This window comes from Alteraurantiacibacter palmitatis (genome assembly GCF_037154115.1).
GTDB lineage: Bacteria > Pseudomonadota > Alphaproteobacteria > Sphingomonadales > Sphingomonadaceae > Alteraurantiacibacter > Alteraurantiacibacter palmitatis.
On record NZ_JBANRO010000011.1, the window covers coordinates 55904 to 111550 of the forward strand.

Here is a 55647-nt window from a genome sequence, read left to right on the forward strand (position 1 = left end):
CCGTAATTCTCGATCAGGTCGATTGCCTCGCGCGCGCCATACTTGCCCTTGTGCGGGTCGATGCTGGCAAAGGCGATGCAGATATCGTCGTTCTTGGCGGCGAGTTCGGCCACCTCGTAATTGCTCACCCGCTTGGCGCCCATGCCGCTTTCGCAGTCCACGGTGAACATACAGAAGGCGATCTGCGTTTCGCGGTAAAGCTCGATAATCTCAGGCATTTTCGGCCGTTCGCGCGGCGCCTTGAAGTAAGCGCTGGCCGCATCGAAATACTTGCCCATCACCGGATCTTCGGGATCGTGGCAGCTCACTTCCGCATGGACGTGCACGTCGATGGCGCGGATCTTGGAAAGGTCGATGGGCATGAATTGGTGTCCTGAATAAAGAAAACCGCTCACCCTGAGCTTGTCGAAGGGCCGTGCCGTCTTCCGTAGAGGTCAGAGGAAAAAGCGGTGCTTCGACAAGCTCAGCACGAGCGGTGCGGGGGAGGGAGCGCCGGGGCGCCCCCTCCGTAAGCCGATCACAGCTTCATCAGCACCGACTTGGTCTCAAGGTAAGCTTCCAGGCCAAGGCGGCCCTGTTCGTGGCCGAGGCCGCTTTCCTTGTAGCCGCCGAAGGGCAGCGCCGGGTCGATCATCGCGTGGCAATTGACCCACACGGTGCCGGCCTTGAGCTGGCCGGCGATGCGCACGGCGGCGCTGGCGTCCTTGGTCCACACACCGGCGGCAAGGCCATAGGGCGTGTCATTGGCTTCCTTGACCACCTCGTCGAGGTCTTCAAAGCGCTGCGCGACCACAACGGGGCCGAAGATTTCCTCGCGCACCACGCTCATCTGCGGGTTCACATCGGTGAGGATGGTGGGGTTGACGTAGTAGCCGCCGTCGCTGGCCGGGGCGTCACCACCCATCAGCACCGATGCGCCATCGCGCTTGCCCGCTTCGATATAGCCCAGCACGCGCTCGTGCTGTTCCTTCGACACCAGCGGGCCCATGTGAGCCGCCGGGTCAAGGCTGGGGCGCGGGGCCCAGAATTCGGCGGTGGCGGCCATGCCTTCCACCACCTTGTCGAACACGCTCTTATGCGCATAGAGGCGGCTGCCGGCCACGCAGACCTGGCCCGAATTGAAGAAGATCGCGCCCGCCACGCCCGGCGCGGTTTCGGCCACATCGACATCGGGCATCACCACCACGGGCGATTTGCCGCCCAGTTCCAGCGTCACCTTCTTCAGATGTTCGGTGGCGTTGCGGTTGATCAGCTTGCCGATTTCGGTGGAGCCGGTGAAGGCGACCTTGTCGACATCGGGGTGCTTGACCATGCGGTCACCCGCCGTGTGGCCATAGCCGGTGATGATGTTGACCACGCCTGCGGGAACTCCCGCTTCGTGGATCAGGTCGGCCAGGCGCAGCGCGGTCAGGCTGGTCTGTTCGGCGGGTTTCAGCACCGTGGTGCAGCCTGCGGCCAGCGCCGGGGCGATCTTGAGGCAGGCCATCAGCAGCGGGAAGTTCCACGGCACGATCTGCGCGCAGACGCCCACCGGCTCCTTCAGCGTATAGGCGAACATCATGCCGCCCGGCATCGAATAGGGGGGCAGGGTGTCGCCGTTGATCTTGCCAGCCCAGCCCGCCATGTAGCGGAAGTGGTTGGCCGCGCCCGGCACATCCACCACACTGGCCATGCCCTTGGGCTTGCCCACGTCGATGGCTTCCAGCTCGGCCAGTTCATCGGCATGGGCTTCAATCAGGTCGGCGATCTTGTGCAGCGTCTTTTCGCGCACCACGGGGGGCAGGTTGCGCCAGCGGCCATCGTCAAACGCGGCGCGCGCGGCGGCCACGGCCCGATCCACATCCTTGTCGGTGGCTTCGACGAAGCTGGAAATGATCTTGCCGTTCGACGGGTCTTCCACGTCAATCGTCGCGCCGCCGCTGCTGTCGACCCATTCGCCATTGATGTAGAGCTGCGGCTTGCGCGCCAGCGCCTTCTTCACCGCGTCCGAATATTCCCGCTGCGTGCGGTCGATCGTGGTCATCTCATTCATGGTTGAACTTCCTTCTCCCGGATGGCGTCAAACAAATCCCTCACCGAATCCCGCACCAGGTGCAGGATACACGATAACAGAGGCAGATATGGCTGCCTATCGCGGCGCGATCAAGCTAACGCCCGTTACAATCGTCTTGTCCTGCCCTCACGAACCCTGAAGCCCGATGCCGCCAATGCGCTTGTCCTCGTTCGCGCGGTAGATGACATATTGGCGCACATTCTCGATCCGCTCGCGGCTCAAGGACTGGCTGAAACCCGCCATGCCGTTGGAGGCAAGCGCGCCGTCATGCACGATCATCATCCAGGTTTCCCGGTTGTCGAGCGTGGCGCTGCGGCGCAGATCGGGCAGCACGGTGGAACCGATCGCGGCATCGCCGTGGCACTGCCCGCAATAGCGGCCATAGTCATAGGTGCCTTGCGTCAACTGCGCCTGCGTTCCGCTGAAGGGCGGCGGGTCGATCGGGCGTCGCTCAAGCGGCGGGGCGGGGGGCAGGGTGGCCGTGCCGCCCAGCTTGAACACCAGCAGGCGGCTGATATTGGGCACCGCCCCGCTGGTTTCGTTGAGCACGCCGCCGGGCGCTAGCGCCCAGATGCCGCCCCAGCCCGCCATCACGGCGACATATTGCTCGCCATCCACCGTATAGGTGATCGACGGCGCGACAACGCCGGTCTGCGCGGCAAAGGACCACAATTCGCGCCCGTCATTCGCGGCATAGGCCTTGAAGAAGCCGCCCGCCGTGCCCTGGAACACGATGCCGCCGCCGGTCGCCAGCACGCCGCCGTTCCACGGGCCGGGATATTGCACGCGCCAGCGTTCGGTCTGCGTCACCGGATCCCACGCGATCAGCGATCCGCGCGTGCCTGCCGCCGCGCCGCGCCGCACATTGTCATCCGCAGGCAGGCCGCCTGCCGCCATGTCGATGCCGACATTGAAGCCGCGCGCGGTATCGGGTTGCCAGTTCGCTTCGGGCACATAGGGAAAGCCCGCTTCGATCACCGGGATGTAGACCAGCCCTTCGCCGGGATGGAAGGCCATCGGGTGCCAGTTATGCGCCCCGCCCGCGCCGGGGCTGGCAACGAAGGGGACGCCGGTCTTGTCATAACGCGCTTGCGGGTTTTCGATCGGGCGGCCGGTGGCCATGTCGATGCCGCTGGCCCAATTGGTGGGCACGTAATTCTTGGCGCTGATCAATTCGCCGGTTTCCCGGTCGAGCACGTAGAAAAAGCCGTTCTTGGGCGCCTGCATCAGCACTTTGCGCGTGGTGCCGCCGATGTCCATGTCGGCCAGCATGATATGCTGCGTGGCGGTGAAATCCCAGGTTTCGCCCGGCGTCGTCTGGTAATGCCAGACATATTCGCCGGTCTTGGGCCGCAGCGCCACAATGCTGGAGAGGTAGAGGTTGTCGCCGCCGCCGGGGCTGCGATAGGCCTGATTCCACGGGGATCCATTGCCTACGCCGATATAGAGCAGATCGAGATCGGGGTCATAGGCCATCGCGTCCCACACGGTGCCGCCGCCGCCCAGATTCCAGAATTCCCCGTTCCATGTCTCGCGCGCGGCTTTCAGATAGGCAGGCTCGCTTGCCGCCTCATCGGGCGCGCCGGGGACGGTGTAGAAACGCCACAGCATTTCGCCGTCATTCGCATCATAGGCGGAGACATAGCCGCGCACGCCGTATTCCGCGCCGCCATTGCCGATCAGCACACGCCCGTCGATCACGCGCGGCGCGCCGGTAATGGTGTAGGCCTTGGTCTGGTCGACCGTGACCTTGGACCAGACCTCGGCCCCTGTCTCGCGGTCGAGCGCGACCAGCCGCCCGTCGAGCGTGCCCAGATACAGCTTGTCGCCCCAGGCGGCGAGGCCGCGATTGACCACGTCGCAGCACGCCTTCACCCCGGTTTCGCCAGGCACCTGCGGATCATATTCCCACAGCAGGGCGCCGGTCTTGGCGTCATAGGCCTTCACTTTCGACCATGCGGTGGAGACATAGAGCTTGCCGTCGATCACCAGCGGGGTTGCTTCCTGCCCGCGCGCGGTGTCCATATCGGCAAACCAGGCAAGCCCCAATTCGCCCACATTTTCGGTGTTGATCTGGTCGAGCGGGCTGAACCGCTGTTCGGAATAATCGCGGCCATAAGTGATCCAGTTGGCCGTATCCGCGCCCGCATTAAGCAGCGCGTCGTTATCGATCCCGTCGCCCGGCGCGCCGCAGGCCGCCAGTGCCAGGGCCGCACAGGCGGCGAACAGACCGTTCCGGAATGTCATCATGCTCTCTCCCCAAAGGGTGCCCCCTCTGCCGGGGAGGCTGTTCCTTGCCGCCCCTGCTATAAGGGGCTTTGTATGCGGTGCATACTAACTTGGCTTGGCAGCGATCAAGGGACTTTTTGGGCAGGGTGACGCAGCTTCCGCATGGGCCGATCCGCCTGCTGCCGCCGCGCACGATTGCGGCTTGCGCGCAAGTTGCCTTTTCGCATATGTGGACGCGTCCAGTCGAGCGCGAGCCCGCGTCATGACCCTGGTCTAGCTGCATCTTTGCTAAGACAGGACAATCCTCTCATGCCTACCAAACTGCCGTCTCGCGCCGACCATGTCGGTTCCTTCCTGCGTCCGCGCGAGATTATCGAAGCCCGCCAGCACGTCACGGCGGACAATATTTCCCGCAGCGAACTGCGCAATATCGAAGACGCCGCAATTGCTGACCTCGTCGAATGGCAACAGGCGCTGGGCCTGAAGGCGATCACCGATGGCGAGTTTCGCCGGTATTTCTTCCACACCGATTTCCTGCTGCAACTGGCAGGGGTTGAGGAACGCGGCGGCCTGAAGAAGGCGTTCAAGAACGATTCGGGCAAGGACGTGTCCTTTGCCCCGCCGGTGATGGTGGTCACGGGGAAGATCGCGCATCAGCGGCCGATCCAGCTGGCTGATTACCAGTATCTCGCCGGCAAGGTTGGCGAAGGTTTCATGCCCAAGGTTGCGATCCCCAGCCCGTCCATGCTGCATTTCCGCGCCGGGCGCAGCGGCATCCCTGAAGACATCTACCCCACGATGGATGAATTCTATGCCGATGTCGCCGCCGCCTACCGCGCGGAAGTGGACAGCCTTGCTGCTGCCGGGTGCCGTTACATCCAGATGGACGATACCAACCTTGCCTATCTGTGCGATGATGAACAGCGCGCCGATGCGGCCAAGCGCGGGATGGATCCCGATGCGACCACGCGCCAATATGCCAAGCTGATCAATGAGAGTTTCGCATCCGCGCCCGCCGACATGATCAAGGCGATCCATTTGTGCCGCGGCAATTTCCGCAGCAGCTGGGCGGCCGAAGGCGGGTATGAGCCGGTGGCCGAGATCATGTTCAACGAACTGGATATCGACGCCTTCTTCCTCGAATATGACGACCCGCGTTCGGGCGATTTTGCGCCCTTGCGGTTCCTGCCCAAGGGCAAGACCGTGGTTCTGGGCCTTGTCACCACCAAGCTGGGCGAGCTGGAGAGCAAGGACGATATCAAGCGCCGCATCGACGAGGCGGCCAAGTTTGCCGATATCGACCAGCTGGCGCTTTCCCCGCAATGCGGCTTTGCCAGCACGGTGCACGGCAACGACATCACGACCGAACAGCAGGCCGCGAAGATCCGCCTGTGCGTGGAAGTGGCCGAAGAAGTCTGGGGCTGATCCCGCCTTGCGCTGATGGAAAAGGCCGGGCCGCCTGTTGCGCTGCCCGGCCTTTTTCATGTCTGGAATCCGGCCTCGCGCCATGATAGCGCTATCACCTAAGGGGGGGATGATGCCATGCACCGCGTGACCATGGTGGATGCCTTGCGCGGCTGGGCCTTGCTGGGCCTGTTCCTGGTGCATTGCGTGGAACGGTTCGAGCTCTACTGGCTGAACCCCGTGCCCGACGCGTGGTTTGACGCGGTGTTCACGGTCTTTGCGGGCAAGGCCTTTGCCATCTTCGCGCTGCTGTTCGGCTTTGGCTTTGCCACGATCATGGGCAATTCCGCCAAACGCGGAGAGGATTTCACATGGCGGTTCGCGTGGCGGCTGGTGCTGCTGCTCGCCATCGGCACGCTGCACGCGCTGGTCTATCGCGGGGATATACTTCAGGTGCTGGCGCTGGTGGGCCTGCTGCTGATTGCGTTTGACCGGGTAAAATCGGATCGCGTCCTGCTGCTGCTCGCCGCGCTGCTGTTTGCGCAAGTGCCGCTGCTGTGGCGCGCCGTTGCGGCCGCAGGCGGCGCTGGATGGGCGCAGGCAAGCGCGGTGTTTGCAGGCGACAGCGGGCTGGCCTTTCTCGCCACCGGCACTTTGGCCGATATGCTGGCGGTGAATGCCGGGCCGGGCATGGCAGCCAAATGGTCCTTCTATATCGAAACCGGCCGGGTGGTGGAGATTGCCGGGCTGTTTCTGGTGGGCATGGTGATTCAGCGGCGCGGCCTGTTTGCCGAGGCGGAGCAGCACAGGCGCCTGTGGCTGGGCGTGCTGGGCGTCTCGCTGCTGGTCTGGGCCGCGGTAAGCTGGGCAGAACCGCGCCTGCTGCCGCCACCTCCGCCCGAAACCGAGCCGATGGTGCGGCAGAACCGGGAATGGGCAATTGCCCAATGGCGCGCGCTGGCGGCCACCGGGGTGCATATCGCGGCCTTCGTGCTGCTGTGGCACAGCGCGGCGCGCCCGCTGCTCGGCATTCTGGCCGCGCCGGGGCGGATGACGCTGACGCTCTATGTCGGGCAGTCGTTGGCTTGCGTGCCGCTGCTTTACGGTTGGGGGCTGGGCCTGTTCGACGATCTGACCCATGCCGAGGCGGTGGTGTGGGGGCTGGCGCTGTTTGCAGCACAAGTGCTGTTCGCGCGCGATTGGTTCCGCCGTTACCGCTACGGCCCGCTTGAATGGGTCTGGCGCGCGGCCACCTATGGCACGGCCAGGGTGCCGATGCGGCAGGCCGCCTAACCGCGCCGGCTAACCCCTGATGCGAAACACGGCGCGGGCATTGTCCTCCATCAGCATCTTCTTGACCTGCGGCGGCATATCCATCCGGTCGTAGGCGGCAAGCTCGTCGGAGCTTTGCTGATAGGGGTAATCCATCGCATAGATCACCCGTTCCGGCCCCAGCACCTTCTGGCAGAAGGCGATGCCATCTTCCCAGCCGCAGCCGCTGGTGGTGATCCATATATTGGTGCGGAAATAATGGCTGACGGGGTGGTTGAGCCTGATCGGCTCCCCTCCGCCATCGATCAGCGGGCGCGGGCGTCCGTCGGCATTTCCCTGCATCCAGTCAAACCGATAGAGGTGCAGCGGCATACATTCGCCCAGATGCCCGATGACGAGGCGCAGGCGCGGATGCCGGTCGAACGCGCCCGACATCACCAGCCCCATCGTGTGCAGCCACACATCATGCGGAAATCCGCCCAACGCGCCGAAGAAGCCGCGTTTTTCGTAATGCGGGGCGCTGTGCGGGGCGGTGGGGTGGATGTAGAGCGCGAGGTCAAGCGCCTCCAGCGCTTCCAGAATGGGCCGGTATTCCGGCTCGTCCAGATAGTGCCCCTGAAAATGCGAATTGAGCACCGCGCCGTTGAGGCCAAGCGCGGCGGCGCGTTCCAGTTCCTTCACGCTGCCTGCCACATCGCGCGGATCGAACGCCGCCAGCGCGGAAAAGCGGGTGGGGTGGTTGCGGCAGGCTTCGGCGGCAATATCATTCGCCTCGCGCGCCAGCGCGGTGCCATCCGACGGGCGCACCACCTGCACGCCGGGCGCGGTGAGGAGCAGCAGCTGCCGGTCGATCCCCAGCTCGTCCATATGCGCGATGCGCAAGTCCCCCAGGTCTTGCAGCATTTCCTGCAAGCTGGGCATCCTGTTGAACATCACCCCCATGCGCAGCGAAGGGTCATCGGGCGCATCGCCGCTGCCCAGATAGTCCATCTGCGCCTTCACCAGCGCGGGGAAAGTCCACGCCTCCTCGGTCGCGATGCGTTGATAGGGTGCGCTGCGGTCCACATGGCCTGCACGCGGTGCCATGCCCACACGGGTGCGGTGGCTGAAATCTTCGCGGAAATGGCCTTTCAGCCCCTTCTCGCTCCCGTCCGGCAGCAAAGGCATGGCGTCTCCTCCCCTCTGTTTGCGTCTGGCGCGTTCTGTCCCCTTCGGTCGCTGTGGGGGATCAGCCGTGCGTCAGAACATCGTGTTGTCGTTCAGCGCGGTTTCGGGCACCGGCTGGATCACATCCCAATGCTCCACCAGATAGCCGTTTTCGATGCGGTAGATGTCCACCACCGCGCTGCCCCGGTCATCGGGCGCACGCTTGAAGTGGTAATGCACCGCCACCAGCGTGCGGCCCTGATCGTCCTCGCCATAGATCGTCCGCTTGACGTCATGCGTCATCTGCGGGTTGCGTTCCATATGCGCGGCCAGCACGGCGATGGTGGCATCGCGCCCGGTGGGCGAATTGGGATCGTGCTGGATATAATCGGGATGCACCCAAGCCTCGAAACCCTCCACCAGCCGGTTCTGGTTGTAGAAGATTTCGATGAAGCGTTCCGACACTTCACGGTCGGACAGTTCGGCCCGGTTGCTGGTATCGAGCGGATCGACCACCCCCTGTTCCGTGGACACCGCTTCCGCCTCATCCTCCCCGCCGCCCGAACAGGCGGCGAGGATGAGCGCCAGCGGCATCGCCATCACGGCGAGACGCATCTCACTTTGCCCCATTGGCAAAGGCGATCCCGAATTTCGGATGCGCGAAATGCATCGGCACATCCTGCCGGTAGGGCCAGGTCTTGCGGTGTTCGCTGGGCGGAAGCAGGCGATCGGGGCCGAGCGGGTCTTCGGGGAAGGTCTTGGTGGCGGGTTGCAGATGCGCGGTGGTGTGCGCCCAGCCGCTTTCATAATCGCCCTGCCACTGCATCATGTAATCGAGCCGCTGGATCTTCCACACGCCGTCGACATTGACATAATCGTTCTCGTAAATGCCCGCTTCCATGAACTGCTGCGGCATGAAGTCTTCCTTGGTATCCTGGAAATCATCGTGCCAGCCGCCCAGCAGGATGCCGTGGAAGCGGCCCTTGGCTGTCTTGCGGTCGGGCGCCACGGTGATGATGTCCTGCATCTGGAAATGGTCGAGCAAAAGGCCGTTGACCGGGCCGGGCTTGCCGCCGGTAAAACGCCCGGCGATCCAGTCGCCATACAGGCGCTTTACGCCGGCATGGCCGACATATTCGCCCGACAGGAACACGACGCAGCCGTCTTCGGCAAACAGGTCTGCCACTTCATCGGGCCGGTTGAAATCGATGTAATAGCCATAGGCCCAGTGCAGGCGGCGGATCGCGGCCATGTCTTCCAGCACGCCCACACGGTGCTCCAGCGCTGCCAAACGGCTTTCGGTGTCGCTCATTGCTCGACTCTCTCCCTCAGATTGTTATGTCTCACCCTAACAAGTGATAGTGTTTTGGCGAGAGGGAATTGATGGGCAAGACATGGAACGGAGCGGATTACCGCGATCAGTGGGCGGGCCGCGTGGCCTTTGTCACCGGTGCTGTGACAGGGATTGGCCTGGGCGTGGCGCAGGCCTTTGCCGATGCGGGGATGCAGCTGGCGCTGTCCTACCGCAACGAGGATGACCGGGCGGCAACTGCCGAATGGTTTGCGCAGAAGGGCTATGCCGAGCCGCTGTTCATCAAGCTCGACGTGACCGACCGCGACGGGTTTGCCCGCGCGGCGGACAAGGTCGTGCAGCATTTTGGCGAAGTGCACGTGCTGGTGAACAATGCCGGTGTGTCGGTTTTCGGCCCCACGGACGAGGCGAGCTATGACGATTATGACTGGATCATGGGCGTCAATTTCGGCGGCGTGGTGAACGGGCTGGTGTCCTTCCTGCCCCGGATCAAGGCATCGCAAGGCCGCCGCCATGTGGTGAATATCGCCAGCATGGCGGCCTTCCTCCCCGGCCCGCAGGCAGGCATCTACACCGCCAGCAAGTTTGCCGTGCGCGGCCTCACGGAAAGCCTGCGCTACAACCTTGCGCCGCACGGGATCGGCTGCTCGCTGTGCTGCCCCGCGCTCACCCGCACCAATGCGTGGAAAAGTGCGCAGAAGCGCCCCGATGCCTTTGCCGACAGCGGGTTTGCCCCCACGCCCGATGCGGTGCTGGAACAGTTCGGCACCGCGTTCGAGGAGGGAATGGATCCCTATGAGGTTGGCTGCAAGATCCTGGCCGGGATGACGCAGCAGGACGGGTTGATCCTCACCCATCCCGAGCATGGGCCCGATTTCGAGGAACTGCACGAAAAGATGATGGCCGCGCTGCCGGTGGAGGACGCGCCGCCGGGCCGCCTGCATATCGAGGAGCTGCGCCGCAAGGCGATGCGCGATGCGGAAGCTGGCCTCATCATCAAGCTTGATGACCTGACCTGAGGGCAGCCTTTTGGTCTCTGGACGCGCGGCGCTGCTCTGGTATCCTCGGCGCCGGTGGAGAGAATGTTGGGAGGCTCATCATGTGTGAACGGGAGATGTTCGATGGCGCAGCAGGCGCGCGGCGCGACTGGCGTGGCGCGGCGCTGACCCGGCGCGATATGGCCCGGCTGGGCGCGGTGGCAGGCGCGGGCTTGCTGGCCGCTGGCGGCGTGGCGCCTGTGTTGGCGCAGGGCGCGATGCAGGAAGAACTGGTGACATTTGACGCGCCGGGCGGGCGTATGGACGGCCTCTTCATCCATCCGCGTGCCGGCAAGTATCCCGGCGTGGTGCTGTGGCCCGATATTGCGGGCCTGCGCGACGCCAAATACATGATGGCCCGCGAACTGGCGCGCGAAGGCTATTCGGTGCTGGTCGCCAATCCCTATTACCGCAGCGTGGAAGGCCAGCAGTTCGACGATTTCGACGCCTGGCGTGAAGGCGGCGGTTTCGACCGTGTGCGCCCGTGGATGGCGCAGAACACACCGGCCAACATTGTCGAGACAATGGGCGCGGTGGTCGCCTGGATGGACCGGCAGGCCTCGGTCGATACCGCGCGCGGCATCGGGATGCAGGGCTATTGCATGACCGGCAGCTGGGTGATCCGTGCGGCGGCGGCCCTGCCCGATCGGGTAAAGGCCGCGGCCAGTTTCCACGGCGGCGGGTTGGTGGGCGATGCGGCGGATGCGCCGGTCAACCTGCTTGCCAGCGTCGCGCCCGATGCGCGTGTGCTGATCGCCATTGCCCGCGATGACGATGCGCAGGCACCCGGTGACAAGGACGCGCTGCGCGCTGCTGCCGATGCGGCGGGACGGCAGGTGGAAATCGAGGTCTATCGCGGCAATCACGGCTGGACCGTTCCCGACAGTCCCGCCTACGATGTGGATCAGGCAGACCGCGCCTTTGCCCGCCTGCTGGCGCTGTATCAGGCCGCGCTCTGAAACCCGGTTGATTGAACCGGATTGCCCCTTGCGGCGGGACGAACCGGTCGTCCGCCGCGGGGGCTTTTGAAAATTGCGGCAAATCAAGGCAGGGCGTTGCGCCTGCCCCTATCCCGATCTCCAGACGGCCCCTGCCGGGGCGCAAGGGTGGCAGGCTTATGTGTCTGCCGAATGATCGGGAGAGACGAGATGAAGAAGCTTTACCTTGCCGGCTTGCTGGCCCCCGCCCTGTTGCTGGCGGCTTGCGGCGGCGGTGATCCGGCAGAATCGGTGGAGGCGATCCGCCATACCGAAAAGGCGCAACTGGAATCGATTGCGTCCAAGGATCTCGTGGGCATTGCCCGCCTTTACCGCGATGATGCGCGGCTGGTGCGGCCTGATGGCACCGTGCTGGAAGGCGGGGCGGCGATTGCCGATGCCTATGGCGACCTGCTGGAAGATCCCAATTTCGCGCTGACGATGGAACCGGTATCGGGCTGGGCCTCGTCTGACGGGGAACTGGCCGTGGTCACCTCGCTTGTGCAGTTCACAACCACCGATCCCGCCACGGGTGAAGCGGTTACGCAGTCGCTCGACAGCCAGACCGTGTGGCACCGCGAGACGGGGGCCACCTGGAAAATCATCTCGGCCTATAATGTCGCGCGCCGGCCGGAAGCCGCATCGGCCCAAGCCGCGCCTGCCGAACAGGCCGCCGCGCAATAGTCTTTGATCTGCCGCGGCACCGAAATGCTGGCGGTCGCATCCTCCTCCCTTGGAAGATAGCCCGGCCGGTGCCGCTGCTACCGTCGCGGTCCCCTCAGGGGAAATTGCGCCATTCGATCGTCGCGGCAGGATCGGTGCACAAGCGGCAATTGGCGCCGGTGAAAGTGCGGCCTGCGGCGCTGTCGCCGCGCAATTGCCATTCCAGCCAATCGACCACGATCATCGCGTTCCGCCCGCCCATCGGCTCGTGATAGGTGCCACCATGCCCGGTGGGCGTGTTGACCCAGGCGACCGGCACATGGGAAATGCGGTTCACATCGTCGAGGCCATTGGCAAAGGCGATGTCGCTTTCCCCGCCATTGAGATAGATGACCGGCGTGTGCAGTGCGGCCAGCGCATCCTTGCCCGTCTCCATCCCGCCCATGCGCGGCCCGTTTTCGGGCAACAGGCCGGAGTTTTGCACCACCACCGTATCAAGGCGCGGATCGCCCGCCACGGTCAAGGCCTGCACCCCGCCGCAGGAAAAGCCGCCCGCGGCCAGCATATCTTCGTTGATCTTGCCGAACAGCGGGCTGCCAGCACGCGCATTCTCGGCCAGCGCCCAATCCAGCGCTTGCGTCAATTGCGCAGCCGTGGTGGGCGGAGGCGAAGCGCCAATCGCCCGTGGCGCTTCGGCACCTTCACGCGCCTCCGGCCCGCTGCGCCACTTGCCCGCCGCGATCACCAGATAGCCATAGGACGCAATCTGCGAGAGGTGGAAACGGCTGCTGGTGCCATCCGCCGCGCAGCCGCCATTGCCCCACACGAACACGCCCAGCGTACCCGGCGCCACGGCAGAGAGGTCTTGCGGGCGGTAGATGACGTGATCGGGCAGATCGGCGGAAAGCTCGATCAGCGAGGGGTAAGGGCCATCGCCGACCGTATCGGGCAACAGGTTGATCCGCGCCATCATCGCCGCGAAATCTTCTTCCGGCGCGGGGTTATCCTGCGCCACGGCCGGGCTTGCCAAAAGGGCTGCGGCCACGGCGAGGCCTGTCCATGTGCGAGTCATCGTCATCCTCCCTCCAGAAGTCCAGACGCGGAAACTAGCGGGTCAGGCGGCGAATGTAAGCCCTTTCATGCAAACCAGTAAGCGGTGCCACGCATTTCCAGGCTGATGCGAGGCGGGGCATCGGTGGGGGCCAGCGGATTGTCGAATGCGCCATGCGGCATCAGCAGCGGGCGGCTCTGATCGCTTTCGCTGGTGACGAAAACCAGCGCCTCGCCCATATGCATATCGGGGTAATAGAACCAGCGGTGCGCCGGATTGTATGCAAGCAGGTAATTGCCGAAAGACCATTCGGGCGCGCCCGGCGGATCGAAGATCGCATCGCATTCGATCAGGTCGCCCATCTCCAGCGAATCGAACGCACACAGCGCCAGCGGCACATCCTGCGGCGGGGGGCTGAGCACGCGCCAGACATTATATTGCACGCTGCGGGCGATCGCCTTGTCCTTGGGCGCGGCGGCATCGCGCGCGGCGCGGGCGGCTTCCACCGACATATCGACATGGACAAAACGCGCGGGGTGCGAATTGTCATGCGCGTCGTTCTGGCCCAGCCTTTCGGAAAAGCGCAGGATTCCGCGGCTGAACATATCGACATGGTCGCAGCCCGACACGGTCTTGAGCAATTCGGCAATCTCGCCCGCATGGATGCGCGCCACCGCGTCAAGATCGGTCAGATCGGGCAGCGCGCTGGCATGGTCCACCAGCGTGAACCCTTCCACATCAAGCGAACAGCCCGCCCCGCGCGCATCGCGGATATCCACTTCGCGCGGGGCCAGCGGCACGAAGTCCTTTTCGTGCGCATTGGCGTAGAAATAGGGCCTCTTGGCAGTCCGCTCCGAATAGCCGATTGCGGCGCGCACATCCTTCATCGCATCTCTCTCCCCCGCCGGAGGCTAGTCCGCGAATTCCTCGGTGTCGATGGTCGGGCGGATCGCGTCGTGATAGCGGTGGCCGCGAATGGCGGCGTGGTTCACGATGCGGCCTGCCTCTTCGATCACGCCTTCGGGCAGCGGCAGGCTGGCGGCGGCCATGTTTTCTTCCAGATGCGCCAGCGAAGTGGTGCCGGGGATCACGTGGCAATGGTCGCCCTGTTCCAGCACCCAGCGCAGCGCCAGTTGCGCAGGGGTAAAGCCGTTGTCGCGCGCCAGCGCTTCGAACTTCACGATCACCGCCAGATTGTGCGGCCAGTTTTCTGCGTTGAAGCGCGGCATCTTGGTGCGCAGATCACTGTCCTCCAGCGTGGATGGATCGCGGATCACCCCGCCCAGCGCCCCGCGCCCCACCGGGCTGAACGCGACCAGCGCAATGCCCAATTCCCGGCAAGTATCGAGCACGCCCAGTTCCACATTGCGCGTCCACAGCGAATATTCGGGCTGCACCGCGCCCACGGGGTGCACGCTGTGCGCCTCGCGGATATGCGCGGCATTCCATTCGGACACGCCATAGGCGCGGATCTTGCCCGCTTCGATCGCGCGCGCCATTGCGCCCACGCAATCGGCCACCGGCACCTTGGGATCGAAACGGTGCATATAGAACAGGTCGAGATGATCGGTGTTCAGCCGTTTGAGCGTGGCATCGAGCGCGGCGGTAATGGTGGCGGGCGAGCAGTCGATCCCGCGCTTCGGCCCGTCCACGGTGATGCCGGTCTTGCTGGCGAGGAAATATTCGTGGCGGCGATGCCCCACCGCGCGCGCGATCAGTTCCTCGTTCTTGCCCGCGCCGTAGATATTGGCGGTATCGAGGTGGTTGCAGCCCAGATCCAGCGCCCGGTTGAGCAGCGCCGCCGCCTCGTTTTCCGAAGGCGGCGTGCCATAGGCCCAGGACAGGTTCATGCACCCCAGCCCCACGGGGTGGAGCGGGGTTCCTGCAATGGCGCGTGTCTGCATCAGGACCAGCCGTCCTGCGCTTCAAGACTGGCGGCGAGTTCGCCGATCACGCGGTAGCAATCGAGCACCTGTGCGACAGAGCTGTTCGGCTCGCGCCCTTCGCGGATCGCGGCGATGAATTCGCGGTCCTGCAATTCGATGCCGTTATTCGACACGGCAACGCCCGACAGATCGACCGGCTCTTCCTTGCCCGTGACGAGATCGTCATAGCGCGCAATCCAGGTGCCGTTATCACCGATATAGCGGAAGAAAGTGCCCAGCGGCCCATCATTGTTGAAAGACAGCGACAGCGTGCAGATCGCGCCGGTCTCGCTCTTCAACTGGATCGACATATCCATCGCAATGCCAAGTTCCGGGTGCTTGGGCCCCTGAATGGCGTTGGCGGTAACGATCTTGCCCGCCTGATAGGCGAACAGGTCGATCGTGTGCGCGGCATGATGCCACAGCAGGTGATCGGTCCACGAACGCGCTTCGCCCTTGGCGTTCATGTTCTTGCGGCGGAAGAAGTAGGTCTGCACATCCATCTGCTGGATGGCGAGCTCGCCCGCCACGATCTTGTTATGGATATATTGGTGGCTGGGGTTGAAGCGGCGGGTGTGGCCGACCATGCAGACGAGGCCGGTTTCCTGTTGCTTCTTCAGCACGGCTTCGGCATCGGCCCAGCTGTCGGACAGGGGGATTTCCACCTGCACGTGCTTGCCCGCTTCCATGCAGGCGATGGCTTGGCTCGCGTGCATCTGGGTGGGGGTGCACAGGATCACCGCGTCCACATCGTCGCGCGCCAAGGCTTCGGACAAATCGGTGCCCGAATGCTTCGCGCCGTATTTCGCGGCGACTTCTGCCGCCTGTTCGGCGCGGCGCGAGATGATCGAGGTGATTTCAACCCCGTCGATGTTCTTCAGGCCATCAAGGTGCTTTTCGCCAAAGGCGCCGGCACCGGCGAGCGCAATACGCATGGGTTCTCTCCGAAAAGAAGGCCCCTCCCGGCAAGCGGAAGGGGCGCAGACAAGATCAGGTTACTCGGCCGCTTCGGCCAGGCTCTTGCCGCTCATCACGCGGCGCGGTTCCAGTGCCTCGCCGGCGGTTTCCTCCGGCTGGAGGATCAGCGCGCCGAGCGCGGTGTTCGAGGCGGGGATATGGTAGAAGGTGTAGAGATCCTTCACCTTGTCGCCCAGCGCGCCGCGCATGATCAGCCACATCACCAGTTCGATGCCTTCGCTGCCCGCTTCGCGCAGATATTCGATATGCGGCTTCTTGCTGAGCGTTTCGGGATCCTTGATCAGCTGGTCGATGAAATCGAGATCGAACTCCTTGTTGATCAGGCCCGCACGCGGCCCCTGCAACTGGTGACTCATGCCGCCAGTGCCCCAGACATGGACGTTCAGGTCTTCGGGGAAGCTTTCGATGGCAGCCTTCAGGCTGTCGCCCAGCGCAAAGCAGCGCGCGCCCGAGGGCGGCGGATAGGTGACGACATTCACGGGGAAGGGAATGACCTTGCAGGGCCATTCGTCAACTTCGCCAAACATCATCGACAGCGGCACGGTGCAGCCGTGGTCGACATCCATCTGGTTGAAGATGGTCATGTCGAAATCATCCAGGATCAGGCTTTGCGCAATATGCCAGGCCAGATCCGGGTGGCCGATCACATCGGGCACGGGGCGCGGCCCCCAGCCTTCATCGGCGGGCTTGAAACGCTCGCCGCAGCCGATGGCAAAGGTGGGGATGATGTTCATGTCAAACGCCGATGCGTGGTCGTTATAGACCAGCACGATCACATCGGGCTTGTTTTCCGGCTTGGCGATCCATTCCTTGATCGGTTCGTAGCCTGCGAAAACCGGGCCCCAGTAATCATTGTGCAGCGTGCCGGTCTGGATGGCGGCGCCCAGCGCCGGGATGTGGCTGGACGTAATGCCCGTGGTAACGCGTGCCATTTCAGTAACCTCCCTTGATCGACCGGACGCCTTCGGGCGAGCGGCCGCCATTGATCATCATCTGGGCATATTCTTCCTGCGTCATCCCGGTCATCGAACCGGCTGCGAACTGGAAACTCTTGCCATCGGTGGAAAACAGCTTGGACAGGAAATAGACATTGCCGCCCTCGTCGATCATCGCGTTGTAATCGCGGCGCAGCACGGCGTCCTTGGCCGCCGGTGTCAGGTTCCATTCGTCGAGATAGGCGCTTTCATCAGCGAGGAAGCGCTTGCGGTTTTCCTCTTTCATCAGGCTCATCGCGAACTGGTTCAGCCAGTATCCCTTGCGTGCGCGCTGGGCAGTGAACACGCGGGTGCCGGGGATATCGTCGAACGCGGCGAGATATTCGTGGATGTTGATCCGCTCTTTTTTCTTCTGGGTCATTTCTCGTTCCATTCGTAGGTCAGCGGGGCCTCGCGAAAGGCGAAGCGGTCAATATGCCGTTCGACAACGCCGCGCATACGGACGTTCTCTTGCCTGTCGGCGGTGGTCAGCGTGATGCTGATGCCGCCCTGATGCGCGGTCATCACCACATGGGTGTGGTCGGAAAACGGAAACACGCCCATGCCGTCACCCTCGTCATAGGAGGTGGCGAATTTGTGCCCCCAATGGCTGACAAGCTGCTGGATATAGCGTTCCGGCTTCTCGCAAGGTGCGAACCCGGTGCTTGTATAGCCTTCGCTGGCGGTCATGGCGTCGTTCACAGCCCCCGTGCTTTCAACTGCGCGTCGAGGCGCGGGAAGACGCGGCGGGCATTGCCTTCGAAGATGGCGTGGCGTTCCGCATCGCTGATATCGAGCGCATCGATATAGCGCTTGGTGTCGTCGAAATAGTAGCCGGTGGTGGGATCAATCCCGCGCACCGCGCCCACCATTTCGCTGCCGAACAGGATGTTCTTGGTGTCGATCACATCGGCCAGCAGATTGATGCCCGGCTGGTGATAGACGCAGGTGTCGAAGAACACGTTGTTCATCAGATGGCTGCCCAGATCGGGCTTCTTGAGCATATCGGCCAGACCCCGGTAGCGGCCCCAGTGATAGGGCACCGCGCCGCCGCCATGCGGGATGATGAAGCGCAAGCTGGGGAACCGGCTGAACAGATCGCCTTCGAGCAATTGCATGAAGGCGATCGTATCGGCCGCAATGTAATAGGCGCCGGTGGCGTGCTGCGCCGGGTTGCACGAACCCGACACGTGGATCATCGCGGGCACATCCAGCTCGCACATGGTTTCGTAGAAGGGGAACCAGTATTCATCGGTCAGGGGCGGATGGGTGAAATGCCCGCCGCCCGGATCGGGATTGAGGTTGCAGCCGATAAAGCCCATTTCCTCCACACAGCGCCGCAATTCCGCAATCGGGGCGGACATATCGCTTTCCGGGCTTTGCGGCAGCATACAGACGGGCGCGAAGGTTTCGGGATAAAGGCTGGCGACCCGGCCGATCAAGTCATTGCAGACCTGCGCCCATTTCACCGCCACGCTGCGGTCGCCCACGTGCGGGGCCATGGCCGATGCGCGGGGGGAGAAGATGGTCATGTCCGCGCCGCGTTCCTTGATCAGGCGCAACTGGTTCGCCTCGATCGTTTCGCGGATCTCGTCGTCGCTGATTGCCGGATAGGGCGGGCATTCAGTGCCAGCCTTGAACGCGGCCTTCTGCTCCTCGCGCCAGGCATCGTGCGCGCGTGGCAGGACGGTGTAATGGCCGTGGCAATCAATGATCATCGTCATGGTGTCAGTCTTCTCCCTGCGATTGCCGCGCATGGGTTATCGCTGCAATCTTGCTGTCGAGCGTGGGCGGCACCGGGGCAATCCCCAGCTCGCCGATTCCCTGCTGCCGTTTGACGGTATTTTCGGTCATCAGCGGTGCAATGCCAAGATCGCGCAGCATGGCGGCAGCTTCGGCCATTTCGGCGCTGCGCCGCAGGCCATGCGCGATCATCCGGTCGAGATTGTAATCCGCCCGCTCGGCCCAGGGCACGTGCTTCTCGCTCGCATCCAGGCTGGCGAGCACCTCGTCCAGAACCCCAGCGGCATTCGCGGCCAGCACCATTTCGGCGGTGAGCGCTTCCAGTCCCTTCACCATCACGCTGCGGCACAGCTTGATCGCGCTGGCCTGCCCTACCTTGTCGCCCACCACGCGGGTCTTGGCAAAGCCGAGCCCGCGCAGGGCCACCATCGCATCGGCGGCGTGCGGCCCGGCGATGAGCAGCGGCACGTTAAGGCGCGCCGGATCAACCGGGGCCATCACCGCGACATCGGCATAGCGCGCGCCCGCTGCCTCCACCGCCTCAGCCGCCGCTGCCTTGGTGTGGGGGGCGACCGAATTCATGTCGATCCACAGCGCGCCCTTCGGCAACAGCGGCGCATAGTCGCGCGCGGCAAGCAGCGCCTGATCGGCGGTGACCAGCGAAAGCACGACCTCGGCCCCGGTCAGCGCTTCGGCCGGGGAAGAGGCTGGGCGAACGCCGCATTCCTCCATCGCGGCGCGCCGGGAGGGTTCGCTGTCAAAGGCAAAAACCTCGTCTTCCCAGCCACCTGCATCGGCAAAGGTGCACCCCGCCTCGCCAAAGCCGATCAGCGCCACGCGCGGCGCGGCAAGGGGAGGCTGGGAAAGGGACAAATCCTGCGGCATTTTCTCTCCGGGTGCCCCCTACACTTTGTATGCGTTGCTTACAAGTTTGCAGCGCTCTATGCGGTGCTTCATTCTTGACGCGCGGGTCGGGCAAAGCCACCTGCGGGATCAAGGCAGTTTGCGAGGAGGAGAGACTCGGCCATGTCCGGAATTGTCGTTCAGAACATCCAGCGTGCAGACAAGGATATCGTCGCCGCGCTTGGCGCCTGCGGCGTTGCCACCGTGCACGAAGCGCAGGGCCGCAGGGGCCTGCTCGCCAGCTATATGCGCCCGATCTATGCCGGGGCCCGCATCGGCGCATCGGCGGTGACGATCAGCGTGCCGCCGGGCGACAATTACATGGTGCACGCCGCGATTGAGCAGTGCCAGGACGGCGACATTCTGGTGATCGCGCCCACATCCCCGTGCGAGGATGGCTATTTCGGCGATCTGCTGGCCACCAGCGCGCAGGCGCGCGGCTGCCGGGGCCTCATCATCGATGCGGGCATTCGCGATGTGCGTGATCTGACCGAGATGAATTTCCCCGTCTGGGCCAAGCGCGTGTTTGCGCAGGGCACGATCAAGGCGTCGCTGGGCAGCGTGAATGTCGATGTAGTGTGCGCCGGCGCCTATATCCGCCCTGGTGATGTGATCGTGGCCGATGATGACGGCGTGTGCGTTGTCCGCCGCGAGGAGGCCGAGGAGGTGCTGAAGGCGGCACAGGCGCGCGAGGCGAACGAAGCGTCCAAGCGCGAACGGCTGGCAGCGGGCGAGCTGGGCCTCGATATGTACGGCTTCCGCCAGAAGCTGATCGACATGGGCCTGAAGTGGGTGTGATGGCGATGCGCAGCGCACCATGTATGTGGATGCGGGGCGGCACCTCCAAAGGCGGCTACTTCCTCGCAGACGATCTCCCCGCCGATGTGGCGGAGCGCGATGCCTTCCTGCTCGCCGTAATGGGCAGCCCCGATCCGCGCCAGATTGACGGGATGGGCGGCGCTGACCCGCTGACCAGCAAGGTCGCCGTGGTGAAGAAGAGCGCGCGCGACGGGATCGATGTCGATTACCTGTTCCTGCAGGTCTTCGTCGATCAGGCGATTGTCACCGATGCGCAGAATTGCGGCAATATCCTGGCCGGTGTCGGCCCCTTCGCCATCGAGCGCGGGCTGGTTGAACCGACCGGGGACGAGACGCAGGTTGCCATCTATATGGAGAACACCGGGCAGGTGGCGGTCGCCACGGTGGAAACCCCCGGCGGTTTTACCGGCGAGCGCGCGGTGAATTACGCGGGCGATGCGCGGATTGACGGCGTGCCCGGCACGCACGCGCCCGTGCCGGTGGAGTTCCGCGACACCGCCGGTTCCAGCTGCGGCGCGCTGCTGCCCACGGGCAATGCCTTTGACGAGATCGAGGGCGTGAAATGCACGCTGATCGACAACGGGATGCCGTGCATCGTGATGAAGGCGGCCGATCTGGGCGCGACCGGCTACGAAACGCGCGAGGAGCTGGAAGGCGAAGCCTTTGCCCCGATCCGCGCGAAGATCGAGGCGATCCGCCTTGCCGCCGGGCCGCTGATGAATCTGGGTGATGTGAAGGAGAAATCCGTCCCCAAGATGTTCCTGGTCGCCCCGCCCAAGGCTGGCGGGGCGATCTGCACGCGCAGCTTCATCCCGCACCGCGCCCATGCCACGATCGGCGTGCTGGCGGCGGTGACGGTGGCGACCGCCGCGCTGATCGACGGTTCGCCCGCAGCGGAAGTTGCCAAAGTGCCCGAAGGCGCACGCAAGGTCTTGAGCGTCGAACACCCCACCGGCGAGATGACGTGTGTTCTCACGATGGACGATAACGGGCAGGTGGCCAGCGCGGCTTTGCTGCGCACCGCCCGCAAGCTGATGGATGGAATTGTATATGGCTGATCGCATCGTCTCCTGGCACGCCAACCCTTCGAAGCCGAAGTTTACCCCGCCCCCCGGCGCGGTGGATGCGCATTGCCATGTCTTCGGCCCGATGGCGCAGTTCCCTTTCAGCGCGAAGGCCAAATATCTGCCCGAAGATGCCGGGCCCGATATGCTGTTCGCGCTGCGCGATCATCTGGGTTTTGAAAAGAACGTGATCGTGCAGGCGAGCTGCCACGGCACCGACAATTCCGCCACGCTCCACGCGATTGCCGCGGCGCAAGGCAAGGCGCGCGGCGTTGCCGTGGTCGATCCCGCGATTTCGGAGGATGATCTGGCGGCGCTGCATCTGGGTGGCATCCGGGGCATCCGCTTCAATTTCCTGAAACGTCTGGTGGACGATGCGCCCAAGGACAGGTTTCTGGAGGTGGCCAGTCGCCTGCCCAAGGGCTGGCACGTGGTGATCTATTTCGAGGCGGATATTCTGGAAGAACTGCGCCCCTTCATGGACGCGATCCCGGTGCCGATCGTGGTCGATCACATGGGTCGCCCCGATGTGACGCAGGGGCCGGACGGGCCGGACATGAAGGCGTTTCGCCGCTTCCTCGACAGCCGGGACGACATCTGGTTCAAGCCGACCTGCCCCGACCGCCTCGATGCCATCAAGGAAGGCGGCAAGGGCGATCCGTGGGACAATTTCGCCGCCGCCGTCGCGCCGCTGGTAGCCGATTATCCCACCCGCTGCATCTGGGGCACCGATTGGCCGCATCCCAATATGCAGGATGAAATCCCCGATGATGGCCACCTCGTCGACATGATCCCGCGCATCGCGCCGACGGCCGAATTGCAGCAGGCTTTGCTGGTGGACAATCCCAACCGGCTTTACTGGGCGGATTGATAGACCGCGATCAACCCGCCAGCACCGCCCGGACCCGTTCGGGCGTGAAGGGGAAGGTTGCCATCCTTTTGCCCGTTGCGGCGTGAAAGGCATTGGCGATGGCGGCAGATGCGGCCGCCATCACCTCCTCGCCCGCGCCCGATGAGGGCTGGTCAAGATGCTGCACAATCACCGGGGTGATCTCCGGGCAGTCGGAAAAACGCGCCACCTTGTAGCTGTTCCAGTCCAGCGTGGTGACGCCCTGCGGGGTGAAATGCACTTCTTCCAGCAGCATCCGGCTGACCGTCTGCACCAATTGCCCGGTGATCTGCGCGTCCACGATATCGGGGTTCACCGTGCACCCGGCATCGAGGGCACCCCAGATGTGCAGGATGCGCACGCGCCCGCTTTCCGGATCGACTTCCACATCCGCCACCGCTGCGCCCCAGCCTTTCAGATGCGTGCCAAGGCCCACGCCGCGCCCGCGAAGGAGGCTGCCCGAAGGCGGCAGCTCCGGTCCGGTCCAGCCTGACGCCTCCGCTGCTGCATCGAGCACACCCAGCCAGCGCGCATCCGCAATATTCAGGCGGCGGAAGGCGACGGGGTCAAGCCCGGCCTGTGCGGCGAGCACATCCACCGCTTGTTCCGAGGCGAAGGTGAAGCTGAGGTCGAGCGGAGAGCGCAGCCACGCACCGCGCGGCCATTCTTCGGTTGCCAGCACGTGATCGGTCAGCTTGCGATAGGGCAGGGCATACATCCCACCGCACACCGCCGGGTTGACGCTGCGCGAAGGGCCCATCGGCCAGCCGCGCGCAGGCGTGCCGCGTGCCATTTGCTCGGTGGTCTCGACAAAGGCCCAGCTATGCTGCCAGCCGTCATAGGAATAGCTTGTCAGCTTGCCCGCCGCATCGCAGGCGATGGCAACCTCGCCGATATGCGCCGGGCCGAAAGTGTCCCAGCCGTGCTCGTCCGCGCGTTCGTATTGCAGCCGCACCGGCACGCCCATCTTCTGGGACAACAGCGCCGCCCCCAGCGCCACATCGTCATACAGGCTGTGCCCGTAAGTGCCCGACCCTTCGGCAAACTGCACGGTCACGGCCAGTGGGTCGAGGCCCAAAAGGCGCGCCAGCGAACCGCGCAGGGCATAGATGTCCTGGCTCGACGCCCAGACGCGCGCGCCGTCTGCCTTGACATCGGCCAGAGCGCAATTGGGGGCCATCGTCGCGTGCGCCTGATAGGGGGTTTCGGCGGCGAAGCGAACGCTGTGAACGCTTCCCTCGCCGGGCGTGCCTTCTTCGAGCACCACCTGCACCGCGGCCACGCCGCGGCGCATGGCGTTGTAAAGGTCGGCGCTGTCGGGCAGGCTGGCGGGAATATCCCATTCGGCCCTGAGCGCGCGCGCGGCGCGCACCGCATCCCATTCGCGGCTGGCGACAATGGCGAGGAAATCATTTTCGCGCACGACCCGTGCATCGCCCATGCCGGCAATGCTCGCCTCGTCCAGCGCCAGCAGGCGCGGCGGCGCGCCAAACGCACCCTGGCCGCGCGGGCGCACAATGCGTGCGTGCAGCATTTGCGGCAGGCGCAGATGCTGCACATAGGTGCGGTGTCCCATCACCTTTTCGGCAAGGTCGGGCCGGGCAGCGCGCTGCCCCACGATGCGGTAGGCGGAGGGGTTCTTCAGCGGCGCTTCGCCCGTCATCGATATTTCGAAGGGCCGGTCGCCCAGCAATTGGCCGTAGGTTACCTGCCTCCCGCCGTCGCCGCGCACTGATACCACTCCGCGTGCCGTCGCAAGATCGGCAAGGGGCGCGCCGAGATGTTGGCTGGCGCGGCGCAGCAATTCGGCGCGCGCTTCGGCGGCGGCGCGCTGCACCTGCGGGCGGCCATTGGCGATGGCGCTGGAGGAATAGGTTCCGCCCTGAAACGGCGTCACCTCGGTTTCGTGGGCCACCACGCGCACCTGGTCCATATCCAGGTCCAGCTCTTCCGCGGCCACCTGGGGAAGCGCGGTGGTGGCGCCCTGCCCCAGTTCGACAAAGCCGATCAGCACGGTGGCGGTGCTGTCGGCATGGATGATGATCCAGCTGTCGATCTTCTCCCGATCCGGCCCCGGCGGCGGGCCGAATTGCGCCCGTGCAGGCCGTGCCAGCGGATCGATCAGCGCAAAGCCCACCAGCAGCGCGCCGCCCGCCTTGAGCAGGCCGCGCCGCGTCAGCTCGGCGGGGGAGGAGAGCCGTGCGCCGCTCATGCGGTTTCTCCGCGCATCCGCGCAGCGGCCCGTTCAATCGCCGTCAACAGCCGCGGATAGGTGCCGCAGCGGCAGATATGGCCGTCCATATGCGCCACGATCTGCGCGCGGCTCGGCGCCGGATTGGCTGCGAGCAGTTCGGCGGCCTTCACCACCATTCCGCCATAACAGAAACCGCATTGCGGCGCCTGCGCGGCGATCAGTTCGTCCTGCAAGGGATGCAGCGTGCTGTCCGGCGAATACCAGCGGGCAATGCCCTCCGCCGTTACCACGTCCTTGCCCAGCGCCGATGCCAGAGGGACGACGCAGGAGCGCACTTCGCGCCCGTCAATCAGGACGGAACACGATCCGCATTGCGCCATGCCGCAGCCAAAGCGCGGCCCCTTTAAGTCCAGTTCGTCCGCCAGCACATACAGCAAAGGCGTGGCCGGGTCGGATGCGACCCGCCGCGCCTCGCCGTTTACACTAAGCTGCGTTGCGCCCGCCTCGTCGTCGTTCATGCCGGCTCTCCCTGCCTGTCATGCTGCGCCGGGCGCAGCATAGGCATGGCAAGGCGGCTGGCAAGCGGCGCGAGGCGCGGGCGAGCGGCCGTCAGCCTTCCAAGACCATGCGCACGAAATCCACCGTCTGGCGGGTGGCCAGCGCGAATTCGGTCGCGGTCGCCTGGAAGCTGCCATAGCGGCTGAATTCTTCGGGCTTCTGGCCTTCGAATTCGTAAGCCTGGCGGAAGCTCGGCAGCTTCATCAGCTTCTCGATGCTTTTGGGGTTCGGCTCCCGCTCGATCGCCTTGGGGTCGAAATCCAGCTCGTCCTCGACTTCCATCAGCCCGGCGATGTAGCCCGGCGGGCAGGTATAAACCATGTCCGACCCGGCAAAGTCCTGGATGTGGCGCGACACGGTCTTGCCGTTGTCGTCCTTTTCCACCCGCATCGAGCATTGCAACATCTTGGAGGGGTGGTTGATCGACTTTCCATACCAATAGGCGCGCTTGAGCACCGCCTCCTCGCCATCGCGGATTTCCATCATCGACAGGTCGATGCCGCGCGCCTTGGCTTCCCGCTGCCAGTCGGACAGCTGACCCAGGCGACTCGACATATGGGTGATGACGCTGCGGAACTTCGACAGGTCAACGCCCGCCGCGCGTGCGCGCTGGAGGCCGGCGGTCACCGCAGCCATGCAGCGCGAATATTGCGACACGGTGAAGCTGGTGGTGTTGTTGGTGGAAATGCCGCGCGCGGTCAGCTCCTCCAGCACTTCATAGCCTTCCTTGGAACCGGGCAGCTTGACCATTACGTTTTCGCCCTGCGCGGCGATGGAGAGGCCCTGTTCCAGCATCTTCTCGCCATCGGTGACGAAGCGCGGATCGACCTGGCCCGACAGCATCCCGTATTTGCCGCCGCTGGCTTCATAGACGCGGTGAATGGCGGACGCGCCCTTCTTCACCAGATCCAGATACATCGTCCAGTATACGCCTTCGACATCCATGCCGGGATTGTCGCGCGCGATCTTCTTGATTTCGGCGCGCCACAATTCGGGCGCCAGCTGGATCGCCTGCAGCGACAGCGGCGGATTGGTGGTGACGCCGCGGAACCCCATCGTGCCGCTGTCATGGATGGTGCCGGCATCGTACAGGCGGGTGAGCTGCTCGGCCCATTGGGCGCGCTTGGCGTCCGGCGCCTTGGCCAGCGTTTCTTCCTTCCAGCTGGGATAGATCAGCGGCGAGGAATCCCACCAGATTTCAGCTTCGGGATTGGTTTCGGCCAGCTTTTCAAGGACGTGCTTGGACATCTCTCACTCCTGCGGCGGCGCGGCGGAGTCGCGCCTTGTGAACTTGCGCGGCCCCCCTAGCGCAATTGCACCGCCGGGATAAACCCCGCATGGGCAAGGCCATGAATCCTTGCGACAAAGTAATACCAATTGGCGTGTTCCGCCGCTGTGTCTTCTTCCCCTATATCCGGCCGGGATGATGCCGCGATCCTTCCTGTTGCCAGCTCTGCTTGGCCCGGTGCTTGGGCTGACTGTTCCGGCATGGGCGCAGGAGCCGCCTTCTCCGCCCGATTCATCGCCGGGCGAAATCGTCGTTCAGCACACGCGCCCCCAGGATGTTTCGCCTGCCGAAGTGCACCGGCAGGCGCGCGCCGTTGCCGCCTCGTCCGACCATCTGCGCGTGCCACTGGCCCGGTTCGAAGACCGGCTGTGCGCGGGCATCGTGGGGCTTCAGGCGGATGCCGCCATGCTGATGATCGACCGCATCCGCGACAATGCGCACCAGCTGGGCATCCGCCTCCATGAAGACGGGTGCCAGCCCAATTTCGTGGTCATCTTTTCCGATGACAGCCAGGTCACCATGCGCAGCGTGGTCGATCGCAACCCTGCGATATTCCAGTTTGTCCCGCCTGCCGAGCGCCGTCGCCTGCTGGCCCCCGCGCCGGTTCACGTTTTCAGCCATGTCGAGCCGCGCACGCGCGATGGGATGCCGATCGCCCGCGAACGCAATCTGGTCAGCCCGCCGGTCAGTCGGCAGCAGATGGCGCATTCGCTGATCTACACCACCACCCGCCGCGACATCACCTCGGTCACCATCGTGTTCGATTCCCGCGAAGTTGTCGGGATGTCGGTGGGGCAGCTGGCCGACTATGCCACGATGCGCGGTCTGGCCGAAACGCAGGTGCCCGGCGAAGTGCCGCTGAATTCGATCCTGACCCTGTTCAATCCCGAAGGCCCATATCCCGAAAGCCTGACCGAATTTGACCGCGCCTATCTTCGTGCGCTCTATGACTGGGTGCCCAATCTGCCCGCTGCGGCAAAGCTGGGCAGCGTCACCCGCGAGCTGGAACGGCTGAGGGTGGAGCGCGCAGCCGAGGCGGGCGCGGCACCGTCCGAGCAGTAAATTCCGCAAGGTCACGGCCCGTATAATCGCTTGCTCCCTGCGCTCCTTCTTATACCATGCCGGCAAGATCCCAGGGGGAGATGCAGCCGTGGAATATGTTCTTTTTGCACTGGTTTTTGCCGTGCTGGTCTTCCTCGTCATGGGGGTGCGCGTGGTCAAGCAGGGCTTTGTCTACACGGTGGAGCGGCTGGGCAAATACACCAAGGCGGCCGAACCCGGCCTGCTGATCATCTTCCCTTTCATCGACCGGATCGGCCACCGGGTGAACATGATGGAGCAGGTCCTGGATATTCCGGGCCAGGAAATCATCACCAAGGACAACGCCATGGTGGGCGTGGACGCGGTGGTATTCTTTCAGGTGCACGATGCGGGCAAGGCCGCCTATGAAGTGTCCAACCTGTTCATTGCCATCATGGCGCTGACCACCACCAATCTGCGCACGGTGATGGGCAGCATGGATCTGGACGAGACGCTGTCCAAGCGGGACGAGATCAACGCCCGCCTGCTCTCCGTGGTCGATCACGCGACCTCGCCCTGGGGCGTCAAGATCACTCGCGTCGAGATCAAGGATATCCGCCCGCCCAAGGACATATCCGATTCGATGGCCCGCCAGATGAAGGCCGAGCGCGAGAAGCGCGCCGAAATCCTGGAGGCCGAAGGCAAGCGCGCCAGCGCAATTCTGCGCGCCGAGGGCGAGAAGCAGGCCGCCATCCTTGAGGCCGAAGGCCGCCGCGAAGCTGCCTTCCGCGATGCCGAGGCGCGCGAGCGCGAGGCTGAGGCCGAGGCCAAGGCGACGCAGATGGTGTCCGATGCCATTTCGGCCTCCGGCGTTCAGGCGATCAATTACTTTGTGGCGCAGAAATACACCGATGCCGTCGCCAAATTCGCCACCAGTCCCAATTCCAAGACCATCCTGTTCCCGGTGGAGGCAACCCAATTGATCGGCACGCTGGGCGGGATCGGCGCTCTGGCCAAGGAAGCGCTGGGTGATACCGCAGGCGGCAATGGTGGCTCTGCGCCACCCGCGCCCCGCCGCCCGGCCATGCCGCCGCGTCCCTCCGTTCCGCCTGCCGGGGGGCAATAGGACATGGACACGGTAACCGGCTGGCTTTCGTCGCTCGACGCCTACTGGTTCTGGCTGGCGCTTGGTCTGTTCCTGGCGGCGGCGGAAATGCTCGTTCCGGGCATCTTTCTGATCTGGCTGGCAGGCGCGGCGCTGGTGATCGGTGCGCTGGCTTTCCTGCTGCCGATCGGCGTGCCGCTGCAGATCCTGCTGTTTGCGGTGCTTGCCATTGCGACATTGTATATCGGCAAGCGTTACCTGCGGGACAATCCGATTGTGTCGGCCGACCCAGCCATGAACAAGCGCGGCCTGCGCATGGCCGGGCAGATGGCAACGGTGACGCAGGCGATTTCCGGCGGGCAGGGCCGCGTGCATCACGGCGACACCGAATGGATCGCGCGCGGGGCCGACGCCCCCGTGGGCGCGCGGGTGCGCATTACCGGGACGGACGGAGCCGAATTGCTGGTTGAGCCGGTGGAGTAGCGGCCCCTTTGCCGTCAGGCCTTTTGCATGGTGAAGCGGCCATGCTTGCGGAAGCGTTGCATCCACTTGTCAAGGAACAGCGACAGCGGCCGCGGCGTCACGCCCAGCTTCGCAATGCCGGGCAGCGTGCCGGTGGCCACGCTGCCGGATTTGAGCATCCGCCACTGGTCGCTCGACATCGGTGTGCCGGGCAGGGCAGCGAAAATTGCGCTCAGCGCGTCAGGCACAGGGATGAAGCCACGGCGGCGACCTTGCGCGGCGGCTATCGCCTCGTGCAGTTCCATCATGGTGATCACGTCCGGCCCGGCCAGCTCATAGGTCTTGCCGCCGTGGCTGCCGGGATCGGCCAGGGCATTGGCCGCGGCCGTTGCCACATCGTCCACCCATACCGGCTGCACCTGCGCATCGGGCCCGAACACTGGCAAAGCCGGCATGACGGAAATCAACCCGGCAAACATGGAAACGAACTGGTCATCCTGCCCGAAAATGACCGAAGGGCGAAGGATGGTGGCTGTGGGGAAGGCGTCCAGCACGGCACGCTCACCCAGCGCCTTGGTGCTGGCATAAATGCCTTCGCTTTCCGCATCGGCGGCCAGGCTGGATAGGTAGACAAAGGCACCCGCCCCGCCGTCGGCTGCCGCTTCGGCGGCGACGCGCGCGGCATCAGCGTGCAACTGGCGGGCATCCTTGCCGAACGTGCCCACCAGATAGACCACCGCATCCGCCCCGGCCACCACGGCCCGGATGTTCTGTGCATCGCGCACATTGCAGCGCGCAAATTGCAATTGGCCCAGATTGGCGAGCGGCTTCACGCTGAGCGCCTTTTCCGGGTTGCGCGCGGCAATGCGCACCCGCGCGCCGCGTTGCAGCAATTCCTGCGCCAGATGGCGGCCGACGAAACCATTGCCGCCAATCAGGACGACCAGCTTGTTTTCCAGCGAAATGCTCATGGCCCATTCATCCGTTACCGCAGATTCTTGGCCTGCCCTAAGCACATTGGCGGGCAGGTGGGCAATGCCAAAGCCTGCCTCCCTGCCGGTTTGGAAGAAATATCATGCCAGCCGCACCAATCGCGCGTTGACAAGCCCCTCTCCCGTTCGCTAGTGGCGCCGGCCTACCCGGCATGGACGTGCAAGCGCAGCCAGCCGATCCGGTGCCCAGATGGCGGAATTGGTAGACGCACCGTCTTCAGGTGGCGGCGATCGCAAGGTCGTGGAGGTTCGAGTCCTCTTCTGGGCACCATTTGTTCTTCTCACGTTCTCCCAAATAATCTATAAAACCCGCAGAAATCCTAGGGATTTGGCCCTTGGATCGTTCCGGATCGTCCCGCCTGTTCTCGGGGGTTCCAGACACTTTTGTGGGCCTTTTGAGGCCGTTTCGCAAAGGCCCAGATGAAAAGGCCCCCACATGCCGCTGACAGATACTCGCCTCCGCGCACTCAAGCCGAAGGATAAGCCGTACAAGGTAACCGATGAGCGCGGCCTATATGTTGAGGTCACGCCGACCGGCGGCAAACTTTGGCGATTCCGATACCGGATCGGCGGCGCGCAAAAGAAGCTCTGCATCGGCAGCTATCCAGACATCAGTCTCAAGCAAGCGCGAGACGAAGCCTACGAGGCACGACGAGCTGTTGCTTCAGGGGGCGACCCGGCCTTTGAGAAGCGGAAGCGGAAAATCCGCGCCGAGTTCCTTTCTGCACAGACGTTCGAGGCAGTCGCACGTGAGTATATTGAACAGATGATGGTCCAGAATGGCCGTGCCGATGGCACGATCGTCAAGGCCAATTATTTCCTCGACAAGCTTGCGCCTGCCATCGGGAACCGACCCATCAACGAGATCGAGCCGTTCGAAGTCCTGGCTCCCCTCAAACGGCTGGAAGCCACCGGTAAGCACGAGACTGCGAAGAAATGCCGCTCGTTCGCAGGCCGCGTGTTTCGCTACGGTGTTGCTACCACCCGCTGCAAATCCGATCCGACCAGTATGCTGAAGGGAGCTCTCGTAACGCCGAGAGCCACGCATTATGCAGCAATCCTCGAGCCCACCGAGCTAGGCGGGCTGCTGCGCGCAATCGACGACTTCACTGGCTACATGGTGACGAAGTTAGCTTTGCAGATAGCGCCGCATGTGTTCGTACGCCCCGGCGAACTCCGGCACGCCGAATGGCATGAGATCGACCTCGTCGATGGGGTCTGGAAAATCCCTGCCGGTAAAATGAAAGCGCGCCGAGCGCATGCCGTCCCGCTTTCCAAGCAGGTTAGAGGCTATCTCACTGATCTGGCCGAGATGCTCGGCCGCGAAGGATATGTTTTCCCATCTGCGCGCAGCTCCAAGCGTCCCATGAGTGAAAACACGCTCAATGCCGCATTCCGTCGCATGGGATACTCGAAAGAAGAAGTCACCGCGCACGGACTCCGTGCGACAGCATCGACATTCCTGAACGAGTCGGGCCTTTGGAATCCCGATGCGATCGAGCGTGCCCTGGCACATGGCGACAGCAATGTTGTGCGTGGCATCTACCATCGCGGCAAGCATTGGGACGAGCGCGTGCGAATGGCTCAATGGTGGAGCGACTACCTCGATGAGCTCCGGACAGGAGGGAAGGTCATCATGGGAAAGTTTGCGAAGGGTTGATCGGAAGAACGATTTTCTTCTCAGCCAGGGCAGGACTGAAGGCTAAGGACCAGCCCTATAAGGGACACTGACGCGAGCAAGGCGAACTCAATTCTGATGCCCCAGACTTTAAGCCAATTCCGCATCGTGCCGAGCCTCAGTTCGTAGAGCTTTGGCAGCTAAGTTGATCGAAGCGCTCAGCAACAGTTTTCCACGTTGCTATGCCTGCCTCGTCCCCTTCGATGGATAGCCGCTGGATTTGCTGCGCGATATAAGCGGTTCCCTCCTCGCCATGGTTCTTTTCGACCCAGAGTGCGATGGCCCACAATTCCTGATCGCGGTTCAGCACCATGGCTCACGTCTTCCGGTCCAGGTTCGCGCCAGGCCTTCGCTGACCAGCTGATCGCCAAGCGAGCGGCCGCCGCGCGTTACAACCCGCAATTTGCGACCGTACTGATCCTCGTCTCTGCTACCGATGGTCCTCAGTTCAAAGGGCCCGCCATTCAGCAATTCGACAAGGCGGTGCGTCGCGCGCATGCCGAGCTGGTATTCATAGTCGCAACGAGGCTCGCTGATCTCGGGAGTGTCGATGTCGGCAATCCGGATCTTCACGCCATCAAGCCAGAAAGTATCTCCATCCACGACGCATGTGCGCCGGGTGGATCCGCAGATGTCGAATTGCGGGGAGCTTGCTTGCTGGAATAAAGTCTGAGGCTGCTGATCGTCGTTAGCAAGGCTGGCATCATGGACTGGCCAGTTGAGTGCCAGCATCCCTCCAGCAAATACGATCGCGAATGCTCCCAAACCCAACGCGATCTCCTTTCTCAGCTTCCGGCGCTTCTGTGCTTTCAACGCCTTGCGAAAGTCGAACGGCTCACCGGGGATCTCATTCACTGGCGTTGTCCGTCTTCATTCCGGCACATGATTTCAGACAATAGCCGGAAATCAGGTAGTTTCGTCAATTGTACGTACCAATTGCTTGCCAACGTCCCAACACAGACCGGACATATTGCGGCGTTTCACCATTGTTGGGAATGCCGCGTGATCGGGAGACGGCACCTGGGCCAGCATTGTAAGCAGCCAAGGCCAGGTGGACTGCGTCGAACCGGTCCAACATATCGCGAAGGTACCTGGCGCCACCGTCGATCGATGCAAGAGGGTCATGACGGTTCCGGACGCCCAGTTCTCTCGCCGTGGCCGGCATAAGCTGAGCCAGCCCGGCAGCACCGGCTGGACTAACAGCCATCGGATTGAAGCGGGACTCAGCCCAGATAAGAGCACGAAGCAGGTTGGTCGGAAGCCCGTACCGGCGTTCAGCCTCGGCTATCGCCGCCATATACAAGCCTTCCCGATAGGATACGTTTGCTGGCTCGGCCTGGTAGATTGCAGGAAGATATTCCCTTGCCGGCTGCTGGTCCGTCTTCGGCGGAACGATCGCGTGCTCGAACAAGGTGAAATCCTGGGCGCGAACTTGCTGTGAGGAGGTCGCGATCATCCCCAGACAGGCGACCGCTAGCGCGGTCAGACAATTGAGGCAGTTCATCTCGACTTGTGCTCCATTGATTCGAATCGAAAGAGAACATAAAAAGAACATGTGCCTGTAGGAAAGCCGCGAATGCCTGCCTTTGGGAGAGGAGAGGAACGCTGATGAGGGGGCCACTTTGCATGCTGAGGAGCTCGCATGTCCCTGTCTGTCCAAACTCATCCCAACCGGTCGCTTGCCGAGACCGCCCGTCGCATTTGCGAATCGCGAGGGGGCAAATGGTCCGGCACAAAGGGCATGGCCTGTTGCCCCGCGCATGATGACCGCACGCCGTCACTCGGTGTGTCGCTCGGCCGACAGGCCATCCTCTTCCACTGTTTCGCGGGATGCGATCAGCAGAGCGTGCTGGCTGCTCTGGCGCGTGAAGGTTTCGAGGCACCGGCGCTTTTTTCAGGTTCTGCGATCACCAACGAACCCGAATTGACGAGCACCCGCAAACCCTCGGCGGTAGCGCTGAGGATCTGGCGCGATGCACAGCCACTGCGTGCCAGTCCGGCAAAGGCATATCTTGAAAGCCGCGGCATCCTCGCCGCATCTCCGGCGCTCCGCTTCCATCCACGAACGCCGCTTGGCCCGAAAGGACGGGCCCGCTTTCTGCCCGCGATGATCGCGGCAGTCAGCCTCGACGAGGGCCCGATCGCCATCCACCGCACGTTCCTGTCTACCGAGGCTTCAGGCAAGGCCGCTTTCGAAAAGCCGAAACGCGCGCTCGGCGCGCTCGGTGAAGCTGCTGTTCGTCTCTTCGCTCCAGCTTCCGGCAAGCTTGGCCTTGCCGAGGGGGTCGAGAGCGCGATGTCGGCCTATGCTCTCACCGGCATTCCCGTCTGGGCGACCCTGGGCAATGAGCGCTTCGGTCTCGTCAGCGTACCCGAGAGCGTGACCGAGCTTCACCTCTTCGTCGATCACGATGCTGGCGGCGAGCTGGCCGCGTCGCGTGGCCTGGCCGCTTATGCCCGCGAAGGGCGGACGATCCACGTTCGCAAACCATCCTCACGCGACAGCGACTGGAACGATGAACTTACAGCATGGCTGCGCCGCAAAGCGGCGCGGTAGAGGAGAGAGAGCTTCTCGAATTCCTGATCCGGCAGAGGGCGTGTCCCGATGCCCCCATCAGGAGGACGAATTGCCATGTTTCAATCAGACCTGTTTCCCGCCGGCGAGCAGTTGCCGTCCATGCCCTTGGCCTATGCCATTGGCACCCGAGTTGCCGCGCTTCTTGCTTCGGGACGTCATCTTACCCGTACCGACATTTCCGGGCTGTTCGCCGAAGAGACCGGTGTTCTGGACTGGGGAGGGGCCTGGACGATCGACGACTACAACAGCGCGGTCGAGATCGGCGCACTACTCTGGCTTCGAGAGTCCTCACGGATCGATCTGGCGACGAATGTACACGAAGCCGAAGCGCGGTTCGACTGGCTCGAAGCAGCCTTGCCGCCGCGGCACGTTCGCAGCGAAGCACAGGTCGAGCTCCAGCAGTTCTCGACCCCGCCAATGCTGGCTTGGCTGATGGCGAAGGCCGCAGCTGTCTGCGCGCAAGACACGCTCCTCGAACCGTCCGCAGGCAATGGTGCCCTTGCTCTCTGGGGTTGCCTCCAGAACGCTTCGCTTCTCCTCAACGAGATCGATCCGGCAAGACGAGACGGCCTCAGCCACATCTTCCCCGCAGCCGAGATCACCATGCATGAAGGGGAATTGATTGCCGACCTGAATCGCGGCCCTGTTCCGTCTGCCGTGCTTATGAACCCGCCGTTCGCTCACAGCCTGGAACGCGGCAAGGACGGTGAAACCGCTATGCGTCACCTACGCGGTGCAATCCGGGCCGCTGCTAATCTGGCGAGGATCGTCGCCATTATGCCTGAAGGCTTCGACGCCTCCACCTTCGCCAAGGAACAGGACGAAGCATCGCTGCTCCTCGATGTTCGCCTGCAGCAGATGTTTCGCCGGACAGGGACGGGGATCGCTGTTCGCCTGGTTGTGTTCGACAAGGCGCCGACTGCGTCCTCGCCTGCGATCATCGGAGATACTGCCGACCTCATCTTGCTCCACGAGCTTATCACTGCGCTTCCGCCACGCGTACAGACCTCCGCCAACATCCATCGCCTGCCGCTCGGCAAGCCAGTGCGCCTCGTTGGCAAGACTTCGGCCCAAAGCGCGCCGGTTCGGCCGGTGGCGCCGTTCGCCGCGACACCAGCAGCCACGGCGAATGCGATCGACCTTGCCTATTCGGTCCTCGCCGACCCCGCGCCTGTGCCCGAACAGGCAGGCATCTACCTGCCTTACCGGCCCAGCCGCATCGCCTTCGAAGATGCTCCGGTCCATCCCACCCCGCTCGTGGAATCGGTCGCCATGGGTTCGGTCGCGGCTCCGCAGCCGAATGTTCGCCCGCGTCTTCCCGCAGGGTGGCAGGCCGATGGTCTCTTGTCCGAAGCGCAATGCGAGACACTGGTCTACGCTGCCCAGGCATTCGCACGCGACCTACCGGGCCAGTTCAAGGTCAGCCAGGAAGGCACCGCGCTGGAACTGTCCGAGGATGGTCACGCATACCGACAGGGCTTCTTCCTTGGTGACGGGACCGGAGCGGGCAAGGGACGGCAGATCGCAGCGGTCATCATGGATCGCTGGCTCGCCGGCGAGCGTCGCCATATCTGGATCACCAAGAACGAGGCGCTGCTGGAAGATGCACGCCGCGACTGGGAAGCGCTTGGCGGGCTGCCGCTCGATCTCCAGCCGCTCTCGCGCTGGAAACTCGGCCAGCCCGTAACGATGTCCGAAGGCATTCTCTTCGTCACCTATCCGACGCTGCGCTCGGGCCGCGCCGAGGATACGCGGCTCGACCAGATCCTTGCCTGGGCGGGCGAGGATTTCGACGGCGTGATCGCTTTCGACGAAGCCCATGCGATGGCTAATGCGCTCGGGGGTTCTTCAATCCGCGGCAAGGTCAAGGGCTCCGAACAGGGGATGGCGGGCCTCAGGCTGCAGAACCATCTCCCGCGCGCCCGCGTACTCTACGCGTCGGCCACCGGCGCTTCGGATATCGCCAACCTCGGTTACACCTCACGGCTTGGCCTGTGGGGACCCGAGACCGCCTTTCCGACCCACGAGGCGTTCATGACCGAAATCCGCGCGGGCGGCGTCGCGGCAATGGAACTCGTCGCCCGCGATTTGAAGGCACAGGGACTATACCTTGCACGCGCGCTGTCCTTCGCCGGGGTCGAGTACGAAATTCTCGAACATAGCCTGACCGAAGCGCAGGTGAAAATCTATGACGCCTATGCCGATGCCTGGGCAATCATTCACCGCAACCTCGAAGCTGCGCTCGAAGCAACCCGCGTGGTCGATGAGGACAGCGGCGACACGCTCAACCGCAATGCCAAGGCGGCAGCGCTTTCGATATTCGAAGGCACCAAGCAACGCTTCTTTGCCCAGCTCCTGCTCTCGATGAAACTGCCGAGCCTGGTCCCGGCGATGGAAGCGGCGCTTGGCGAGGACCATTCGGTGGTCGTGCAGCTGGTCTCGACCGCCGAGGCCATGCTCGACCGACGTCTTGCCGACCTCTCCGACGAAGAGCGCGAAGCGCTCGATATCGATCTGTCCCCACGCGAATATGTTATCGACTACCTCGCCAAGAGCTTCCCGGTGCGCCTTATGCGGGTCTTCGCAGACGAGGATGGCAATCTTCGCTCCGAGGCGATGAGCGACGATGAGGCCAATCCCGTTTTCTGCCAAGGCGCGATTGCCGCGCGCGATGCGCTGATCGAACAGCTATGCGCGCTGCCGCCCATCGCTACCGCGCTCGATGCGATCATCGAGCACTTCGGAACCGACGCAGTGGCCGAAGTCACGGGCCGGACCCGCAGGCTTGTCCTGGGCCGCGATGGTCAGCAGCGCCTCGAACGGCGCAGCCCCAGTGCCAATGTCGCCGAAGCGCAAAGCTTCATGGAAGGGACCAAACGTATCCTGGTCTTCTCGGACGCGGGCGGCACGGGGCGTTCCTACCATGCCGACCTTCATGCGAAGAACCAGCAGCGCCGGGTTCATTTCCTGCTCGAGCCGGGCTGGCGCGCCGACAATGCAATCCAGGGGCTCGGCCGGACAAACCGTACCAACCAAGCTTGTGCGCCGCTGTTCCGCCCGGTCACCACCGACGTGAAGGGCGAGCGCCGGTTCATCTCGACCATTGCGCGAAGGCTCGATGCATTGGGCGCGCTCACGCGCGGCCAGCGCCAGACGGGCGGTCAGAACCTGTTCGACCCGGCCGACAATCTCGAAAGCGACTATGCGCGCGACGCGCTCTGCCGCTGGTTCCAGCTGCTCTATGACGGCAAGCTCGAAGCCACGAGCTTCGGCGACTTTGTCGAGCGAACCGGCCTCCGGCTTGAAAGCCCAGATGGTGGGCTGACCGACAATCTCCCCACGATCCAGCGCTGGCTCAACCGCATTCTCGCGCTGCCGATCATGCTCCAGAACGCGATCTTCGATGAATATCTCGGCCTCGTCGAAGCGCGGATTGAAGCCGCGCGCGAAGCGGGAACGCTCGATCAGGGCCTTGAGACCGTCAAGGTCGATAGTTTCGATATACTCGCCGACGAACTCCTGCGCACCGATCCTGTGACCGGAGCGCAGACCCGGCTCGTCTCGCTCGAAGTGAGCCGGCACCTTCGGCCTCTGCGATTGCAGCGCCTGGTGCGGATGCACGAGATTGGCAGCCTGCACGCGATCCCGATGCGCAATACACGCTCGGGCAAGGTCGCGCTGTCGGTTCCTGCGCGGCGCCTCATCACTGACGACGGGGCCGTGATCGAACGTCGGCGCCTGCTGCGCCCGCTCAAGTCCGCCAACTGGACGCTAGAGGCACTCGCTGAGAGCCACTGGGAAGAATTTGGCGTCACTGCATTTACGAGGGCCTGGCGTGCTGAGGAAGAGGAAGCGGCCAAGTCACCGGTGACCGAGCGCGTCCATCTTGCCACCGGACTGCTACTGCCAGTCTGGAAGCGCCTCCCTGGCGATCATGTCCGCGTCACGCGGCTCGTTGCCGAGGACGGCCAGTCGATCATCGGCCGCGAAGTGCTCGATATCGATCTCGCTGCGATCGCCGAGACCTTTGGCCTTTTCGGAGTTACCGGTCCGGCACCAGAGCAGATCGGCGACCTAGTCCTGGCCAGCGGCAAACCGCTGGGCCTTGCCAGCCACGATCCACTCACGGTGAAACGCTCGCTGGTCGGAGGCGAACAGCGCCTTGAACTGACCGGGTTCTCGCCCGACCGGCTCGACTGGTACAAGAACAAGGGCTGCTTCACCGAGATTATCCGCTACCGCACGCGGCTGTTTGTCCCGGTGTCGAGAGCCTCGTCGGTCCTCCCCGCGCTTGCCGCCTGATCCCTCGGCAGACCCCAATCTCAGAATGAGAGTGGAGGGAGCCCTTTGGGCTTGTGGGCCTCGTGATCCTCACCTGCGCCTTCATTCCATCAGGAGAACACCCATGATCCAGTCGATTCCCTTGAAGAAGCTCGCTGCGAGCCCGCGCAACGTTCGCAAGTCGAGCGACGTCCTCGCCGACCTCCAGCTGCGGGCAGACATTGCTGCGCGCGGCCTGCTGCAGAACCTCGTCGTGCGCAAAGGAAAGCGCGGCAAGTTCGAGGTCGAGGCCGGCGGTCGCCGTCTTGCCGCGCTGCAGGCGCTGGCCGAAGAGGGCACCTTGCCCGAAAGCCACGAGGTTACTTGCCTCGTCATCGAAGGCGAGGAAAGCGAAGTGCGCGAAGCCAGCCTTGCCGAGAACTTCCAGCGTCTGGCGATGAACCCGGCCGACGAGGCGCAGGCTTTTGCTTCCATCATCGAGGCGGGGGCTACCCCCGAAGACGTGGCGCGCCGCTTCGGCCTCACCGTCCGGTTCGTCGAAGGGCGCCTGCGCCTGGCCTCTCTCGCGCCTTGCGTCTTCGAAGCACTCGCCGAAGGCACGATCACGCTCGACATGGCGAAGGCCTATGGCGCGATTTCCGATGTCGAGCGCCAGGCGCATGTCTATGCCGAGCTGCAGGACGCCTGGTACCAGATCACGCCTGACACGATCCGCCGCATGGTGCTCGATGCCACGGTGCGCGGTTCCGATCCGCGTGCTGTCCTGGTCGGGCGCGATGCCTATCTCGCCGCAGGCGGCCGGATCGAGCGCGAACTGTTCGACGATGATGCCAGCGAGAGCTGGATCGATGTCGCGCTGCTTGAGGACCTCGCGCACAAGGCCATGGAAGAGGCGGCAGAAAAGACCGCGCTCGAATATGGCCTCGCCTGGGTGCGCCCGACGCTTGGCAACTACGTCAGCCATGACCTCGTCGAAGGTCTCGGCCGTCTGCCATGCGAGCCTGCGCCGATGACCGAACAGGAAGCGAAGAAACTTGGCGAGCTCGAGGCCGACTACGACCGCGTCGCCGCCGTGCTCGAAGACGAAGATAGCGACGAGGACGAGGTCGCCAAGGCCGAACAGGAACTCGTGGTGATCGACCGCGCCATGCGCGCGCTCAATGACCGGCCGCCGGTACTCGCCGACGAACTGAAACCGGAGGCCGGCGCCTTCCTCGTCCTCTCGCGCAATGGCGAGCCGACCTTGGTCCCACAGTTCTACACCGAGACCGAGGTCATCGCTGACGAAGGTGTGGTCGAGGCCATTGAAGAGAACGGTCCGGCGAACCCCAAGGGAAGCTCGTTGTCGCAGCGCCTGCTCGACGAGCTCGCGATGCAACGCCGCGACATCCTGGCCATCCATCTGGCCAACGATCCGGCACTGGCGCTCGACTTCATGGTCTTCACGCTTGCCGATGCCGATGGGCACGAGTGGCGCGCCAAGAAGGCGTCGACGCTGGTCGGCTCGGTGGCTTCCGGGCCGGTCACCGGGTTCGAAGCCAAGGACGCACCAGCGAGTGCTGCTCTGGCCGAGTTCGCTGGCTCGCTCGATGAAAGCTGGCGTATTGGCGAAAGCGATGTCGAACGGTTTGCTCAGTTCCGGGCGCTTTCCGATGAGGCGCGCTCGGCCTGGCTTGGCCATGTTATCTCGCGCACGCTTATCGCGAGCCTCGCCTGCGAAGGCGAGCGTTCGGTGCCGATGCACGAAGCGCTCGGCTCGCTCCTTGAAATCGAGACCGCACATTGGTGGCGTCCCACAGCGGCCAACTTTTTCGACCGCGTGGCCAAGGCCCGCACGCTCGAGGCGCTCAATGCCGCTGGTGGTCCAGAACTGGTCAGTCGCTATGCCGCCTCGAAGAAAGCAGAGCTGGCGAGCGCTGCTGAGCGCATTTTCTCGGGCAACTTCATCGGCGAGGCAGATATCAAGGAACGAGCGCAGGCCTGGGTACCTTCGATCATGCGTTTCGCCGGTGCCGAAGAGGTCGAACCGGTTGACGCCGAAGGGGATGAACCGGTCAGCAATGTTACAGCTGATGAGATAGCCGAGCAGGCTGCCTGACCCCTCCTGACAGGTCCAGGTCACTCGGCGGGCGGTCCGTCCCAATCGGGACGGACCGCCTTTTCCATTTCAAGTTGCAGGTCGCGTTCAGGCCACACCGCTCTTGGCATCGAAGATCGAACCACAGAATTTGAGGAGGGATTGATGTGAACGATGGGCCGCGCCCACGATAATCGCAATGCGACCTACACGTGCGCAAAAATTTCGCACAGATGCACTTTAGAAGAGAGTTTGCTGCCTGAAAGCAGCAGCCCGAGCGCTACGATCCTGCAAGTAGATGCGGTAGCGTGAGAGAAGGCCGTCGTGGTCTGCTCCTTCCCCAATCAGCTTATCTGTCTCGGCCAGAGCAAAATCATAGGTTAGACAGCCAGACCCATCGCCTGCCAGTTGATCGCCTAAGCGATGTTCGACTTCGGACCTCACGTCCATGGGCAAAACTGAACGGGCTTCGCAGTACATCAAACGAAGGCCAAACCACCGCAGACGCTCGTCCTCGAAGCTCTCTACAATAGTGAGGCGATCTGGCCATAGCGCTTGGTGAAAAGCAGTCATGCGCCTCTCATCTTCCGGCCCTGGAAAGCCATTATAGATTTGCTCCTCGAGATGAGGTGACTGTGGGAATGGCTCGCGTGCCGCTACGTAAGCAGCGACAAACCGTGCCTGTAGATCGGCGTCCGCCTTCAACCGCCGGGCCTGATTTTCGATATGGCCAATCGTACCGCCATCCAACATTTGTTCGGGAGCATCGAATAATTCGGTCAGCGTGGGTGCTGCGTTGACCCTGAAACGGCGGATCGGACTTGGCTTCTGCGCAAGGTGGGTCTGCAATTCGGAGTCGCTCATTTTACTGAGCCGGTCGATGTCTTCGTTGAGGTTTAGGCAAATTCGACCGTTGGCTTGGTCGGGGTCAACACCGATGCAGACGACTGGCGCATGGTATGCCTGCCCGCCAAAAAACTCCGTCAGCACGAAGCCATCTTCGGTATCGACGAAATCTGAAACGGTAGCCTTGTTCGAGAAGCGCACGAACCTTTGCCACAGCTCCGGAGACCGCTGATGGACCAGTCGACATAGCTCCACCGTCGCAAGTACATCGGACATCGCGTCATGCGCACGGGCATGGGTGACTCCATTCGCCGCCGCCAAGTCCTCCAGACGAAATGTCCTTCGCCCATCCTCGCTGACCGGCACAACTAACTGCGCTGGCGATACCGCATCCGCGGCCATCATCAGACTGAGCGCGTCAGCCCGGCAGTTGCGGTGGTTGCTCGTCAGATAAGCCGGGTACAGGCATTGAAAGAGAGCGTGTCGAAGCATCTCTTCGTCGAAACGGATAGAATTGAAGCCGACGAAGACGGCCGGACTCCAAGACATTAGAGTCCGACGAATGTCACTCACCATCGCGTAGTGCGACGGCAGGTTGGTGTCCGTGAGCCATTCGATCGGCAGCCCGTTCGTACGCAGCGCCGAGGGATGGGGGAGCACATGTGGCTGGAGACGCGCACGGGCTTCGAAGCGCGCCACCTCGTTCAGGTTTGCATCGGTGCGAATTGCTGCGAAATGGAGAATTTGGTCGAAGCCGCGCTTGAGCCCCGTCGTTTCTGTATCGAAGAAGACGAAGCTCATGGTGCGCTACCAGCGAGTCAGCCGAAAGCGCATGGCGGTCGGGCTCACCTTGAACCGACGAGCTAACGCTTCGATCGCCGCCTCATCCTCAAGGTCTACTCCACCGCCCTCCAACACAGCAGCTAAGAGATCGCCGGGGATCAACAACTCCGAAGCGAACGCGTTGGCCTCGATTTCCATCGGCTCAGTCCCCAGCGCTGACACATCGTTGCGGAACAGGACGCGGATTCCCTTATCGACATGCACGGCTTGGCTGATCTCAGGGGCATGGAGTATGTGATGGGCTAGCTCATGAGCCGCCGAGAATCGCTGTCGGTTCGGATGATGCAGCGCGTTTACGCCGATGATGCCGACACCATCTTTTATGTACGCCATGCCCGAAAGGTCCTCATCGAGCGGTGCATACTGAAGGACGATTTTGCGCGATTTGATTATTCGCTCTACCGGGACTGGTGGCGCCGACACGCCAAACTCCATCAGGATCGCACGCGCAGATGCACGCGCCCGATCAAAATCCGGATTTGCCATAAATCAAGCCTTACCGCGTCGAGGCTGCAACGCGGTTGTGATCAGGTCGGCGACCTGAGCTTCAGCATGTTGCGAAAGCGTCTGTTGATTGGAAAGCATCATCTTCAGTCCATCCCCTAAAGGCTTCTGCGGCGTCGGTGGCAGGAGTTCTGCCACCTTGGTAAAATCGAGTGCGGCGGCGAGCGCGTAAACGTGATGCAGAAGAATGTTCTGCCGACCACTCTCGATGTTTGCGATCGACGCACGCGACATCTTCACCTTTCCAGCCAGTTCCTCCTGAGTGAGGCCAAGCGCTTTCCGGCGGGTTGAGACCGCGCTGCCAAAAGCCTTGTAGAGAGCTTCGCCTGCCATGAATTTTGTTTGCGCTGGGCTTTCGGGAATGTCAACCTCACAAACATAATGTGCTTGATACAAACATATAGGCGTGTTCGATAGTTGACATTGCGATCCAATTCGGGAATCCGTTGCGCTAGGGCGTGGTGCCCAAGATGAGTCGGAGAACCAGCGATGTCGAAACGAATTCACGTAGTGCCCCATGGGTCGGGCTGGGCCACACGTCGCGAAGGCGCGACCCGCGTGGGGTCGACCCACAACACCCAGGCCGGTGCTACGCAGGCAGCGCGTGGCACTGCCGTTCGCGAACGCGGCGAAGTAATAATCCATCGGCCGGACGGTCGCATCCGGGACGCCAATTCGTATGGCAACGACCCCTTTCCACCGAAGGGCTGACGGGTTTGGGCTGCCTTGGAAGCGGTCCGGCTCCGGTACGTGAATGAGGCAACTGGGTCATTAGAGAGGAAACATCGCGCGGATGGAGGAAGGGGAAAAAGAACGCGGCGCTGAGCGGCCATATCGAGTGCTCAGCTTGGACGGCGGTGGGATGCGGGGCATCTACACCGCCGCCTTTCTGGCCCGGCTGACGGACCAGTTCGCCCGCATTCGGGCCGAATCGGCGCTCGACCTCGGCCGCGGCTTCGACCTGATTACCGGAACCAGCACAGGCGCGATTGTCGGGTGCGCGCTAGCGATCGGCCGACCGATGACTGAGGTGGTAAGCCTCTATCGCGAGCACGGTCCCAAGATATTTCCGCACCGGATCGCCGGCAAGCGCAGCGCCATCTACCGCGCGAGTCAGGGCAGCCGGTTCGTGCGCGAAGGCGACATGGCTCTGCGCGCCGCGCTCAAGGACGTGCTCGACGACGTTACGATGCTTGAGGTCTTCGAAGGCCGCGGCATCTCGCTCGCGATCCCCACTGTGCTCATGAGTGAGCATCGGGCCTGGGTGTTCAAGAAGACGCCCAAGAGCGGCGTGCGTGACGACCGTTACCCGCTGGTCGACGTCTGTATGGCGACCAGCGCCGCGCCGATCTACCGCTCGCTCGCCGCCATCGATGACCCCAACGCGCCCGGTGGCCCCAAGCAGGTGTTCGCCGACGGCGGCCTTTGGGCCAACAATCCGATCATGGTCGGGCTCGTCGACGCGCTGACAGTGGCCCCTCCCGAGCAGCCGATCGAGATCTACTCGCTCGGCACCTGCCCGCGTCCCGACGGGGATCACCTCGACGCCGAGAGCGCGCACCGCTCGATGCTCGACTGGTCGCTTGGCGCGGACGTCGCGCCGCTGAGCATTTCGGCCCAAGAGTTCGCCTTCGACCATATGGCGCGGCTTCTTACCAACGCGATCAGCAGCTGCGGCCGCTCAATCCGGCGCGTGCGCTTCCCCAACATGCCCGTGCCGGCGAGCATGATGCCGTACCTGGCGCTCGACGACACCCGGCCCGAGGCGATGGACCGGCTGGTCGGCCAGTCCCACACCGACGCCGACCTGACCAAGAGTGCGTGCGACGATCCTAACAGCGACGACGGCCGCATGATCCGTCGCCTGATGCACGACCTGCCGGCGATGCCGGCGACCGGGGCCGTCTGGCGTCCCTCCCCCACCGAGCACCGAGAAGGATAGGTGATGTTCGACTGCTCCAAAGACGTGCGTGCGTATCACAATCAGGACGTGACCCTGCCCAAGAGCGAACAGGACGCCATGCGCGACCGGCGCGACTCCAACCGGACACGGCTGAGGAACGGTCTGGAGAAGGCTAGCAAGCCCAAGCCGATCGAGTTCGTCAAGCAGGGCAGCTACGCCATGAAGACGATGTGCCGCGACTTGGACAACGACTACGACATCGACGACGGTGTCTATTTCGAGAAGGACGACCTGGTTGGCGACCGCGGTGCCGAGATGACGTCCCTGCAGGCCCGTCAGATGGTTCGTGACGCGGTCGACGACGGCAAGTTCAAGTGCGCGCCGGAGGTGCGCTCCAATTGCGTACGCGTCTTCTACGAAAAGGGCTACCACGTCGACCTGCCGGTCTACCGACGCGTCATTACCACGACCGTGTTCGGCGAGGATGTGCATTATGAACTGGCGGCGAGCAGCGGCTGGAAGCGCTCGGACGCCCGCGACGTGTCGGGCTGGTACGAAGACGAGCGCGCGGCGTCGGCGGACGGCATCCAACTGCGCCGTATCAACCGCGATCTCAAAAAATACGCGCGCAGCCGCTACAGCTGGCGCGGCGCGATCCTGAGCGGCTTCGGCATCTCGGTGCTGACGACGGAGAGGTTTCAGGTGAACGACCGCGAAGACCGGGCGCTCTACGACACCATGGTCGCGATCCGGGACCGGCTGAAATGGAACCTCGTCGTCGCGCACCCCGTTACTCCGGGGGACACCATCACCAGTGGCTCCGACGACGCCAAGGCGCGCTGCTTCCGCGAAAAGCTGACCGAGGCGATCGACACGCTGGCGCCGCTCTTCGACGCGGACTGCACACGTGAGAAGGCGCTCAGATGCTGGGATAAGGTATTCGCGACGACGTTCTTCAGTGAACGTCTGGAGGATGAGCAGCGCGCCTCAGTCGTTGCTCCGGCGATCATCGGCTCGGCTGCCCTGTTGGGCGCGACGGCGGCAGCGGCGAGCGCGGTCAGCAGCGCCGGCGGCGGCCGCCATGCCTAGAGAAGTTTTTCCGCTCGGCTGGCGACAGGCGGCGATTCGTCTTGAAGCGACTTTGCGCGAGCAAGCGGGGCAGGCACCCGAGCGTCTCAACATGGCGACGATCGGCGCCGACTATCCCACCCGCGACTGGATCGCGGCCGGCTGGCGGATCAAGGTTGCCTTCTCCGACGGCGTGACCCGACGCATTGATCTGCTGGCAGGAAGGCATTTTCCGACGACTCCGGTGCGAACGGCGTTGGTCGATCACCCCGAGACGATGACCTGGCCGCATGTCGAGAGCGACGGCATCCTCTGTCTGCTGCCCAATATGGCCGAGTGGGATCCGGACGATCCGTCGACGGTCGCCATGGGTCTCCTTCATCGCTCAATCATTTTGATCGAGGAGCTGCTTGAGGGCGGCATCGTCGAACGCGACTTCCGCGAAGAATTCGTGACTTACTGGGGCTACCGGGTGCATTCACAAGGCCAATCCCTGTTCAGCTTACTCGCGCCCACTCCGAGTTCGCGGCGGGTGCGGGTCTGGCGCGGCAAGGGCCTCGAGGTGGTTGGAGAGGACCACGAATTCTTGGCCGCTTGGGTCCATCATCGCTTTGGCGACAAGACGCCGGTCAAGACCGAAGCGGCGGCCTACCTCTGGTTGGATACGCCGCCGTTGCCCGCCGACTATCCGGAGACCGCGGTCGATCTATATCGGATGGCCGAGCGGGTCGGCGACGACGCCCGGACCATTCTCGAAGAGGTCGCGAGTAACGAGCCGGACGAGGTGTTGGTGCTGTTTGGAGCGATAGGGCGCGGCGGTGCAGCGTTGATTGGCGTGAAGGTGCCCAATCCGAAGCGACGCAAGAGTAGGCCGCGCGCGCCAGACGAACCGCTGTCGGTGGGGTTCCGACCGCACCATACACCGCAATCGCTCCTGCTTGGACGCTACTTCGGCGCGCTCCCCGTGATTCGGACCCAGGTCCAGCGTGCGGATGCTGATTGGATTCATGGGCGCGGTCAGGATTCTCGCACACTTCGTCTGCTTGGCGAGACCGTCGTCATTATCGGCTGTGGATCAGTCGGTGCGCCCGTCGCGTGTGCGCTGGCCCAAGCGGGGGTCGGGCGGATCGTGCTGGTTGATCCCGAGATTCTGGGCTGGCCGAACGTTGGTCGTCATCCGCTTGGTGCGACGGATGTTGGTCGGAACAAAGCCGAGGCTTTGGCGGAGCGGCTTCGGACTGACTATCCGCATCTCACCATCGAACACCGGCCGTGCGGTCTCCATCAGCTTATTGCGCAAGACGGCGATTTGCTCGCGGCAGCCGATTTGATCGTCGCCGCGACAGGCAATTGGGTCGCCGAAAGCGCCCTTAATCGGTGGCACGTGGCGCAAGGTCGCGCGAGGCCCATTCTTTACGGTTGGACTGAGCCGCATGCCTGCGCCGGCCATGCGGTCGCGATCGGCGCGGAGGACGGCTGTCTGCAATGCCATATTGGACGCACCGGTGCGCCAGAGCTCACGGTGATCGAGTGGCCGGAAGGCGGCGGAGCCACTATAGAGGAGCCGGCATGCGGGGCCCATTATCAGCCCTACGGACCTGTAGAGTTGACCTATGTAACGGCGATGGTCACGGACGCGGCGATGGATTGCCTCCTCGATCCGCCTAAGCATTCTTTCAGCCGAGTATTCGTGGCTTCGGCGCGCCGTATTGCTGCGTTTGATGCACAGCTGACCAAAACCTGGCGCGCCGCTTTTGGCGAACTTGGAGAGGGCATCCGGACGGTCGACCGGCCTTGGCCGTCCGCTAGCTGCGCCGCTTGCGGGCCCGGACGTTTGGACGAAGCTGCCTAGTAAATTGCAGAACCCATTTACTTCCGCACGTCCATCCAAATCTAGCTCTTAGGCATTCTCGGCCAACGGCTTGAACGGCAAGAGCGGAGCGAATCGCCGTCATCAGCGGACGAAAGGAGAGGGAGCTTTGCTCTTCCTGAACCGGGGCATGTCCGTCCCGGCGATCAGGAGAGCTCATATGACCAAGTCCCGCCGCACTACTTCGACGTCGCCCGCTCAGCGGATTACCGACGCCATCATCGAAAAGCTCGAGCAAGGAACTAAACCCTGGGTCAAGCCATGGCGCGGTGTACCTGTCTCGCGACCCTTGCGTTCCTGCGGGACGCCCTATCGCGGGATGAACACCTTCTGGTTGTGGTTGGTGGCCGATGGCTGCGGGTACGCCTCGCCCTACTGGATGACCTATCGCCAGTGTCAGGCGCTCGGCGGGCAGGTCCGAAAGGGCGAAAAATCGACCATCGCGATTTTCTACAAGAGCTACACGAAGGAGGTCGAGAACGCCGAAGGCGACGCGGACACCGAGAACCGGCGCGTGCTCAAGGCCTATGCCGTGTTCAACGCCGACCAATGCGATGGCCTCCCCGCATTCTATCATCCCAAGCCACTCATTGCAGCGCTGGAGCCCGAAGGACGCGAAGACCGCCTTGATGCCTTCTTTGCCCATATCGGCGCAGACCTGCGCCATCATGGCGCGCAGGCCTATTACGAGCCGCTGCGCGACCGCGTGACCATGCCGCCAGCCGAACTCTTCCAAGCCTATGACCACTACTATGCGACGCTCGCACACGAGTTTTCGCACTGGACGGGGCATTCCTCGCGGCTCGACCGCGATCTCAAGAACCGCTTCGGCAGCGACGCCTATGCTGCCGAAGAACTGATCGCCGAGCTGTCCTCGGCCATCCTCGGGGCCGAACTGGGTCTTCCGGTCACCCACCTCGACCATCACGCCAGCTACATCGCGTCCTGGCTCAAGATCCTCAAATCGGACGAGCGCGCGATCCTCACCGCTGCGGCCAAGGCCGAGGAAGCTGCCAGCCTGCTCCTCGAACTGGGTGGCCATCAATCCAGCGAAAGCGAGGCCCACATCGATCTCGCTGATGCAGCCTGAGGAGCAGTGAGATGGGACGTTCCGTCAGCTATCCGACCGGCTCCGTGGTGGCCTTTCGCCTGCTTGATGACGGCGAAGACGAAGCTTTCGACTGGGCCTACGAGTGCCTCGTCGACGAGGTCATTGATACCGCGAAGGCGGCCTTTCCTTCCTTCGAGCGCTTCGATGGATGGCGCGGCCGCGAAGATCGTATCCTCCTTCGCAATGCCTTCGCCGATTGCGGCATATCGACCTATTGCGGGCTCGCGGTGATCTGGCTCGTCGAGCGGGACGATGCCCGTTACTGGGAGGCCGATTTCTACAAACCGCGAGTGCCGAGGGCGCGGCGCTGGCTTGGCCAGGTCTCCTTTAGGTTCATCGGCCTGTTCGGTGAGCTGCGCCTGGTTGGGCGGTTCTCGAATGGCGAAGCGATCTTCGAGCGCTCCCGATCCGCTTGCGCCACCGGGTCCTGATCCTGCCTCATCCCTGTCCGCCGGGAGAGGCCCTTGGGCCGGTCGGGGCGAGCCGCAACCTGCGGCCCGTCGGCCCGTGTTGCCCGCGCCAGCCTAGGGCCGAAGGTTTCCCGCTGCGCGGTGCGTCTCGCCCCTTCTCCCGGCCCTGATCGGGCTCCGGCGGACAGGGCCGAGGCAATGGTGCCTCCTCTCCTTGTCCCCGCGATCAGGAGACACCCCATGTACGACAGCTTCATCGACCAGTTGAGCGGCCTTGACCTTTCAGGCCTCAGCATCAGGCCGGCCCCATTCAACGAAACCGACTTTCCCTGCGAGGAAGCGATCGAGCAGACGCTTGGTGCCGTATGGTCCGACCTCTTCGCGATGTTTTCCGACACGGCCCTGGAAGCTGATGCCGAGGACATTGCCTGGGGCGTGGTCAATCTCTTTCACCGTGCCGCTGGCCGGAAGTCCGCTCAGCTCGACCGGGCCAGCGACGAGATCCGGGTCCTCCTCGCATCAGCCGATGGCTCCGAAGTGCACTCAAGCAATCTGGAAGAGCAGGTCGAACGTGCACAGGCCGCCGAAGCCAGCATGCTGGCCTTCGAGCAGATGCGCGAGGCTGCGGCAGCACTTTACCGCGACGAGACCGGTTCCTCGTGGAAGCCCGTTTCCGGCTCGCGCACGAGCCATTCGCGGCACCTTACCTCGGCAGTAATCGATGCCCGCGATTTTCTCCGCGCGCGCGCGGAGAACAGGCGTCACGCCCTGATCCCGGAAGGAACTCCGATCCTCTTTGCCGGTGGTCGCCAGAGCTTCGAGAGCGCCGAGGACGCGCGCGCCTACGCCGACAATATCTGGGCGACGCTGGACAAGGTTCGCGATGTGGTTCCCGATCTCTTCCTGGTTCATGGCGGCGACGGCAAGGGTGCCGATCGCCTCGCCGCGAGCTGGGCAGAGCGCCGCGAAGTTCAGCAACTGACTTATTCGCTTGATCGTCGTCTCGGTGCCCGCGCCGGGTTCAAGCGCAACGAGCAGATGCTCTCGCTCAATCCGCGTTATGTCGTCGCCTTCCCGGGCAATGGCGTGACCGAACGGCTCGTGATCGATGCCAAGGCACGCCGGATCACCGTGGTCGATCGCCGCGGCACCTTGGGCACCTCTCCCGGGTCCTGACGAGCCCATCATCATCTGCATTTGCATTGCCTGGATGTGCATTGGGCGCCGACCCGATTATAGACCGGTCATGCAACTTGACGATCTGCTGCAGCGCTACTTTGCCACCACCGACCTCTCCGGGGTTGCCCTCGACACGTTGTCAGCTGGCATCGAGCACTGCCGGGTCGATCTTGGCCTTGAGGAAGACCGGGGCAAGCGCTTTGCACTGTGGTCGTTCCTGCACATGTTCGGGTCCGCCCCCGATCTCGATGTGGCGTTCGAGAACGAAGAAGACCGGGAAGCAGCTCGCAACTTCATGGATCTCCTGGCGGCATCGGAAGGCGATGGGGCAGGTTGATTGCAGCGGGGTCTCGGCACCTTCAGGCCCGCACCCGATACCCATCCGGCTTTCTTCGCGAACAGTCCTGAACCAGGTCAGCTGAGGACAGCAACCCGTTCCTTTCCGGCCGTGTTGGCAGCTGCGCTGCCTGCCCGCACCACCCGTCATGAACAGGTTTCCCTTGGAGCTTCGCTCCTGCGGTGCAGTCCTCCCATGCCCTGCTTCTTCTGGATGTTCGCAAGCCGGAGATGGTCTCCGGTTTGAGGAACTGAAGGAACTTTGATCATGACAAATATCGCAATCCTCACCGGCCGCATTGCCCGCGATCCGGACACTCGCGAGACCAAGGGCGGCACCAATGTCACCGGGATCACCGTTGTCACCGATCGTCCCGCACGCGACAAGGACGGCAAGACCTACAAGGACGAGAACGGCTACACCGCCAAGGAAAGCGAGTTCCACCGGGTGACTTGCTTCAATGGCCTCGCCAAGACCGTCGGCCAGTACTGCTCCAAGGGCCAGCTGGTTTCGGTCCAGGGCCGCATCCACTACACCCAGTGGGAAGACAAGGACGGGGTCACGCGCTACGGCACCGAGATCCTCGCCGACAAGGTCGACTTCCTCTCCCGCGGCAACGGCTCGGGTGACGAGAACGACAACACCGACGCTCCCGAGATCGACTGACATCGATCCCGGTCGTCCCCCTTACGAAGAGGCTCTGCCGCAAGCGGCAGGGCCTCTTCTTCTGTGGTTACTGGGTTCCCGGCGTTGCATGCGAAGCACGGGTTGCACCGCGCCCCGTCAGTTTCTCGATCGCGGCATCCTCTCCGAGTTTTCCGAGTTCTTCGGCAACCTTCCTCAGGCCCTTCTTCGAGAAGCTTTCGAGGCCGCTTCCCAGGATGATTTCGCCGAGCTCTCTGGCCGCCTGCACTTCAAGTTCGCGTTGTTTGGCGTCGAGCGCCTCGCGGTCTGCTTCGAGCTTTTGCAGGGCTGCTATCGCGCTCCTGTTTCGGGGCATGTTACTTGTCCTTTTGTCCCCCTCGGATCTGCTCCCCGGTTGTTTCCATGCCCGCGTCATCGGGGTGTAGGAAAGGCAATTCGCACCCAGCAGGCGTTCGATATTGGGGCGGAGGTGGTGGGTTCTTGCTCACGGTTCTCCCAGCATGATGGCCTTGCGCCTCCCGCCTCAAGGACGGCGGGGCCCCACCATTTTGCCCGCCACCGGATTGCATCCGGCAGCGAACAAAATCGTTACCCCCACCGCCGCTTTCGCGGTCGCCCATTCGGGCGATCCCTGACCCGGGATGCACAAGACCATCGCGCGCACCTCCTGTCGTCTCACGACAGAAATCAGGAGGATTATCATGGCTTATTCAATGCATTGCGTCCTTCCGTCACGGAGCTATTTCGAGGCTCTGGAAGCAGCCGAGAAGAGAGCGCTGCACAGCTTCTTCGATCAGCACGTTATCGAGGATGACGAACTCGGATACTTTGCCCTCGACGAGGGTGACTACAACATCTTGCCAGCACATCTCGCAGCGCGGGTGGTCCACACGGTCCATGGCGGCATGCTCGACGAATTCTGAGACTACCGACAGGGCGGGAACCGGAAGCGGTTCCTGCCCTTTTTTCTTGTTCGCCGGGTAGCCCAATCAAACAAAAGAACCCGGTTCGGTCGGTTGCTCTGACGGCCGCCCACCGCAATGCGGCGGCGCCCGATAAGTGGAGCGGGGCTGTGGACGCACTCTGTCCCGCGCATCTTGCGATGCGCTCCTGAGGGTGCGGCGTAATTTGTTCTTGGGCCCCGCGCGCACTTGCGAACCGGCAACGGGTCGGGCGGCGGGAAGCTGGGCACGCGACATGCCCCGCTTGCCTTGCTTCCCACGCACCCTTGGCCGCTGCCTTTTTCGCAGGTGCTGTCTTTGCCTGGAGGCGTCGAAATGCTCTCGATCTACATCGGAAGAGGTGCCAGGCTTGGTTGCTCGCGCTCCATCGTGGAGGTCAGGAAAGGTCGTCCTTGATCAATCCCCCTCATTTCCTGGACCACCTCGCGCACCTGGGAACAAAGGAGCACACCCTACCCCGCGATTTCGGGATTTATCTTTCTGTTATTGCTAAAGAATGTGGTTTTGGGCGAAATCAACCCGTCTGCGAGTAGAGCGGCTTTGCGCTGATCCGTTGACAACTCACATCCATCTATCACTCTGAAATATCGTCTGAATCTTTCGATTGACTGCGAGTTGTTCACGATTTATTCTCATCAGCGTCTTCCGCAAGGTGAGCTAGGTTCCGTCGGCCCGACAAGGAACCTGTTTCATGACCCGACAAGATCGGCTTCAGACATTCGTATCTCTCTCCGTTGGTAACTGGGTTCGCCAGTGTGCCGCGGACCATGGCGTCAGTGTCAGCGTCTTTATTCGTGACCTCATTGTTGCAGCGTGGCAGCGCGATAACGAGGCGAAGGACCGGCCCGCAGGGCTCGATCCCGCGCGCCAGGCAATCTTCATTTCGGTGGCGCTCGATGCGCTTCTGGCCAGTCATTCGGACGCGAGCTTGCGCGACCGTACCCACGAAGCGTACCGGCGACGCCTCGAGCGTCTTGGCCTCCCCGTCAACGCGAACATGGGAGGCCATTCCCATGAAGCATAATCTCCTGAACTTCACCCGCGGGAGCCAACTGCTCGGCCACTTCGGTTTCATGTTTGCCGCGGGCCTGAAGGGGCCTTTGATTGTCACCGGCCTGGTAGCGGTGGGCACCTGCTATTGGGAAGTGCGGTCGGCTCTGAGTGATCACCAGATCTACCTGGTCTGGATGCATATCTACGCCAGCCTCTATGCCTTCATGGAGTTCGATCCGGCCAAACTGGTCAACCTTGAATTGCTTGACGGCGAAAGGGTCGGCCTCCCGTTTGGCATCGTTCGCGAGTTCCCGCCGATGCGCGAGGCGGTCGAGGCGTTTCGTACGGCAGTGAAGCAGGGATTGCTGGTCTCGGCGGTATTGCTGATCCCGGCCTTCGTGTTCTTCTGGTGGTTCGCCGAGCGCTTTGGCGGGCGGTCGAAGGAGCGCAAGCACGAGCGCGGTGCAATGCTTGTTTCGCTCGACGAACTCGAAGAAGAAATCGAGCGTCACAACAAGGCATTCCGGGCCGAAGAACTTGGACGCAAGTTCGGCTGGAAGTGGCGGCTTGCGAGCTCGTCGGCGCTCGCGGAAGCGGGCCACTACCAACCCGCACATCTCGCCGGTGTAAGCTGGCCGTGGCGGCTCGAGCAGAGCCACGCCATGCTCATTGGCACAACCGGAACCGGCAAGACCGTGGCGCTCACCGAACTTGTTGCCGAAGCACGTGAACGCGGCCAGCGCGCGGTCATTTTCGACCTCACAGGGGCTTTCATTGAGGCCTTCTACGATCCTGCACGCGACATTATTCTCAATCCTGTCGATGTTCGGTGTCCGTTGTGGAGCGTGTTCAACGACTGTACGACGGAGGCGGAGTTTCACGCCGCTGCCGAAGCGCTCGTGCCCCATGACGGGGGTGGTTCAGAACAGTTCTGGGTGCTCGCGGCGCGCATGCTGTTCGTCGAGATGTGTCTTCATCTTGCCCGTACCGGCACGGCAACCAACGAGGCTTTGGCACGGCGGCTGATGACCGCTGACCTGTCCGAAGTGCATAAGCTGATGCGCGGTACCATGGCCGATCCGCTGACCGCCCCGGAAGCGGCCCGCATGGCGGAATCGATCCGCGCTGTGTTCAATGCGAATGCGAAAGTGCTCAAACTTTTGCCCTCATCCGGACCGCGCTTTTCGGTCCGCGACTGGGTCAAAGGCGACTGTCAGGAGGGCTCGATCTTGTTCCTCTCTGCCCGCTATGTCGACATGAGCATCTCCTCGCAGTTGCTGACGCTGTGGCTCGACACGGCGATGAATACGCTGATGACGCTCGAGCGCACACAGGACCTGCGGATGTGGTTCCTGATCGACGAGCTTGGTGCCCTTCACCGACTACCGGCGCTTGAAAAGGGGCTGCAAACCGCGCGCAATTTTGGCGGTGCGATCATCACCGGGGTGCATGCGTTTGCCAAGCTCAAGGAAGTCTACGGCGAGAACATGGCCATGACACTGTCCTCGCTTGCGCGCACCAAGCTCATCCTGGCGACAGCCGATCGCGAAACGGCGACCTGGTGCTCCGATTTCATCGGCCACCGGCAGGTGCGCGACATGGAAGAAGGCTACAGCTACGGGTACAACAATGCGCGCGACGCAGTCAGCCTGACCCCCCGGCGGCAGATCGAGCCGTTGCTCCTGCCCGACCAGTTCATGAACCTTCCGCGGCTGTCAGCCTACATCAAGTTTCCCGACGGATTCCCCGCTGCGCCGGTCTCGCTCATTCCGCGTACGCGTGGCCGTATTGCCGAAGGTTTCATCGCCCGCGAGAGACCGCTCATAAAGCCTGGCCAGGGTTCGGCTGCAATGACGCCCCAAACGAAACCGGGTTCGAAACCGAATGACGAGCATCCCGCCTCGAACGATGACGGTGCCGGTAAGCCCGTCGATTCAAAGCAGCTCAAACTCGATCTGGAGGGGCAGCGCCGTGTCGCCGATGAACCGCTGGATCGACAGGAGCCTGTGCCGCTTGAAAAGCTGAATGCAGGGCGCGCTGCTGGTGATCTCGATGCCGAAACCCGCTCCGATACGCATCTGGATGCAGGTCCAACGCTACCGCTCGCCGCCGTGCAAACCGGTGAGGATGCACCAGCAATGGGCGCGGAACAGCATCCGTCCGAACCAGGAACCGCCGGCGATCACGCAGCTGGAAAGGGCGGTTCGACGCCCCAAGCTCGCGCGGTGACCAGTGGGCACCAATCTCTCACGCCGGTCGAGAAAGACCTGCGTGAAGGTGCGGTCGCAGATCCTCCGGAAAAGG

At 63.2% G+C, this 55647-nt stretch carries 53 protein-coding genes and 1 tRNA gene (2 of these 54 only partly in view); 28 read left to right on the forward strand and 26 right to left on the reverse strand.

The features are described from left to right. From WFP44_RS13345 to WFP44_RS13355, 3 genes are all read right to left on the reverse strand, one after another. A protein-coding gene (locus tag WFP44_RS13345) for an amidohydrolase family protein (RefSeq protein ID WP_336927057.1) crosses the window boundary here: on the reverse strand, positions 1-362 show its 5' portion. Its footprint begins 511 nt before the window's first position; the window shows 362 of its 873 coding nt (coding positions 1-362); its start codon is at positions 360-362; its stop codon lies beyond the left edge, outside the window. A gap of 155 nt (positions 363-517) precedes the next feature. Continuing rightward, positions 518-2032 carry an aldehyde dehydrogenase family protein gene (locus tag WFP44_RS13350; protein WP_336927058.1) on the reverse strand — a complete coding sequence of 505 codons (1515 nt, stop codon included), beginning with the start codon at positions 2030-2032 and terminating at the stop codon, positions 518-520. A 147-nt stretch (positions 2033-2179) separates the two neighbouring features. Further along, positions 2180-4300 carry a PQQ-dependent dehydrogenase, methanol/ethanol family gene (locus WFP44_RS13355; protein ID WP_336927165.1) on the reverse strand — a complete coding sequence of 707 codons (2121 nt, stop codon included), beginning with the start codon at positions 4298-4300 and terminating at the stop codon, positions 2180-2182. Positions 4301-4591: 291 nt separating this feature from the next. Here WFP44_RS13355 and WFP44_RS13360 point away from each other — a divergent pair, with 291 nt between their 5' ends. After that, positions 4592-5707: a 5-methyltetrahydropteroyltriglutamate--homocysteine S-methyltransferase gene (locus WFP44_RS13360; protein WP_336927059.1), complete on the forward strand. Its 1116-nt coding sequence runs from the start codon at positions 4592-4594 to the stop codon at positions 5705-5707. A 117-nt stretch (positions 5708-5824) separates the two neighbouring features. Beyond that, positions 5825-6979: a DUF418 domain-containing protein gene (locus tag WFP44_RS13365; RefSeq protein WP_336927060.1), complete on the forward strand. Its 1155-nt coding sequence runs from the start codon at positions 5825-5827 to the stop codon at positions 6977-6979. A 9-nt stretch (positions 6980-6988) separates the two neighbouring features. Here WFP44_RS13365 and WFP44_RS13370 read toward each other — a convergent pair whose 3' ends face one another. From WFP44_RS13370 to WFP44_RS13380, 3 genes are all read right to left on the reverse strand, one after another. Continuing rightward, positions 6989-8125 (reverse strand): amidohydrolase family protein, encoded by a 1137-nt coding sequence (locus tag WFP44_RS13370; RefSeq protein WP_336927061.1) that lies wholly within the window; start codon positions 8123-8125, stop codon positions 6989-6991. A gap of 72 nt (positions 8126-8197) precedes the next feature. Beyond that, a complete protein-coding gene (locus WFP44_RS13375) occupies positions 8198-8704 on the reverse strand; it encodes a nuclear transport factor 2 family protein (RefSeq protein WP_336927062.1) in 507 nt (168 codons plus the stop codon). A 16-nt stretch (positions 8705-8720) separates the two neighbouring features. After that, positions 8721-9416, reverse strand: a complete 696-nt coding sequence (locus WFP44_RS13380; RefSeq protein ID WP_336927063.1) for a nuclear transport factor 2 family protein — start codon at positions 9414-9416, stop codon at positions 8721-8723. 71 nt (positions 9417-9487) lie between these two features. Here WFP44_RS13380 and WFP44_RS13385 point away from each other — a divergent pair, with 71 nt between their 5' ends. The 3 genes from WFP44_RS13385 to WFP44_RS13395 all read left to right on the forward strand — a co-directional run bounded on the left by WFP44_RS13385 (position 9488) and on the right by WFP44_RS13395 (position 12114). Continuing rightward, complete coding sequence (locus WFP44_RS13385; protein WP_336927064.1) at positions 9488-10435, forward strand: SDR family NAD(P)-dependent oxidoreductase; 948 nt, start codon at positions 9488-9490, stop codon at positions 10433-10435. An 80-nt stretch (positions 10436-10515) separates the two neighbouring features. Then, on the forward strand, positions 10516-11412 hold the full coding sequence (locus tag WFP44_RS13390) for a dienelactone hydrolase family protein (RefSeq protein WP_336927065.1): 897 nt from the start codon (positions 10516-10518) through the stop codon (positions 11410-11412). Between the two features lie 189 nt (positions 11413-11601). Next, positions 11602-12114, forward strand: a complete 513-nt coding sequence (locus WFP44_RS13395; protein ID WP_336927066.1) for a YybH family protein — start codon at positions 11602-11604, stop codon at positions 12112-12114. 94 nt (positions 12115-12208) lie between these two features. On the opposite strand, the gene WFP44_RS13400 is transcribed toward WFP44_RS13395, so the two are convergent. The 9 genes from WFP44_RS13400 to WFP44_RS13440 form a co-directional block, all read right to left on the reverse strand. Next, positions 12209-13165: an alpha/beta hydrolase gene (locus tag WFP44_RS13400; protein WP_336927067.1), complete on the reverse strand. Its 957-nt coding sequence runs from the start codon at positions 13163-13165 to the stop codon at positions 12209-12211. A 65-nt stretch (positions 13166-13230) separates the two neighbouring features. Then, entirely contained in the window at positions 13231-14031 is an 801-nt protein-coding gene (locus tag WFP44_RS13405; protein WP_336927068.1) for a CmcJ/NvfI family oxidoreductase, read from the reverse strand. 24 nt (positions 14032-14055) lie between these two features. Then, positions 14056-15048 carry an aldo/keto reductase gene (locus tag WFP44_RS13410; protein WP_336927069.1) on the reverse strand — a complete coding sequence of 331 codons (993 nt, stop codon included), beginning with the start codon at positions 15046-15048 and terminating at the stop codon, positions 14056-14058. After that, complete coding sequence (locus tag WFP44_RS13415) at positions 15048-16004, reverse strand: Gfo/Idh/MocA family oxidoreductase (RefSeq protein WP_336927070.1); 957 nt, start codon at positions 16002-16004, stop codon at positions 15048-15050. The genes WFP44_RS13410 and WFP44_RS13415 overlap by 1 nt, the downstream gene beginning before the upstream one ends. Before the next feature lie 60 nt (positions 16005-16064). After that, on the reverse strand, positions 16065-16979 hold the full coding sequence (locus WFP44_RS13420; protein WP_336927071.1) for a class III extradiol dioxygenase subunit beta: 915 nt from the start codon (positions 16977-16979) through the stop codon (positions 16065-16067). Between the two features lies 1 nt (position 16980). After that, positions 16981-17403, reverse strand: a complete 423-nt coding sequence (ligA, locus tag WFP44_RS13425) for a protocatechuate 4,5-dioxygenase subunit alpha (RefSeq protein ID WP_336927072.1) — start codon at positions 17401-17403, stop codon at positions 16981-16983. After that, the gene (locus WFP44_RS13430; protein ID WP_336927073.1) at positions 17400-17723 is read right to left on the reverse strand and encodes a DUF2218 domain-containing protein; all 324 of its coding nucleotides are present in this window, start codon (positions 17721-17723) and stop codon (positions 17400-17402) included. Before WFP44_RS13430 ends, ligA begins: the two co-directional genes overlap by 4 nt. After that, positions 17720-18745, reverse strand: coding sequence for an amidohydrolase family protein (locus WFP44_RS13435; RefSeq protein ID WP_336927075.1), 1026 nt, complete (start codon positions 18743-18745; stop codon positions 17720-17722). Before WFP44_RS13435 ends, WFP44_RS13430 begins: the two co-directional genes overlap by 4 nt. Before the next feature lie 4 nt (positions 18746-18749). Then, complete coding sequence (locus tag WFP44_RS13440) at positions 18750-19649, reverse strand: DUF1932 domain-containing protein (RefSeq protein ID WP_336927076.1); 900 nt, start codon at positions 19647-19649, stop codon at positions 18750-18752. 141 nt (positions 19650-19790) lie between these two features. Between WFP44_RS13440 and WFP44_RS13445 the strand changes: the two genes are divergently transcribed. From WFP44_RS13445 to WFP44_RS13455, 3 genes are read left to right on the forward strand one after another with little or no spacing between them, the layout of a single operon-like run. Continuing rightward, positions 19791-20465: a 4-carboxy-4-hydroxy-2-oxoadipate aldolase/oxaloacetate decarboxylase gene (locus tag WFP44_RS13445; protein ID WP_336927077.1), complete on the forward strand. Its 675-nt coding sequence runs from the start codon at positions 19791-19793 to the stop codon at positions 20463-20465. Further along, the gene (locus WFP44_RS13450; RefSeq protein WP_336927078.1) at positions 20465-21544 is read left to right on the forward strand and encodes a 4-oxalomesaconate tautomerase; all 1080 of its coding nucleotides are present in this window, start codon (positions 20465-20467) and stop codon (positions 21542-21544) included. Before WFP44_RS13445 ends, WFP44_RS13450 begins: the two co-directional genes overlap by 1 nt. Further along, positions 21537-22421 carry an amidohydrolase family protein gene (locus WFP44_RS13455; protein ID WP_336927079.1) on the forward strand — a complete coding sequence of 295 codons (885 nt, stop codon included), beginning with the start codon at positions 21537-21539 and terminating at the stop codon, positions 22419-22421. Before WFP44_RS13450 ends, WFP44_RS13455 begins: the two co-directional genes overlap by 8 nt. A 10-nt stretch (positions 22422-22431) precedes the next feature. Here the strand turns inward: WFP44_RS13455 and WFP44_RS13460 are convergent, their stop codons facing one another. From WFP44_RS13460 to WFP44_RS13470, 3 genes are all read right to left on the reverse strand, one after another. Then, a complete protein-coding gene (locus WFP44_RS13460) occupies positions 22432-24651 on the reverse strand; it encodes a molybdopterin cofactor-binding domain-containing protein (RefSeq protein WP_336927081.1) in 2220 nt (739 codons plus the stop codon). Beyond that, positions 24648-25151 carry a (2Fe-2S)-binding protein gene (locus WFP44_RS13465; RefSeq protein ID WP_336927082.1) on the reverse strand — a complete coding sequence of 168 codons (504 nt, stop codon included), beginning with the start codon at positions 25149-25151 and terminating at the stop codon, positions 24648-24650. Before WFP44_RS13465 ends, WFP44_RS13460 begins: the two co-directional genes overlap by 4 nt. A 91-nt stretch (positions 25152-25242) precedes the next feature. Beyond that, positions 25243-26439 (reverse strand): transaldolase family protein, encoded by a 1197-nt coding sequence (locus WFP44_RS13470; RefSeq protein ID WP_336927083.1) that lies wholly within the window; start codon positions 26437-26439, stop codon positions 25243-25245. 175 nt (positions 26440-26614) lie between these two features. Here WFP44_RS13470 and WFP44_RS13475 point away from each other — a divergent pair, with 175 nt between their 5' ends. From WFP44_RS13475 to WFP44_RS13485, 3 genes are all read left to right on the forward strand, one after another. Further along, positions 26615-27541 carry a hypothetical protein gene (locus tag WFP44_RS13475; protein WP_336927084.1) on the forward strand — a complete coding sequence of 309 codons (927 nt, stop codon included), beginning with the start codon at positions 26615-26617 and terminating at the stop codon, positions 27539-27541. 139 nt (positions 27542-27680) lie between these two features. After that, positions 27681-28625 carry an SPFH domain-containing protein gene (locus tag WFP44_RS13480; protein WP_336927167.1) on the forward strand — a complete coding sequence of 315 codons (945 nt, stop codon included), beginning with the start codon at positions 27681-27683 and terminating at the stop codon, positions 28623-28625. 3 nt (positions 28626-28628) lie between these two features. Then, positions 28629-29087 carry an NfeD family protein gene (locus tag WFP44_RS13485; RefSeq protein ID WP_336927085.1) on the forward strand — a complete coding sequence of 153 codons (459 nt, stop codon included), beginning with the start codon at positions 28629-28631 and terminating at the stop codon, positions 29085-29087. 14 nt (positions 29088-29101) lie between these two features. Here the strand turns inward: WFP44_RS13485 and WFP44_RS13490 are convergent, their stop codons facing one another. Next, positions 29102-30037 carry an SDR family NAD(P)-dependent oxidoreductase gene (locus tag WFP44_RS13490; RefSeq protein WP_336927086.1) on the reverse strand — a complete coding sequence of 312 codons (936 nt, stop codon included), beginning with the start codon at positions 30035-30037 and terminating at the stop codon, positions 29102-29104. Between the two features lie 205 nt (positions 30038-30242). Here WFP44_RS13490 and WFP44_RS13495 point away from each other — a divergent pair. After that, positions 30243-30329, forward strand: a tRNA-Leu gene (locus WFP44_RS13495). A gap of 165 nt (positions 30330-30494) precedes the next feature. Beyond that, positions 30495-31718: a tyrosine-type recombinase/integrase gene (locus WFP44_RS13500; protein WP_221586444.1), complete on the forward strand. Its 1224-nt coding sequence runs from the start codon at positions 30495-30497 to the stop codon at positions 31716-31718. A 136-nt stretch (positions 31719-31854) separates the two neighbouring features. Here WFP44_RS13500 and WFP44_RS13505 read toward each other — a convergent pair whose 3' ends face one another. The 3 genes from WFP44_RS13505 to WFP44_RS13515 form a co-directional block, all read right to left on the reverse strand. Further along, on the reverse strand, positions 31855-32049 hold the full coding sequence (locus WFP44_RS13505; protein ID WP_336927091.1) for a DUF6961 family protein: 195 nt from the start codon (positions 32047-32049) through the stop codon (positions 31855-31857). Beyond that, positions 32040-32591, reverse strand: a complete 552-nt coding sequence (locus tag WFP44_RS13510) for a thermonuclease family protein (RefSeq protein WP_336927093.1) — start codon at positions 32589-32591, stop codon at positions 32040-32042. Before WFP44_RS13510 ends, WFP44_RS13505 begins: the two co-directional genes overlap by 10 nt. A gap of 64 nt (positions 32592-32655) precedes the next feature. Then, entirely contained in the window at positions 32656-33240 is a 585-nt protein-coding gene (locus WFP44_RS13515; RefSeq protein ID WP_221424176.1) for a lytic transglycosylase domain-containing protein, read from the reverse strand. Positions 33241-33378: 138 nt separating this feature from the next. Between WFP44_RS13515 and WFP44_RS13520 the strand changes: the two genes are divergently transcribed. The 3 genes from WFP44_RS13520 to WFP44_RS13530 all read left to right on the forward strand — a co-directional run bounded on the left by WFP44_RS13520 (position 33379) and on the right by WFP44_RS13530 (position 40693). Continuing rightward, positions 33379-34293 carry a DUF7146 domain-containing protein gene (locus tag WFP44_RS13520; protein WP_336927099.1) on the forward strand — a complete coding sequence of 305 codons (915 nt, stop codon included), beginning with the start codon at positions 33379-33381 and terminating at the stop codon, positions 34291-34293. 75 nt (positions 34294-34368) lie between these two features. Beyond that, positions 34369-38616 carry a strawberry notch family protein gene (locus WFP44_RS13525; RefSeq protein WP_336927100.1) on the forward strand — a complete coding sequence of 1416 codons (4248 nt, stop codon included), beginning with the start codon at positions 34369-34371 and terminating at the stop codon, positions 38614-38616. Positions 38617-38719: 103 nt separating this feature from the next. Then, on the forward strand, positions 38720-40693 hold the full coding sequence (locus tag WFP44_RS13530; RefSeq protein ID WP_336927101.1) for a ParB/RepB/Spo0J family partition protein: 1974 nt from the start codon (positions 38720-38722) through the stop codon (positions 40691-40693). 219 nt (positions 40694-40912) lie between these two features. On the opposite strand, the gene WFP44_RS13535 is transcribed toward WFP44_RS13530, so the two are convergent. Genes WFP44_RS13535 through WFP44_RS13545 form a run of 3 tightly spaced genes read right to left on the reverse strand, consistent with a single transcriptional unit; the run spans position 40913 to position 43198 of the window. Then, positions 40913-42319 (reverse strand): exonuclease domain-containing protein, encoded by a 1407-nt coding sequence (locus WFP44_RS13535; protein WP_336927102.1) that lies wholly within the window; start codon positions 42317-42319, stop codon positions 40913-40915. Between the two features lie 6 nt (positions 42320-42325). Continuing rightward, a complete protein-coding gene (locus tag WFP44_RS13540) occupies positions 42326-42847 on the reverse strand; it encodes an ImmA/IrrE family metallo-endopeptidase (RefSeq protein WP_336927103.1) in 522 nt (173 codons plus the stop codon). 3 nt (positions 42848-42850) lie between these two features. After that, entirely contained in the window at positions 42851-43198 is a 348-nt protein-coding gene (locus WFP44_RS13545; protein WP_336927104.1) for a helix-turn-helix domain-containing protein, read from the reverse strand. Between the two features lie 156 nt (positions 43199-43354). Between WFP44_RS13545 and WFP44_RS13550 the strand changes: the two genes are divergently transcribed. The 9 genes from WFP44_RS13550 to WFP44_RS13590 all read left to right on the forward strand — a co-directional run bounded on the left by WFP44_RS13550 (position 43355) and on the right by WFP44_RS13590 (position 51409). After that, the gene (locus WFP44_RS13550) at positions 43355-43576 is read left to right on the forward strand and encodes a DUF2188 domain-containing protein (RefSeq protein ID WP_336927105.1); all 222 of its coding nucleotides are present in this window, start codon (positions 43355-43357) and stop codon (positions 43574-43576) included. 82 nt (positions 43577-43658) lie between these two features. After that, entirely contained in the window at positions 43659-44807 is a 1149-nt protein-coding gene (locus WFP44_RS13555) for a patatin-like phospholipase family protein (RefSeq protein ID WP_336927106.1), read from the forward strand. A gap of 3 nt (positions 44808-44810) precedes the next feature. After that, positions 44811-45857, forward strand: coding sequence for a cyclic GMP-AMP synthase DncV-like nucleotidyltransferase (locus tag WFP44_RS13560; protein ID WP_336927107.1), 1047 nt, complete (start codon positions 44811-44813; stop codon positions 45855-45857). Between the two features lie 91 nt (positions 45858-45948). After that, on the forward strand, positions 45949-47688 hold the full coding sequence (locus WFP44_RS13565) for a ThiF family adenylyltransferase (protein ID WP_336927108.1): 1740 nt from the start codon (positions 45949-45951) through the stop codon (positions 47686-47688). A gap of 178 nt (positions 47689-47866) precedes the next feature. Further along, positions 47867-48796 carry an ArdC family protein gene (locus tag WFP44_RS13570; RefSeq protein ID WP_336927109.1) on the forward strand — a complete coding sequence of 310 codons (930 nt, stop codon included), beginning with the start codon at positions 47867-47869 and terminating at the stop codon, positions 48794-48796. An 11-nt stretch (positions 48797-48807) separates the two neighbouring features. Then, positions 48808-49248, forward strand: a complete 441-nt coding sequence (locus tag WFP44_RS13575) for a hypothetical protein (protein WP_336927110.1) — start codon at positions 48808-48810, stop codon at positions 49246-49248. Positions 49249-49467: 219 nt separating this feature from the next. Next, the gene (locus WFP44_RS13580) at positions 49468-50403 is read left to right on the forward strand and encodes a DUF2493 domain-containing protein (protein WP_336927111.1); all 936 of its coding nucleotides are present in this window, start codon (positions 49468-49470) and stop codon (positions 50401-50403) included. 70 nt (positions 50404-50473) lie between these two features. Next, on the forward strand, positions 50474-50743 hold the full coding sequence (locus WFP44_RS13585; RefSeq protein WP_336927112.1) for a hypothetical protein: 270 nt from the start codon (positions 50474-50476) through the stop codon (positions 50741-50743). A 267-nt stretch (positions 50744-51010) separates the two neighbouring features. After that, complete coding sequence (locus tag WFP44_RS13590; RefSeq protein ID WP_226792137.1) at positions 51011-51409, forward strand: single-stranded DNA-binding protein; 399 nt, start codon at positions 51011-51013, stop codon at positions 51407-51409. A 67-nt stretch (positions 51410-51476) separates the two neighbouring features. Here the strand turns inward: WFP44_RS13590 and WFP44_RS13595 are convergent, their stop codons facing one another. Next, positions 51477-51743, reverse strand: a complete 267-nt coding sequence (locus tag WFP44_RS13595; protein ID WP_336927113.1) for a DUF6437 family protein — start codon at positions 51741-51743, stop codon at positions 51477-51479. 346 nt (positions 51744-52089) lie between these two features. Between WFP44_RS13595 and WFP44_RS13600 the strand changes: the two genes are divergently transcribed. The 3 genes from WFP44_RS13600 to WFP44_RS13610 form a co-directional block, all read left to right on the forward strand. Continuing rightward, a complete protein-coding gene (locus tag WFP44_RS13600; RefSeq protein WP_336927168.1) occupies positions 52090-52311 on the forward strand; it encodes a hypothetical protein in 222 nt (73 codons plus the stop codon). A 730-nt stretch (positions 52312-53041) separates the two neighbouring features. After that, a complete protein-coding gene (locus WFP44_RS13605) occupies positions 53042-53374 on the forward strand; it encodes a hypothetical protein (RefSeq protein ID WP_063511268.1) in 333 nt (110 codons plus the stop codon). Next, positions 53364-55647: the 5' portion of a type IV secretion system DNA-binding domain-containing protein gene (locus WFP44_RS13610; RefSeq protein ID WP_336927114.1), read on the forward strand. 29 nt of this gene lie beyond the right edge of the window; the window shows 2284 of its 2313 coding nt (coding positions 1-2284); the start codon lies at positions 53364-53366; its stop codon lies beyond the right edge, outside the window. Before WFP44_RS13605 ends, WFP44_RS13610 begins: the two co-directional genes overlap by 11 nt.

Excerpts from the sequence above, each read along its gene's own strand:
- WFP44_RS13350 (WP_336927058.1), bottom strand. The coding sequence starts at position 2,032 with ATGAATGAGATGACCACGATCGACCGCACGCAGCGGGAATATTCGGAC.
- WFP44_RS13355 (WP_336927165.1), bottom strand. The coding sequence starts at position 4,300 with ATGACATTCCGGAACGGTCTGTTCGCCGCCTGTGCGGCCCTGGCACTG.
- WFP44_RS13360 (WP_336927059.1), top strand. The coding sequence starts at position 4,592 with ATGCCTACCAAACTGCCGTCTCGCGCCGACCATGTCGGTTCCTTCCTG.
- WFP44_RS13365 (WP_336927060.1), top strand. The coding sequence starts at position 5,825 with ATGCACCGCGTGACCATGGTGGATGCCTTGCGCGGCTGGGCCTTGCTG.
- WFP44_RS13370 (WP_336927061.1), bottom strand. The coding sequence starts at position 8,125 with ATGCCTTTGCTGCCGGACGGGAGCGAGAAGGGGCTGAAAGGCCATTTC.
- WFP44_RS13375 (WP_336927062.1), bottom strand. The coding sequence starts at position 8,704 with ATGGCGATGCCGCTGGCGCTCATCCTCGCCGCCTGTTCGGGCGGCGGG.
- WFP44_RS13380 (WP_336927063.1), bottom strand. The coding sequence starts at position 9,416 with ATGAGCGACACCGAAAGCCGTTTGGCAGCGCTGGAGCACCGTGTGGGC.
- WFP44_RS13385 (WP_336927064.1), top strand. The coding sequence starts at position 9,488 with ATGGGCAAGACATGGAACGGAGCGGATTACCGCGATCAGTGGGCGGGC.
- WFP44_RS13390 (WP_336927065.1), top strand. The coding sequence starts at position 10,516 with ATGTGTGAACGGGAGATGTTCGATGGCGCAGCAGGCGCGCGGCGCGAC.
- WFP44_RS13395 (WP_336927066.1), top strand. The coding sequence starts at position 11,602 with ATGAAGAAGCTTTACCTTGCCGGCTTGCTGGCCCCCGCCCTGTTGCTG.
- WFP44_RS13400 (WP_336927067.1), bottom strand. The coding sequence starts at position 13,165 with ATGACTCGCACATGGACAGGCCTCGCCGTGGCCGCAGCCCTTTTGGCA.
- WFP44_RS13405 (WP_336927068.1), bottom strand. The coding sequence starts at position 14,031 with ATGAAGGATGTGCGCGCCGCAATCGGCTATTCGGAGCGGACTGCCAAG.
- WFP44_RS13410 (WP_336927069.1), bottom strand. The coding sequence starts at position 15,048 with ATGCAGACACGCGCCATTGCAGGAACCCCGCTCCACCCCGTGGGGCTG.
- WFP44_RS13415 (WP_336927070.1), bottom strand. The coding sequence starts at position 16,004 with ATGCGTATTGCGCTCGCCGGTGCCGGCGCCTTTGGCGAAAAGCACCTT.
- WFP44_RS13420 (WP_336927071.1), bottom strand. The coding sequence starts at position 16,979 with ATGGCACGCGTTACCACGGGCATTACGTCCAGCCACATCCCGGCGCTG.
- ligA (WP_336927072.1), bottom strand. The coding sequence starts at position 17,403 with ATGACCCAGAAGAAAAAAGAGCGGATCAACATCCACGAATATCTCGCC.
- WFP44_RS13435 (WP_336927075.1), bottom strand. The coding sequence starts at position 18,745 with ATGACGATGATCATTGATTGCCACGGCCATTACACCGTCCTGCCACGC.
- WFP44_RS13440 (WP_336927076.1), bottom strand. The coding sequence starts at position 19,649 with ATGCCGCAGGATTTGTCCCTTTCCCAGCCTCCCCTTGCCGCGCCGCGC.
- WFP44_RS13445 (WP_336927077.1), top strand. The coding sequence starts at position 19,791 with ATGTCCGGAATTGTCGTTCAGAACATCCAGCGTGCAGACAAGGATATC.
- WFP44_RS13450 (WP_336927078.1), top strand. The coding sequence starts at position 20,465 with ATGGCGATGCGCAGCGCACCATGTATGTGGATGCGGGGCGGCACCTCC.
- WFP44_RS13455 (WP_336927079.1), top strand. The coding sequence starts at position 21,537 with ATGGCTGATCGCATCGTCTCCTGGCACGCCAACCCTTCGAAGCCGAAG.
- WFP44_RS13460 (WP_336927081.1), bottom strand. The coding sequence starts at position 24,651 with ATGAGCGGCGCACGGCTCTCCTCCCCCGCCGAGCTGACGCGGCGCGGC.
- WFP44_RS13465 (WP_336927082.1), bottom strand. The coding sequence starts at position 25,151 with ATGAACGACGACGAGGCGGGCGCAACGCAGCTTAGTGTAAACGGCGAG.
- WFP44_RS13470 (WP_336927083.1), bottom strand. The coding sequence starts at position 26,439 with ATGTCCAAGCACGTCCTTGAAAAGCTGGCCGAAACCAATCCCGAAGCT.
- WFP44_RS13475 (WP_336927084.1), top strand. The coding sequence starts at position 26,615 with ATGATGCCGCGATCCTTCCTGTTGCCAGCTCTGCTTGGCCCGGTGCTT.
- WFP44_RS13480 (WP_336927167.1), top strand. The coding sequence starts at position 27,681 with ATGGGGGTGCGCGTGGTCAAGCAGGGCTTTGTCTACACGGTGGAGCGG.
- WFP44_RS13485 (WP_336927085.1), top strand. The coding sequence starts at position 28,629 with ATGGACACGGTAACCGGCTGGCTTTCGTCGCTCGACGCCTACTGGTTC.
- WFP44_RS13490 (WP_336927086.1), bottom strand. The coding sequence starts at position 30,037 with ATGAGCATTTCGCTGGAAAACAAGCTGGTCGTCCTGATTGGCGGCAAT.
- WFP44_RS13500 (WP_221586444.1), top strand. The coding sequence starts at position 30,495 with ATGCCGCTGACAGATACTCGCCTCCGCGCACTCAAGCCGAAGGATAAG.
- WFP44_RS13505 (WP_336927091.1), bottom strand. The coding sequence starts at position 32,049 with ATGGTGCTGAACCGCGATCAGGAATTGTGGGCCATCGCACTCTGGGTC.
- WFP44_RS13515 (WP_221424176.1), bottom strand. The coding sequence starts at position 33,240 with ATGAACTGCCTCAATTGTCTGACCGCGCTAGCGGTCGCCTGTCTGGGG.
- WFP44_RS13520 (WP_336927099.1), top strand. The coding sequence starts at position 33,379 with ATGTCCCTGTCTGTCCAAACTCATCCCAACCGGTCGCTTGCCGAGACC.
- WFP44_RS13525 (WP_336927100.1), top strand. The coding sequence starts at position 34,369 with ATGTTTCAATCAGACCTGTTTCCCGCCGGCGAGCAGTTGCCGTCCATG.
- WFP44_RS13530 (WP_336927101.1), top strand. The coding sequence starts at position 38,720 with ATGATCCAGTCGATTCCCTTGAAGAAGCTCGCTGCGAGCCCGCGCAAC.
- WFP44_RS13535 (WP_336927102.1), bottom strand. The coding sequence starts at position 42,319 with ATGAGCTTCGTCTTCTTCGATACAGAAACGACGGGGCTCAAGCGCGGC.
- WFP44_RS13540 (WP_336927103.1), bottom strand. The coding sequence starts at position 42,847 with ATGGCAAATCCGGATTTTGATCGGGCGCGTGCATCTGCGCGTGCGATC.
- WFP44_RS13545 (WP_336927104.1), bottom strand. The coding sequence starts at position 43,198 with ATGGCAGGCGAAGCTCTCTACAAGGCTTTTGGCAGCGCGGTCTCAACC.
- WFP44_RS13550 (WP_336927105.1), top strand. The coding sequence starts at position 43,355 with ATGTCGAAACGAATTCACGTAGTGCCCCATGGGTCGGGCTGGGCCACA.
- WFP44_RS13555 (WP_336927106.1), top strand. The coding sequence starts at position 43,659 with ATGGAGGAAGGGGAAAAAGAACGCGGCGCTGAGCGGCCATATCGAGTG.
- WFP44_RS13560 (WP_336927107.1), top strand. The coding sequence starts at position 44,811 with ATGTTCGACTGCTCCAAAGACGTGCGTGCGTATCACAATCAGGACGTG.
- WFP44_RS13565 (WP_336927108.1), top strand. The coding sequence starts at position 45,949 with ATGGCGACGATCGGCGCCGACTATCCCACCCGCGACTGGATCGCGGCC.
- WFP44_RS13570 (WP_336927109.1), top strand. The coding sequence starts at position 47,867 with ATGACCAAGTCCCGCCGCACTACTTCGACGTCGCCCGCTCAGCGGATT.
- WFP44_RS13575 (WP_336927110.1), top strand. The coding sequence starts at position 48,808 with ATGGGACGTTCCGTCAGCTATCCGACCGGCTCCGTGGTGGCCTTTCGC.
- WFP44_RS13580 (WP_336927111.1), top strand. The coding sequence starts at position 49,468 with ATGTACGACAGCTTCATCGACCAGTTGAGCGGCCTTGACCTTTCAGGC.
- WFP44_RS13585 (WP_336927112.1), top strand. The coding sequence starts at position 50,474 with ATGCAACTTGACGATCTGCTGCAGCGCTACTTTGCCACCACCGACCTC.
- WFP44_RS13590 (WP_226792137.1), top strand. The coding sequence starts at position 51,011 with ATGACAAATATCGCAATCCTCACCGGCCGCATTGCCCGCGATCCGGAC.
- WFP44_RS13595 (WP_336927113.1), bottom strand. The coding sequence starts at position 51,743 with ATGCCCCGAAACAGGAGCGCGATAGCAGCCCTGCAAAAGCTCGAAGCA.
- WFP44_RS13600 (WP_336927168.1), top strand. The coding sequence starts at position 52,090 with ATGGCTTATTCAATGCATTGCGTCCTTCCGTCACGGAGCTATTTCGAG.
- WFP44_RS13605 (WP_063511268.1), top strand. The coding sequence starts at position 53,042 with ATGACCCGACAAGATCGGCTTCAGACATTCGTATCTCTCTCCGTTGGT.